The organism is Paenibacillus ilasis (assembly GCF_043195395.1).
GTDB lineage: Bacteria > Bacillota > Bacilli > Paenibacillales > Paenibacillaceae > Paenibacillus_AQ > Paenibacillus_AQ lautus.
Genome location: NZ_JBHDJG010000002.1, coordinates 461,374 through 519,044 on the forward strand (window position 1 = coordinate 461,374; position 57,671 = coordinate 519,044).

Consider the following 57,671-nt stretch of genomic DNA (forward strand, 5'->3'; position numbering starts at 1 on the left):
TCATGCGGGTTTGGTTCATATCGCAAAAGGCAGCAAGCTCGGATTTGTCGCGGAAACTCCGGGCCAAGGCGCCATAAAAAAATTCGGCCCGGCCGCCGGTTCCGACCAATACATAGCGTTTCTTGTCACTCATCTCTATCGCCTCCTTGAATATAGCTCTAGCCTATAACAAGGGAGCACTGCTTTCGCCGCATTTTATGCGTAATCGCTTTCAAATGCCGCATATTTTGCTATAATCCAAGAAAAGGGGGCAGCGACATGACGAAGCCGTTTCGAGCGGATTACCATGATCCCACCGGATATTTGGACATTGAATATGACCGCCGCATTGGATATTTCTCGATGACGGTTGACCATCTTCACGGTCATTATGAGCTGTATTACCTGTTATCGGGTGAGCGGATCTACTTCATTAAGGACCGTTCTTACCGGGTCCGGGCCGGTGATCTTGTTTTCGTGGACCGGAATGCCGTTCATAAGACGCTGGACAGCGGCCGGCCCGATCATGATCGGCTTGTCCTTTATATAAGCCCGGAGTTGTTCGCGGAACTGGCCGTGCCGCCTGATCTGGCCGAAGGGCTGAAGGAGCCGTTCGGCTGGGATGTTCCGATTCTAAGGCTTCCTACGCCCGCAGGTGAAGTCGTGGAGCGAATGGTCGGCGAAATGGTGAATGAGATGATCCATCCCCAAACGGGAAGCAGCTGGCTGCTTCGGCACCGAACGGTCGAATTGCTGCTCTTCGCCTACCGCAGCCGGCATCTGGGCACGGTTCGTTCCGCCGATACCGAGCCCATTCTTCATCCGAAGACCCAGGCGGTCGTCCGGTATCTTAACGACAACTACCAGAAGTCCTTAACGCTGCCCGAGGTAGCGGAGGCGTTCCGAATCAGCCCGCACTATCTCAGCCGGCTGTTCAAGCAGACGACGGGTTTTACCTTTAGCGATTATCTCAACCTCCTTCGGGTTAAGGAAGCGCAGCGCCTCCTGCGGGAGAGCGATGATTCCATCACGGATATCGCGTGGCGATCGGGCTTCAGCAACTTCTCCCATTTTGGGAAGATGTTCAAGCGGACGGTTCAGCTGTCGCCGAGAGCCTACAGGCAGCAGTATCGAATGCGAAGTTAGAGGGATATGGCACTGTCTTCTTTCTTTCTGGTTCACTAGAAAAAGCTGTATTGAAATGATAGGCACCACGTTCATCGAGTTGAATCAGCCCGTGAATGTGGTGCTTTTTGGTGTGCATATGGTATCTTGGAATTGAACGAAAAACGCCATGTTTGATAGATTCGTTGAGAGGATCGACAGTCAAAATGAAAACAAAAATACAAGAGTTGCCGCTGTCACCGGGCGTATATCTTATGAGAGATTCGCGGGGAACGGTCATTTACGTTGGCAAATCCAAAAGTCTCAAGAAGAGAGTACAATCGTATTTTTACAACAATAAATCGCACTCCCCAAAAGTGAAGAGGCTGGTTCAGCATGTCAAAGACCTGGAGCATATCGTCACCGACACGGAGTTTGAGGCGTTCATGCTGGAATGCAGGCTTATTCAGGATATAAAGCCGATGTATAACCGCAAGATGAAAAATCCGCTAGGTTATAGTTATATCGTATTGCGGCAAAAGCGAGATTGGCGATGGCTGGAAATTACCGATACGCTGGATGAAGGCAGTCACGAACCGCTTCGTTGTTTCGGCCCCTATACAGCCAGCAGACATAGTCTTGAACATGCAGTGCAAAAGGTTAAGGAGTGCTGTAAAATCGCCTGCAATCATACACCTGCCGCTTCTTCGGCAAATACCCCCTGCTTGAATTACTCGATAGGCTTCTGTCTTGGCAAGTGTCTTGGCGGCGAAAGCGCGCGGCAATTTGATGAAATCATGGATCGATTCATTGCTCTGCTTCAAGGGGACGACCGACGTTTATATGATGAAATGGAGCGAAACATGCTGGGCGCCGCAGAGCGATTCGATTTTGAGCAGGCTGCAAAATACAGGGACGGCATGGAGGCGGTGAACTTGCTCTTAAGTAAGCGGCATGTGATCGAGTTCGCCGAAGAGAATCACAGCATTGTTGTCTACGAGTATTTAAACGAAGATACGATCAAGTTATTTCTGATTAAGGGGAACGTTGTGCTGCACAGCGAGAGATACTCTGTGGCTGCAACAGCGAACATTGAATCGTTGAGGCGGAGGGTCAAAGCCTTGATTCTCAGCTATTTCACGAGGGATATGGAATGCGATGCTGCCGAGGTTACCCGGGAAGATATCGATGCTGCACAAATCATCTACAGCTATTTGCAGAGCAGCGCCTGCCGCTATCTTGTTCTTCAGGATTCATGGATGGAAGACGAGGGGGAGGCTGATATGGAGGCTGCGCTGCGGGATTTTTTGAATCATCATGTTGCGTCATCTTAATTGGATCATGAACCGGGCTGCTGCAGCCCGGTTTTTTATCGCCCATAAATCTCCAATCTTATTTTGAGGAGACGTTATCCCGGAAAAATCGCCCCATCGGCATCTCCCTCGTAAACGTGATCCCCCCATACTTATATTTCACTTCAATTTGGGTGATGGGCTCATCGTTATAAAGACGGATGCCGTAATTAAGCGGAATCCGCGAACCTTGATCGAGCGCGGCTCTCTTCTCGTCTTGCATGAGCTCGGGTTTTAACGGCACCTCCCGAATATCGACGAATTCGATATCGGGATCTTCATCAAGGCCCTCGCCGCCGACCAGATGAAGGGAATAACTGACGCCCAGCTCGGCCTTGGCTGGCTTCATGCCATCATTCACCCGCACGTCCAACAGCTCCACATCGGCGAATCCTTCATTGATCAACTCGAAGATCATGGTATTTTCATCCGTGAAGGATGTAAATCCACCCACCTTGATGGGCGTGGGGCGAAGGAATAGCAGGAATAGAAGGATGGCCGAGAGGAGCAGCCCCAGGCCCATATATAAGAGCCTGCGGAGAGGTTTGGATTTTATTTTCATGGTTGAGCAATCTTCCTTCTCTAAATTAAATAGACAGCTTCACAACCGATTTACCTGCCTCAATATCGGCTTTCATCCCTAAGAGATAATTCCGAGTACGTTCATCCAACTCGTTCCAATTTACGAATTTAGCAAAGTAGACATAGGAGTAGATATTGCGGAAGTCGACGAACAACGGGATCCGCTGGATCCATTCCTCGCTCAGCGTATTCTCTTGAAGATAGCCGGATAAGAACGAGTCGAGAAATCGGGCCACAAATTCGGCTTTCCGGTTTTCCGGAACCGTCTGGACCGCATGATAGATGGCGATGGCGATATCATAGGCGAACCAATGGTACGAGACATCCCCGAAATCGAAAAAGATAATCTCCCCGTTATGTACGTGAAAGTTGTGATGATGGAGGTCATTGTGGACGATGCCGTAGCCTTCCTGATCCTGCTGGAGGGACTCCAATTCGTTAATATACTGCTTCCATTGCGTATGGACTCTTTCACCTGCAGCCTCCGGGAACGCATCGGTAAAGACTACATGATCATTCCACTTGGGAAAGGCCATTCGGTGAACGAGCGAAGCTGCGGTGGCGTCCTTTTTGCCGAGTTTATGCATAAGGCCCATCCCGCTCCCCCACTGCTTGATCATCGCAAAATCCGATGTTACATCCGTTAACGGGCTGCCGGGAGCCTTCGTAAAAGCGATGACATGATATTGTTTGGAATCGTGGGTTACCTCTTCAATAAGAAGATCCTGAGCGGATCGAATGGACTCCGCTATGTTCAGACCCTGCTCGGCGAGATAGGCCATCCACGTAAGCTCGCGAATGATGGAGGCTTTGCGGTATTTGGACGCGTCCAAAAATTTCATAATGAAGCGGCGTCCGTCTTCACCGTTGTATTCAAATACATTCTGATCGAATCCCCCAAGTAACATCAGCGAATAAGTACCTCGTCCGAATCGTTCGGCCCCTTGATCCAAGACAGCCTGTTCCATGGAAAGTCCCCTTTATCGTATTCTCGATATGATGCTCATGCGTACATATCGGATAAGTTTTTATTTACCAACAACTACAGTCTAACGAAGATAATGAGTGGTTGCAAAAAATGGGAGGGCACACGAAAAAGGGCGCTCCCTTAGGAGCACCCTTACATTTTCTTTATCAACCTTCGAATTTCTGCGCCAGCTCGCGGAAGTCCAGCTCCGCCGTGCTGGACAACACGATATCCGCATGCGGGAAATGGGCTGCGTTGCCGACCGCGACGGCGAACATGCCGGCGCCCTTGATGGCGTCAACGCCGGATGCGGCATCCTCCACCCCGATGCAGTCGGCAGGCTCTACGCCAAGCTCTGCGGCAGCGGTGAGGAAGATCTCCGGGTCCGGCTTGTTGTTCTTCAGCTTGGTCACGTCGACGATCACGTCGAACTGGTCCATGACGCCAAGCCGGGTAAGCACGGCAATGGCGTTCTTGCTGGCCGACGCGATGCCGGTCTTCAGGCCGGTCGACCGGATGTCTGCCACAAACTCCGTAATGCCCGGCAGTAGATCGGCTGGCGTAATCGTTTCGATCAGCTCGACGTACAGCTTATTTTTGCGGTCAGCCAGCTGTACCAGCTCTTCATCGGAATAGTTTACAGGCGTCTTTGCCTGGCTTAAGAGGAGTTTCAGGGAATCCATGCGGGATACCCCTTTGAGATTCTCGTTGAACTCTCTCGTGAAGGGAATGCCAAGCTCGGTTGCCGTGGCTTTCCATGCCTGATAATGATACTCTGCGGTATCGGTAATGACGCCGTCCAAGTCAAAGATGACAGCCTTCAGCTTGCGTGTTTCGTTCATATCGTATGGCTCCTTTTTGAGATATTGGAAAGCATAAGCCCGAAACAGGGACCTTCCGGATATCGCAAGAAAAATGACAGCTTATCGCAGTCTGTCTTCATGGAATATATGTTGATAGATCGTTTTCTTCGTAAACCGGGAGTGATGCCCTACGGATAGAGAGGGCAATCACCTCAAGACATAAACATCATGAATTGCTCTGAAGCGCATGTTTCAGGGGCTTCCCGGCTTCAAGCGTTACGGCCTCGTCGTACAGCTGGATCTCAATGGAATCACCTTCCACGATCTCCAAGGTCACGCCGTCCTTCTCGATGGATACGCCGATGAGGCGGCCGCGGAAGTTCAGGCGGAATGCATACTTCTCCCAGTCCTTCGGAATGGCCGGGGAGAGGGAAAGTCCGCTTTCCTTCAGACGCATGCCGGCAAAGCCGTAGACGATCGACATCCAGGTACCGCCCATGTTGGCCATGTGCAGGCCGTCCTTCGTGTTGCCGTGCGTATTGTCCAGGTCAAGGCGTGCCGTCTCGATGAAATACTCATACGCTTTGTCCATATTGCCGATCTTCGAGGCCATGATGCTGAAGATGCAGGAGGACAGGGACGAATCATGCGTCGTGATGCCTTCATAGTAGTCATAGGAACGCTGTATCGTTTCCAAGCTTTGCTCGTCTTCGAGCAGGAAGTGAGCGAGCACCGTATCCGCCTGTTTACACACCTGGTAACGGTAAATGGTCAGCGGATGGTAGTTCAGCAGCAGCGGATATTTGTCCTCCGGCGTGTTGTCGAAATCCCATACCGCTTTGCGGAGGAATGTATCATCCTGCGGGTTAATGCCGAGTGCTTCATCATACGGAAGCAGCATAGCATCTGCCGCTTTGGCCCAAGCTGAAATTTCATCCTCGGTTACGCCAAGTCGGTCACACAGGGACTTGAAGCCTTGCGTATCGTAGGATTCCAGAATGGCGCAGCTCTTGGCAGCCCATTTCAGATTATGCTTTGCCATGACGTTGGTGTAATAGTTGTTATTCACGCAGCAGGTATATTCATCCGGCCCCGTCACCTCATCAATATGGAAAGCGCCGTTATAAAAGTGGCCGATGTCGGCCCACAAGCGGGCGGTTTCGATCAGCACCTCGGCCCCGTAAGACAAGAGGAAATCCCGGTCCTGCTCGGCGAGATAATACTGAATATAGCTGTATGCGATGTCTGCGCTGATATGATATTGCGCTGTTCCCGATGGGAAGAAGGAGGAGCATTCGGTTCCCGATATCGTGCGCCACGGGAACAGAGCGCCTTGCCGGTGGCCCATTTCCCGGGCTCTGTCTCTCGCTTGCTCCAGCGTGGAATAGCGATACAGCAGCAGCTGTCGCGCGATGTCCGGCTGCGTCATCAGGAATACAGGGAACATGTAAATTTCCGTGTCCCAGAAATAATGGCCTTCATAACCTTCGCCGCTTAATCCTTTGGCGGAAATATTGCTGTGCTTGTCCCGACCGGCGGATTGCAGCAGCTGGAATAGATTGAAGCGGATGCCTTCCTGGAGCTGGCCATCGTTCTGAATCACCACATCGGCGGATTTCCAGTAGGCGTTCAGATACTGGGTCTGCCCGGCAAGCAAGTCCTCGAACGAAGTATCCTTCAACTCCTCCTGCAGCTGAATGCCACGCTCGATCATCTCCTGCCCGTGACGAAGACTGTCGGTATACAGATTGTATTTCGTAAAGTGGATCGGTCCGGTCAATGGAAGGGTAGCCGTGAACGTAACCTCTCCGGTTCCAGCTTCGAGCTGAATGTCGGCATCGGCATCCAAGCGGTGACGGGTCACGCAGGCAGCGCGCAGCTTGGACGCCATCGTCTCGTCAACAACATAGGCATCGCTGCCCTTGACGCCGGCATCGATGACGGTCATCCGTTCCGCATGTCCTGCTCCGACCCGGGGATCATTGGCATTAGTGTAGTTCCTCACGTTGCCGTTCACGGTGGAGACGATACGGACCTGCCCGTTGAAATTAACCGGTTCGATCCTTACATGGATCGCAAACAATTCCCGATGTGTGAAGGACACCAGGCGGCGGAAGGTCAGCTTGATCTCTTTGCCTTCAGGTGATTTCCACTGCACGATTCGCTCCGAGTACCCCTTGTCCATATGCAAGCGTCGGTCATGCGAAGTGATCATGCCGTGATCGAGGCGGAAAGGTTCTTTTTCGTCGCCTAAATAGATCAGGACCGTTTGGGCATCAATATTGTTAACGAGTTTTTGCTGTGTATCGGGAAAGGCGAAGAGCTTCTCGCCGTAAGGGATTTCAATCACGTCGTGGAAAGCGTTCAGATACGTACCGCGAATGGTGGACAAACTCTCTCCGTAGCCTTCCTCGAAATTGCCGCGTACACCCAAGTAACCGTTTCCGAGTGCAAAAATACTTTCCATATTCAGCAAGGCTTGCTGTGACAAATCAGGATTTGATATATTCCAGGTCATGGTCTACACTTCCTTCCTAGCATGGTTATGCTTGAATTTTAGAGCCAATCGGGGTTATGTTATACTAAAATATCAAGGTTTTTATCAATATTTTTAGGTGGTGTGGAAATAATGAAAGAGCCTTCACGCTCGGGAAACCGTCCTTTTTACTTGTCTTCTCGCATGCATTATTTGCGTGAGAATTTTATCCATCCCCCGTTTGACTATGAGCACGAACTTCTGGAAGCGATCCGTTTCGGCGATGAGAATAGAGCCATGGACATGCTGCGCAAGATTAACGAGCTGGAAGCGGCTGTGCTGGCGACGTATCCGCTTCGGTCGAAGAAGAATGCCCTGATTGCGTCCTGCACCTTATTTACCCGGGCGATTATCAAAGGCGGCGTGGATCCTGAAATTGCATTTCATTTAAGTGACACGCTGATCCTGGAGATCGAGCGAATGAGCGATGTGGAGCGGCTGGTTCATTTTGAATATGAGATGCTGGTGCAGTTTGTGTCGATGATTCGCTCCGAGAAGGAGGACGTGTCTTTCTCTCACATTGTGAACCTGGCGATCTATTACATTAGGGAGCATATTTTTGAGGAGCTGACCCTGCAGAGGGTTGCGGAATATTTGAAAGTCCACCCGAGCTATCTGTCCGATCGTTTTAAGCGGGAGACGGGCGTATCCATAACCACCTTTATTAATCGGCGGAAGATTGAGGAGTCCAAGCATTTGCTGGCCAATACGAATCAGTCGATATCCGAAATTGCTTTTACGTTCAAGTTCTGCAGCCAGAGTTATTATACGCAATTATTCAAGAATTTTACGGGGATGACGCCGAGAAAATTCCGAATAAGCGGGACGGCGCGTTAAAGACGATCCTATCGAGCAACGAGAAGAGAGAGACACTCATGAAGAAACTAAAGCAGAACATGCTTCACTTAAGTCTGGAGAAAAAACTGATTGCGGCGTTCTCCGCCTTTATCATCGTTCCCCTCCTTCTGATCGGGGGCATCGTATCCTGGGTCTACGTGGAGAACAACCGAAGTACGATGATTGATGCCGCCGTTGAGAACAACAAACAAATTATTAAAAATATCGACACCTCTTTACAGCCGCTGCTGCGACTGTCCATGTTCCCGATTCAGGATTCCACGGTGTACGCCATTATGCGCAAGGATTACGGCAAGGTGACGTATCCATTGCTTGAACGGGGGCAGGATTTCGATAAAGTGAACGGCTTGATCCAGAGCGGGATCATGCTGTATTCCGATTTGATTGACTCGGTGGTTATCTATCACGAGAACAGCCGGTCCATCATCGGCCGAAGCAACCGGGAATATATGAACTTCGGTTATTTCAAGGATCAGTTTACCCGCGAGCCTTTTGTCCAAAAAATCCGGGAAGCCTACGGCGGCTTTGTTCCTGTAGGAATTCATAAGGAGCGGCTGCTGTCGACGAAAGGAATGCCGGTCGTGTCGGTGGGCAGGGCCATCATGGACCCGTACACGAAGGAGGATCTCGGCTTTATCCTCTTTAATATTTCGGTGGATAAACTCAAGACGCTGTGGAGCCAGTCGGCATTTTCCGAGAATACGAAATTTTACTTGATCGACGAAACCGATCATATCGTGCACAGCGTTCACCCTGAGGAAATCGGGCGGGCGGCGTCCGAGGTATTAGGGAGCGACTTTCAATATAACGCGGACGGCCAAGTCAACACGCAGATCAATCGGGATACCTACATGATTTCTTCTTCCTCTTCCATGGCAAATTGGAAGGCGGTTACGGTCATACCAAAGAAGGATTTGTTCTCGATTGTTTATCTTATGGTCGCCATCTTGATCGGCGCGTTGATCCTGCTGCTCGTGCTGTCCATCCTGATCTCGGCCCGGATCGCCACCACGATCATGAAGCCGTTGGCGGTGCTGAACAGCAAAATGAAGCTTGTCTCCCAAGGTCAGCTTGACGTAAGCTTTGATACGAGGCAGCACGGCGAAATCGGCGTGATCAGCCATACCGTGGACCAGATGCTGCACGAAATTCGTGATTTAATCGAGCGGATCTATGTGGAGGAAGAGGAGAAGCGGAATCTGGAGATGAATGCGCTGCAGTCGCAGATCCGTCCGCATTTTATATATAATACGCTGAACGTGATCAAGTGGATGGCCAAGATCCAGGGGGCAACCGGTATTGAAGAAGCGCTGCAGGCCTTCTCTTCGGTCATCAAGTTCACGGTGAAGAAGGAAGGCGACTACGTGACCATTGCCGAGGAAGTCGAATTCATGGAGAACTATACGAAAATTCTCGATTTCCGCTATTTTAATAAATTTGATGTCATATACGAGGTGGATCCGGCCGTAATGAATCATAGGACCTTGAAGTTTCTGCTTCAGCCCCTTGTGGAGAACGCGGTGTTCCACGGCTTTGAAGGCATCGATTACAAGGGCAGCCTGATCATATCGATTTATGAGGAATCGGATGTGCTGATAATGAAAGTAAGTGATAACGGGCGCGGTTTTCCGGAGGGCGGACAAGCGAAGGTGGAGCAGGGCGGTCCGCAGGATACCTTCAACTCGATCGGATTGAACAATATACGGAACCGGATATCCCTTCATTTTGGGCCGGAATACGGCCTGTGGATCAAGAGGGGAGAGCATGGCGGAACGGTCGCATGGCTGCGGGTTCCGATCATCACAGAAGAAACAGGGTGATAAGCAAGTGCGAATACTTATAGTAGATGACGAGCCGCTCGTTCGGATCGGGATCAAATCGGCGATTGACTGGGAAGCCCAGGGCGTGGAGATTGTCGGTGAAGCGGGGGACGGCGAAGAAGCGCTGCGTCTGATAACGGAAACGGCGCCGGACGTGGTACTGCTGGATATCAAAATGCCGAAAATGGACGGGATCGAGGTGCTCCGGTCGATCAAGGACCGGCAGCTCCCGGTTCAAACGGTCGTATTGAGCAGCTTTGATGATATTGCGTACGTGAAGGAAGCGTTGAAGCTGGGTGCTTTTGATTATTTCCACAAACCTGACATGAATGAACGCGAGCTGACCGCGATGCTGAAGAGCGTGCGGGAGCAGTATGGGAGCCGGGGGATTCCTGCTCAAATAGGGCCGAATGCAGCGGGCAACCGGAAGGAGCAGATTTTATATGACGCTCTCCATGGCCATGTTCATGATCTGCAGGAAACGGGGCTCAAAGAGGGCAATATGTATGTCGTCCTTTTCAGAATCAAAAATTATCACTCGGTCATCAAAAGGTATGCCAAGGAAACCGAGTCGATCCTGCCGAATACGGTGCAGAACGTCGTCAGCGAGATTCTGTCCACGGAGAAGGAAGTCGAGTACCTTCAGCTGGATGAACAGTGCAGTGCCGTATTCATCAGCAACAGTGAGTTGAAGAGCCTGCTGGCCTCGTTGACGCGCGTTAATAAAATGGTGCAAATGATCAGCTCGGCGCTCAAACGGTTTGTCAATATCGACATCGTGCTGGGCATCAGCGACTGGTTTGCCGATTTCGACGGCATTCGGACGGGGTACGAGCAAGCGGACAAGGCACTATCCCATCAATTTTATCACCCGGATACGTCGATCTTTTATTATCAGCATCTGAAGCAGAAGGGTGAACATGTCTATAAACAGGCCGATGCCTATTTAGGCCAGATGAAGTCTGCGCTCCGGGAAGAAGCCAACGACCGGTTTATGGAGCTGCTGTCCAAGTGGGAGAAGTTTCTGGCGCAAGAAGAATGCATGGAAGAGAAGGATGTCCGCAAGGTATACGAAGGTCTGCTGTTTATGATCGGGGAGGGCACGGGCGTATCGGACGGGGGAGACGTTCAAGAAGAAACATCGGCCTTTGAAGAGATCCATGAGTTTGGGCAGCTGTCGGCCGCATACCGGGCCTTGTTCGAGGAGCGGTTCAAGCAACGCTATCAGCTGGAGCATAAGGGTTACAGCCAGCTAACGCGCAATATTATGGAGTATACGGAAGAGCACTACCCCGAGAGTCTCTCCTTGAAATTGTTCGGGGAGCTGTTCCATGTCAGCCCGAATTATGTCAGCCGGTTGTTTAAGCAAGAGGTCGGTCAAGGACTATTCGATTATATTAATGAGCTCCGGATCGAGAAGGCGAAGGTGCTGCTCAAGGACTACCGCTACAAAATCTATGACGTTGCCGAGATGGTAGGATTTAATAACCAGGCCCATTTTGCCATTGTATTCCAAAAATACACGGGCTTTTCTCCTAAACAGTATAGGAAAGAAGAAGTGTGATATTCGAAAAGAAAGTGTGATTTTTCATAAAAACGCCTTTGCAGTGCAATCTATTTATAAAAAAATAGTCAATTTTAAAAAATTAATCATCATTTGATTAATTTTTTTTATTGTCTCGGGTCTATATGATGAAGGTGCAAGGTAAAACGAAAAGAAACGTGGGGGGTAGCATCATGGGTAAATGGAACAAGAAGTTTTCAGCCATGCTGGTGTTGTGCCTGGCTCTTGTTGTTGGTTTAACCGCTTGCGGCGGCAATAAAAGCGCTGACAATACAGATAACGGAGCCGGAGACGCTGCTGAAAAAGTAACGGTGAATTTCGGATTCTGGGGTACGGCGCAGGATTTGGAGATTTATCAGAAAGCCGCGGACACCATCTCCGAGCAGTATCCGGAGATCGAACTGAAAATCAAACAATATCCAAGCAGCGAGCAGTTCTGGAACACGCTTCCGGGTGAAATCGCTGCCGGCGTCGCGCCGGACTTCATTAAAATGTCCAACGAAGGTGCTTACGAGTACATCAACAAAGGATTGTTCTCGCCAATCGATGACCTGGTTCAAGCCACGGGCGTCGACATGAACCGTTTCCCGGATACATCGAAGAACATCTGGAACGTGGATGGAAAACAATACGGTGTGCCTAACAGTGATATGCCTGCGATGTTCTTCATCAACGAGCAAATGTGGAAAGATGCTGGCCTCGGCGAGTACCCAGCCACTTGGGATGAAGTGATCGAAGCAGCGAAAGTACTGAACAAGGGGGATGTGAAGGGCATCATCGTCAATCTGGATGCCTTCCATATTACGAACTACGTGAAGAGTTTCGGCGGCGGCTGGGGTAACGGTGAGACCATCAACTCCCCAGAGAACGTAAAAGCGCTGGAAATGATCATCGATATGTATGATCAGGGACTTGCTGTAACTCCTAAATCCCTTGGCTTTGGCTGGGACGGCGAAGTATTCAGCAACGAGCAGGGGGCTATGAGTACAGGTGGTTACTGGTACAAAGGTTACCTGAAGGATGCCAATCCGGACCTCAAAATGGTAGCTATTCCGGTACCAAAAGGAACAACCAACGGCAGCACCATGAGCTCTGACGCTTACATGGTACTGAAAGACGCGAAGAACAAAGAAGCTGCGCTCAAAGCTGCTTATTACATGACCAATGACGATACGCAAACCGCATTCATGGAGCTTGGCTTCAATCCGGCGGTAGCCTCATTGTCCGAGCAGTACTTCGAGAAAAACCCTGAATTCAAGGCGCTGCAGCCTGCGCTGGAGTACAGCACAGACTATGGTTATCCGACAGATACCAAGCGTTTCACGGATGAGCTCGTTAAAGAATTGGAAGGCTTGATTCTTGGCGGCTCCGGTAAAACGGCTCAGCAAATTCTCGACGATATTCAAGGCCAATTCAAATAAAAAAAGGCAACACCCGCTCCCGCTCCTTGTTCTCAGGGGAGCGGGAGCCTTTGTTCACATACTAGAATTTATAAATTTTTTGGGGTCCCCGCAAAGTATTTGGAATAAGCAACGTAGCATAGGCTCCACTTTGTGGGGGTATTTTCGTGATCCATCCAAATTGAGTATGGGAGTGGGGGATAACTTATGTCCGATTACAGCAGCAAGCACGCTGATTTGAAAGGAAACAAGATCAGGCAATCCTGGTTCCGTTCGTTGGCAGACTCCGACAAGACGCTGGGCTGGTTGTTTTCACTGCCCTTTTTGATATTGTGGGCGTGGTGGTTTCTCTATCCATTTATCCAGTCTTTCGTAAGAAGTTTTCAGGATGCGAATTTCGCTGCCTTGGACCAGGCGAAATTCATCGGCCTGGAAAACTATGTAACGATACTTCAAGATAAAGAATTCTTCCGGGCGCTGCTTCATTCCCTGGAAATTGTGATCATCTCGATTCCGATTCAGACTGTCCTCGGTCTGCTCTTGGCCATCCTGGTCAATCAGAAGCTGAAGGGCAAGGGGATATTTCGGACGGTATTCTTCATTCCGTATATCACCTCGCAAATCGCGATCACAACCGTATTCATGATGCTGTTTAAGCAGGGAACCTTTCTAACGGAATTTTTCGGAGCGTTGGGCTTCGGGAATGTGACATGGTTTGCGGATACCCACTATGCGCTCTTATTCGTATGTATTTTGTTTATCTTCCAGCAAGCGGGCTTCACCATGATTGTATATTTGTCGGGTCTGCAGGAAATTCCGAAGGATCTGTATGAAGCGGGCGAGATTGACGGAGCGTCCAAGTGGAACAAATTCCGCTACATTACGGTGCCGTTCCTGAAGCCGATCACGTTCTTCATCGTGTCGGTATCGACGATTGCCGGCTTCCAGATCTACGACCAGATTGCGGCGATTTCCCGGTATGGCGCACTCGGTTCGCCTGCGGGCGCTACCAGTACGGTGGTCACGTATTTCTACCAGCACGGGATCCGTTACATGAACATTGGTTACGGAAGCGCGGCGGTGGTGCTGTTCTTCATGATCATCATGCTGATTACGTACCTGCAAAAAAAAATCTTGGATGAGAAGGAGTGAGAGTAATGTTGACCCGTACGAACAATGGTCGGCTGTTTCTGTATATCGGCACGATCATTCTGGGGCTCTTATTCGCCCTTCCTTTTCTCTATACCATCTATACGTCCATCATCCCGATGCGCCACGTCAATACACTGACGTCGCCGGCAAACTGGACGTTCGAGAACTTTAAAATCTTCTTCACGAACGATGCGTACAACGTGCCGAGATGGTTTCTGAACACCGTGATCATGACCGGCGTCGTTGTCATCGGGAACCTGATCATTAACCCGATGGCCGGCTTTGCGCTAGCCAAGCTGAATTTCAAGGGGAAAGGCCTGATTTACTGGATCGTCGTGGCTACCATGATGGTGCCTTACCATATGATCCTGATCCCGGTGTACGTGAATGTGGCACAGCTTGGATGGCTGAACACGTTCTGGGGGTTAACGGTACCTTTCCTGTATCAGGGCTTGTACATCTTCATGCTTCGTCAGTTCTTTATCTCGGTTCCGAATGAGTTTTTGGAGGCTGCGAGGATGGATGGCCTGACAAAGATGGGTGCTTTCTGGCGGATCGTGTATCCGCTGGCCCGTTCATCGCTGATTACGATGTCGATTCTTGCTTTTGCCGGAACCTGGAACAGTTACCTCGTTCCGAGCACGCTGGCGAATACGCCGGAAATGTATGTGCTGGTTGTGGGTCTGAACAGCGTGAAGGATATGTTCTTTGAGAATACGCCGATGATTATGGCCGGGGTCGTGCTGTCCACGCTGCCAATCATCCTGTTCTTCTTCCTGTTCCAGCGTCAATATATCGAGGGGATTTCGAACGCCGGGGTCAAAGGCTGATAAAGAAGCATCGGGAGGGATTAGACATGGATAACGTGGAACAGCGCGCAAAGGACATTCTCGCGCAGATGACCTTGACCGAGAAGATCGGTCAAACGGTGCAGTACGGCCGATGCGAGGAGCAGGAGCTGAAGCTGGTTGCCGAAGGCAGGATCGGGTCCTTGCTGAATGTGCTTGGTCCGAAAAAGATCAACGAGCTCCAGCGGCTGGCCGTGGAGGAAACGCGGCTGGGGATTCCCCTTCTCATCGGGGACGATGTCATTCACGGTTTTCGTACCATCTTTCCGATTCCGCTCGGGGAAGCCGCCAGCTGGGATCTCGAAGGGATGGAGAAAAACGCACGCATGGCGGCAATAGAGGCCGCGGCGGAAGGCATCCGCTGGACCTTTGCCCCGATGGTGGACATCACGCGTGATCCCCGTTGGGGCCGCATCGCGGAGAGTACGGGGGAGGATGCCTATCTGTCCTCCCTGGCCGCTGCCGCGAAAGTTAGAGGATTTCAAAGTCCGGATAAGGATGGCTACCCGACGGTAGCGGCATGCGTGAAGCATTTTGCCGGTTATGGCTGGGTTGAAGGCGGCCGGGACTACGATACGACGGACATGTCGGAGCGGACGCTACGGGAAACCGTGCTGCCGCCGTTTGAGCACGGGATTCGGGCAGGGGCTCTGTCCGTGATGAGCGCCTTCAGCGAACTGAACGGGGTTCCTGCTTCAGGAAGCCGTTATCTGCTGCGGGATATCTTGAAGCGGGAGTGGGGCTTTGACGGCATGGTGGTCAGCGACTGGGAATCGATCGAAGAGCTGATCTACCACGGCTATGCGGAAGACCGGAAGGATTCCGCGCGGAAGGGATTGAACGCCGGGGTCGACATGGACATGCATTCCGGCGTCTATCTCGATCATCTGGAGGCGCTGGTCCAGGATAACCCTGAGCTGCTCAAGCTGTTGGATGATGCGGTGCTTCGCATATTGCGGGTGAAAATCCGCCTCGGATTGTTCGAGAACCCGTATGTAAGCGAAGACGCAGAAGAAGCCGGAGATCCGCTGAAAGGGCAAGCCATTCCTGCGGCACATCTGGCTCAGGCCAGGGACAGCGCCCGGAGATCGATCGTGCTGCTGCAGAATAACAGCGGGATTTTGCCGCTGGATACCGCTAAGCACAAAAAGCTGGCCTTGATCGGGCCGCTGGCCGATGACCGCCACAACTCGATGGGCTGCTGGGCTTGGAAAGGCCGGGATGAGGACGTTGTCACGGTATGGGACGCTTTTCAATCGGAAATCGCACCGAAGGCCGAGGTGTTCTACGAGGAGGGCAGCGGGATTCTGGAGGAAATGGATGGGGGAGTGGAACGGGCTGTGGAGCTCGCTAGACAGAGTGATGTCGCCGTAGTCGTTGTGGGTGAATCCGAAGCAATGACGGGCGAACACTACAATGTGACCTCGATTACGCTTCCCTCCTGTCAGGAGCGATTGATTCAGGAGCTGAAACGGCAGACCGGCACGCCGATCGTCGTCGTGCTGATGAACGGCCGTCCGCTTGTCACTCCATGGCTGCATGAACATGCAGACGCCGTAGTGGAAGCTTGGCATTTGGGAACCGCCACAGGCCTTGCGCTTGTGGACGTGCTGACCGGCGCTCACAATCCGAGCGGTCGCCTGCCGGTTACCGTTCCGCGCGCAACGGGCCAAATTCCGATGTATTACAACCGGAAGAATACCGGACGTCCTCATTTGTACGAAGATTATATCGATTGCGACGATGCTCCGCTGTATCCGTTCGGGTACGGCCTCAGTTATACAACATTCGAATATACGGATTTGCAGCTGGATCGGCATCAAATTGGCCGGGACGGGACCGTGCATGTATCCGTGAGCATAACGAATACCGGATCCAGAGCCGGCGAGGAGACCGCGCAGCTGTATATCCGCGACTTGGTGGCAAGCTCTACCCGGCCGGTCAAAGAGTTGAAGGGATTCCGCAAGGTACAGCTGCAGCCGGGTGAAAGCCGGGAGGTACATTTTACGCTGGGACGTGAAGAGCTGGGGCTGTTGGATGAAAGGCTTGATTTTACGGTAGAGCCCGGAAAGTTCCATGTCTGGGTCGGACCGCATTCGGAAGAAGGACTGCAGGCTGAGCTTGCGGTTGTTGAATAAACCGGAATCAAAGGGGGATTTATACATGGACTACCGTGTAATTAAAGAAGGAGATTTATTCTTTCTGACTGGACTTAACGGAGATATCGTCCAAGGGGACGATCAGGGCCATGGCTTGTATACGAAGGATACCCGTTTCCTGAGCCGCATGGAGCTGTTCATCGATGGCCAGAAGCCTTCGCTCCTGTCCTCCACGGGGGATAAAAGCTATGTGGCCTCCTTCCGCCTGATGAAGGATGCCAAGGATGAAGGGGCGATTGAAGTACTTCGGGAGCGTTTCATCTATGATGGCGTCCTGTATGAGCGCTGCACGCTGACCAATTACTTTGTGACCGATTCGAATATCGAGTTTGCCGCGTCCTTTGATGCCGATTTTCAGGATATGTTCCTGGTGCGCAAATACCGTACAGGGGAAGTCGGCAAGATGGAGGGTATACAGACAGGCGATCAAGAGATGACACTGGCTTATGTCGGCGCTGACAACCTGAGAAGACAGACGCGCATTGCTTGGGATGCGGACGGCGGCCAAATGGATCAAGCCGGGAATGTTTCGTTCCCTTTGTCCCTGAAAGCCAAAGAGCAGAAGGTGATTACGTTCTTTGTCACGCCGATGACGGAGCAGCATTCCGCAGGGACGCCGCTGACCTACGAAGAGGGGCTGAAGAAACTCGAAGCCTCCTATGAAGCTTGGTACGCGAACAGCTCGCGGGTCCAATCGGATTCCGCGCTGTTCAGCGGCTTGTACCAGAGAGGACTGCAGGATCTGCGCATGCTGACGACCGATGTGGGCTTCGGTGATACAACGGTCGCGGGACTGCCGTGGTTCGCGGTTCCATTCGGCAGAGACAGCTTGATCACGGCGCTGTTCATGCTTCCGGTGAACCCGCAGCTTGCCAAAGGAACCTTGAGAACGCTGGCGGCTTATCAAGGCGAGAAGACGGACCCTTGGCGGGATGAGCAGCCGGGCAAAATCATGCATGAGATTCGCTACGGAGAGCTGGTCACGACGAATCAGTCCCCGTTCTCGCCGTACTACGGCACCATCGATTCCACGCCGCTGTTCCTGGCGCTGATCGGCGAGTATTACCGCTGGACGGGCGATCTCTCCCTGGCGGAGGAGCTCAAGCCGAACATGCTGCGGGCACTGGATTATATCGATGCCGCGCTGGAAGCGGGCTCCGGCTTCATGGCCTACAAGCAGGAAGCCGAGAAAGGCTTCCCGAACCAAGGCTGGAAGGATTCCGCCAACTCGATCATCCATGAGCAGGGCGAGTATGCGGAATCCCCGATCGCACTGTCGGAGGTCCAGGGTTACGTGTATCAAGCGAAGCAGTCGCTGGTACCCGTCTTCGCGGAGCTGGGCGAGCCGGAACTGGCCCGCAAGCTGGAGTCGGAAGCCGAGGAGCTTCGCAACCGCTTCGAAGCGAGCTTCTGGATGGAGGATGAGCAGTGTTACGCCATCGCGCTGGATAAGGACCTGCGCCAGGTACGCAGCGTGTCCTCGAATCCCGGGCATTTGCTCATGAGCGGTTTGCCGAAAGAGAGCCGCTCGAAGGCGCAAGCCGAGCGGATGCTTAGAAGCGACATGTTTAACGGTTACGGCATCCGCACGATGAGCACGGACTCCGCCGGATATTACCCGATGAGTTACCACAACGGCAGCGTATGGCCGCATGACAATGCGATGATTCTGCTGGGACTCGGCAAGCAGGGGTTCAAGGAGGAGGCGGGGAAGGTGATTTCCGGCCTGCTGCAGGCATCGGCTCATTTTGAGTACCAGCGTCTGCCGGAGCTGTTCTGCGGGCATGATGCGAAGCTGGGCCATCCGGTTCCGTATCCGACAACCTGTTCGCCGCAGGCTTGGGCGGCCGGAACCTCGATCGTCTTCCTGCAGGCGATGCTCGGATTGTATCCGAACGGGGCGAAGAAGGAAATCGCGTTGTCCCCGTTCCTTCCGGAAGGGATGAACGAACTGAAGGCCGAGAAGATTGCGATCGGAAACGGGCACCTTTCGGTTAGCGTCGTGCGCGAGGCTGACGGCAGCAGCGCGTTCCACGTGGAAGTGCTTGAGAACACAACAGGATTTCATCTCGTTGGCTGATCGGTCATAAGACGTATGGCGGAACAACCTGTCTCTTAGTGTTTAAGGGGCAGGTTGTTTTTTTGTTGAAATATGAGGAACGTATGTTCTATAATGATGGAGCGAGTTCGAACATATTAGTGTATACATATTGGATTGGAGAGAACATATGAATTCCTATTGTACATATGCCTTACATCAGATTGAGGTGGCTGTCGTCTCGATTGTCGCGATCATCGATAGGCTGGATGAAGCGGATCTGCTCGTCAAGCCGACGGAGGGCAAGCATTCCGTTGGAGAGCTGCTCAAGCATATCGCCGTAATCTGCCGGGCCGATTTTTACATATCCGGAGGAGCCACGCAAGAGGAGATGAGCGCCTATTATGCAGGTGTATCGTTAAATAACCTGAAGGATTTACAGGCTGAATTATTAAGCAACTATTCTTATCTGGAGCAGGCTTATCGAGAGATGACGGAAGAAGGGCTCCATCAGGAGATGACGTCCTACTGGGGTGTCACCTATTCGAGGTACGAATGGCTGCTCGAAATCGTGGCGCATATGTATCACCACAGAGGACAGCTGCATGCGATGCTGGTTCATTGTAACGGGAAGGATCCGCAGGTACCGTTATTCGAATAGCTTTTGCCCGGCAGAGGAGCTAAAGGAGGGACCACGCAACGAATCCTGTGGGATTCGTATGTAATTCAAGGTATGCAAAAGGCACCCCAAATCCGGAAATGACCGGAAATGGGGTGCCTTTTAACCCTTTTTATTAGCCTTTCTAGCTGTTTACATCGGATCTGGCAATATGGGCATTTGCCCAATCCGCATGGTCGTAGCCAGTGCCGTCTCCGCCATCAGTGACGACCAGTTTCAGTACGTTTGCGCCGGAGATATCAGCATGAACTTTTTTGGCGGAATCAGATCCGGTAACAAGCCCGCTGTCATAGACCTTCTCGCCGTCTGCCCAAATTTGAAAGACGACCGATCCTCTATTTCCCACTTCATCATCGATTCCGATATCTGCAGTAAATGTAGAGAAGCTGCCGCCTATATAATAAGCAATCTCAGCATTCGCATGCACACCTAAGCCTTTCGTATATTCTACGCCGCCAATCGTTATGGTTTTTCCGTCGTCTTTTGCTTTTTCACCGTTGCTTTGATCCCGTTCTACAGGCCCCCAATGATTTGCGGAATGAATCCATTCCACATCACTTACATAAGAATCGGCAGCTGGGAGCCGTTCTGGTATCCAGACTATAGAGTCGGCACTCCATTCTGTTTGCTTATTATTTTCTCCATATTCAAATGAGACGGCTGCATCTAATTTTGCGAATCCAGGCTCAGCAGTATCAGGGGGCGTCACACGCCAATCTGTTTCAATCGAACTTCCAGGCGAAAGATGGGTGACCAGAGGATCCGTCACTGCCTCTACACTCCAACCATCAGGGGCCGTTAAGTCCAATTGGATGGCCTCGATTGTGTTTTGTCCATAATTTGTAAATTTCGTGGTTAATAGGGCGGTTTCACCCGGAATAACGTAGAGATTACGATAAGAAAATGTGGTTGCCGATTGGACATCAATCGTGTAATGCGCTTCGGGAATCCATTGCTTACGGTAAAAGTCACGTCCTTGGACTACGACCCTGTCATCGTAAATTTGCACATACAATCCTTGGCTTTCGTCCCAGTTTACTGTCGGTGCGAAGGTTGTATAATAGACAGAAGCTGTATTGATGCTCGTAAATTCATTCTGTGTTAGATTAATATTTGGAAGTCGCATATCCCGATGGGTATGTCCAGAGAATAAAATAACTTGCGGATACTTCGAGAAGAGATCGGTTAGACGCTTTTCTGCTGCTTCATATACGGCGGAAAGGGGCTGATGAAGAAAAACAAACATAGGCTTTTCGCTCTGGCTGCGTTTCTCCAAAGTATCTTCCAGCCAATTCAACTGCTCGTCGCTCAGATAGGCATCGTCTTTGGCGGGAGAATCGACAGGCCCCCAGCTTTCAGAGCCAAGGAATATAAAAGGATAGCCTTTCACCATTTTCTCGAAATACACATGCTCCTCTTCGATAAAGTCTGCGAACCGACGGGTGTTCACTTCATTTCCAGCTCCATTAAAAAACTCATGATTCCCAATGGTCATATACAGATTCATCGGTTTAGGCGATTGATCAAGAAGCTCGCGAGCCTTTGCATATTCTTCGGGAAAACCGTTATTCGTTATATCTCCGTTGATGACCAAAGCATCCGCCAGCGGGTCAATGGAATGCAGGTCGTGAAGCGCTTTCGAAAGCTTGTTATGAGAGAACGATGTATCCCTAATATGCAGGTCACTGATCACTTGAAAGGTTGCTTTTGGTTTTTTTTCATTTGCATGGATGTCCTCTTGGGCTGATTGCGCGTGCACCGGAGCACCCAAGGGGAAAAGCATACAAGCGGCTAAACCGAGACAAGCCATTACTTTTTTCATTATTATACCCTCCTCAAACGTTCATATAGTTTTCACTTCGCTTTTCTCGGCAGCTACTGCGGACCATTAGTTTTGTCGGCAAATAGCTGATCAATGGCAAAGGTATCCCCCCTTCCATGCGCTGAAGCAGCAATTTGACTGCGATTCTCCCCATTTCCTCCTTGTGGACCTGTACCGTTGTTAACGGAGGGTTAATGAATTCTGACATTTCGACATTATCAAAAGAAACAACAGATATATCATTTGGAATCGATAGCCCATATTCACCAATTGCCTTATACGCCCCAAATGCCATTTTGTCGCTAGCTGTAAATACGGCCGAGGGCGGACTCTGCGTGTTTAAAATTTTTTTCATGGCTTCATAACTCCTGGTCAGATCAAAGCAGCCGTCTTGAACCCACTCCGGAACAATGTCAAGTTGGTTCAACTCCATCGCTTCTTTAAAACCATAGAAACGTTCTTCTTGATCAATCGGCATTCCAACTTGAGAGCTTCCGCCAATATAAGCAATATTGCGATGACCAAGATCCACCAAATATTGAACTGCTTGCATTGCCGCATTGCGAAAATCCACCGTAACATAATCAATGTCCAGCTTAGGGATTCCGCCCACCGATATGACAAATGGAACCCGCTTATTAAGCTCATTTATGAAATCATGCTTAAGCGGTCCGATACAAATAACTCCTAAGTCAATCTCGTTCATATCCCCAAATAAATTGAAATTGAAAATATCTTGCACCTCAAATGTAAAGTCCAATATACATTCTTGATCAAGCAATTCACTTTCGATCCCGTAAATGATCTCTGAAAAATACGGATCTTGGTATTTATCTTTTACATCATATAAAGCGACTCCTATTCTCTTTGGAACTTTTTTATTCACTGAAAAATTTTCATTTTTTTGCAGTGAATTGTTAAACTTATGGTAACCCAGGTCCTTGGCAGCTTGAATAATGCGCAGACGCGTTTGGTCGTTTACAAGTGCTGTTGAGTTTGCGTTGTTTAAAGCCCTCGATACAGAAGAAATAGATACATTTGCATGGTCGGCAATGTCTTTTAAAGTTATTTTCATTTCGGCATAACACCTGTCTATTGAAATTTTGGAAAGCGCTTACCCTTCCCTTTGTCGCCATCTTATTCTACATTGGAAAATTATTCAACATTTTTTTTGCGCAATTTTTCATTTTTTTGCTGCAAATGTCCCCGATAACCTTGGCAGATCCCGCCGGTCCGGGAATGTATCGAAGTGAGATGGTGTTAGCGTGGTCTTTAAGGTGATGCGATATCATGAATTCGCCGTTCGCGCCATGATATTTGTTACATTGAGTTGATATTCTTTTAAATTCGACAAAATAATACAAATTTCGCTATAGACTATGGCTAAATCATTCCTCTATGATAGATATTAAATAGATTGGCAAGCTATTCTGAAAGCGCTATCCTAATCTTCGCTGAACCGAATGATCCTAAGACTAGGGGGAATCCACCAAACCAGGGATATAGTAGAATCTGTTGTTAACGGAATGGTAAGCGTATACATGATACATCGAAGTCCTAATGAGCGTCGTTAACACAGGTTTTACAAATCGTTAATACTGTCATGATCTTATCGCCTTATCATAAAGTGTGTTCGGTAAAAGGGGGACACGCACTTATGGCAGATCAAAGGACACGGCGTCTTCCCGTAATCGCTTCGATTACCAAGCTGGAACAGATCGATGCGGCTGTGAACAGCACGGTGGAACGGGTGAACCTGATGACAGGCGATATCTTAAAACTCAGAGATATCGTTAATCGACTACACTCCTCAGGCAAAAAAGTGTTTGTTCATCTGGAGATGGTAAGCGGCATTGGCCGGGATCATTCGGCTGTACAGTATTTGGCGGATTCGTACAAGATCGACGGAATCATTACGACGAAGACCAATACGGTGTTGGCTTCGCGCCAAGCGGGCATTAGCTCGATACAGCGAGTGTTTGCCATTGATACGACTGCTTTAAGAACCGCAGTGAAAATGATCGGACAAGCCCGTCCGGATGAGGTGGAATTAATGCCGGGACTCATGCCCCGTGTAATCCGCGACCTGAAGAAGGAAATTCACTGTCCGCTTATTGTGGGAGGTTTTTTACGAAGCGAGGAAGAAATCGATGAGGCGCTGGCCAACGGTGCAGACCTCGTATCTACAGGCGATACCCGTTTTTGGACGTAAGGTTCCCTGTACGGTTGATGGATTAACTATAATTACATATTTGCTAGGGGTGGAGACGATGAGATAACCCGAGTAGCAGCTACTTTAGCTTTTATAGGAGGTGGTGGCTCTTAGGTTGCGCTCTTTTGACGTCTCTATTTTTGTGCGCTTTTTAAGGGGTAGACGGGTTGATTGGATGGGAGAATTCCCTCATTCCTTTAGGATCCACGTGCCGTTGAACCGGCTATTGGATGAAGTGGATAGACAGCAGTGATGAAGGATGAATGATGAATAGATTCGAGAGGGGACAACAGATCATCTATGAAAAAGAAATCATGGTTGTTAATGTTACTGACCATATTTATGGTGATTACCACGGCTTGCGGAGGTGGGGGTGGTAGTGAAAGTGCCGGAGGCGAGGTTTCGCTCGATGATGTGGAAGCCGCTTCGATGGATATGAAGAATGATACAACGCCTGTTAAAATTCAGTACTGGCATGCCCACGCGGATGCCCAGCTGGAAGGCTTGAACTACATGATCGCAGAGTTTCAGAAGAAGTATCCGCATATTACGGTAGAGCCGGTCTTCCAAGGCGGTTATCCTGATCTTCACAAAAAATTGTCGGCTGCCGTGGCTGCGAATGACGTGCCGGCTGTAACAAATGTTGAGGTTGCGTCCTTGCCAAACTTTGCGGACAGCGGCGTGTTCTCTGATTTGGGCCCATGGATTAAGCGCGATGAAGTGAAGATGGACGATTTCGCCAAAGGGATGCTGAATGCATATGCATTCAATGGCAAGCAATATGGATTCCCTCTGATCGTCAGTACCAGCGTGTTTGTATACAACAAAACGATGCTGGACGAGCTGGGTGTAGAGCCGCCGCAGAAGTGGGATGAGATCGATGACTTTAATGCAAAGGTAACGAAAAAAGAAGGCGACAAAACGACGCGTTATGCCTTCTCCGTTCCAGGCTGGGATACGTGGTACTACGATCCGTGGAACATTAACGGCGGCGGACAAATTCTGACCGAGGACCTGAGTGCTTCGGCCGTTGAGACCGAGGATTCTTTCCGGTACCTCCAGAACTTCTACAAGTGGCAAAATGAAGGCAGTATGCATATGGGCTTCGGAAAAGGAGCTTCCGATAATATGCGCCAGATGTTCCTGAACGGTGAAATCGCCATGGTGCAGCATTCATCGGCTCTGCTCAAGATGTACCGCGAGAATGCGGACTTTGAGGTTGGCGTATCCTTTATCCCTGGAGATAAAGTGCGGACCTCCAACATTGGCGGCGCGGGGATCGTCATGATGGACGGTGCCGAGGATCTGGAGAAAGAAGCGGCTTGGAAATTCATCGAGTTCATGACTTCGGCGGAGCATAACATTAAGTGGGCTGAATCCGTTGGATACCTGCCGACAAGAAAATCCGCGATCGAGTCTGAAGAGGGCGATCAATATTTCGAAAGATGGCCGCAATACAGAGCGGTATACGAGCACTTCGACGAAGTAACGCCGCGCCTGCAGCACCCGGCTTACCCTGAATTCAGCGAAGTTTACAAAGAAGTCATAGGGGAAATGGTGCTGAACAAAAAAGATCCGATACCACTTATGCAGGATGCAGCCAAGAAGATCAACGATATTCTGGCTGACTATGAGTGATGCCTATGGAGACCAATAAACAAGTGACAAAGGCGGCGTCCAATCGGGCGACCGCTTCGGTCTCTAAACGGATGTCCCATACGTTGATCGAGAAGTGGAAGGACTTTTCGTTCGCGGTCCCGGCGTTGTTATTCATGGGCGTATTTCTGTATTATCCCCTGGGCTATTCCGTGTACATCAGCTTTACGAACTGGAACATGACGCGACCCGTGAAGAAGTTCGTGGGTGTCGATAACTATACGCGCTTGCTGTCGAACCCGGATTTCTATCACTCCTTGAAGGTCACGTTCTTGTATACCGTCATGGACGTTGTATTCACGCTTGTCATCGGGCTGCTGCTGGCCCTGCTGCTCAACGTGTCGTCGTCACGGTTGTTCGGTTTCATGCGCGGCGTCATTTTTATGCCCTATTACATCTCAATGGTTGTCGCGGCCATGGTATTTACATGGATTTACAATGGACAATACGGGCTATTGAATTCCATTGTTTCCTGGTTCGGCATGGAGCCGGTCGAGTGGCTGACCAACCCTTCGACGGCATTGCCGGCACTGGTTGCCGTTTCGGTCTGGAAGGGCGTCGGCTTTGCCATGATTCTCTTTATTGCAGGCATGCGCGGGATTCCGGCCGAGTATTATGAGGCAGCTTCGATTGATGGAGCCAGCAAGTTCCGACAGTTCCGCAACATTACGCTGCCGCTCTTGTCGCCTATGACCCTGTTTCTTGTCATCACCAGCTTTATCTCCTCCATGCAGGTGTTCCAGTCGATCGACGTCATGACAGGCGGCGGTCCGCTCAAGGCAACGAATGCGATTGTGTACTGGATCTATACGATGGCCTTTGATGAATTCAAAACAGGAAGAGCATCGGCGCTTGTCATGATTCTGTTTGTAATCATATTGCTGTTAACATTGGTACAATGGGTGGTCAGCAGGAAGAAGGTGCACTATGAAGGATAATTATATGGCCGGATCCGCAAAGAACCGAAAGACCTTGATGACGCTCCGCATGATCGGAGCCGTGATCGTGACGCTCTTTATGTTCTTTCCGGTGTATTGGCTGCTGATCAGCGCGCTTAAGACGCAGTCTGAGATGCGGATGGCCATACCTACATTCTGGCCGGAAACCTTTGCTTGGCAGAACTTTGCCGAAGCCTTCCGGGTTATCCCTTATGCAAGATTTTTCGGCAATACGCTGCTCATGGCGGTTGGAACCATTATTTTGCAGCTGAATGTGGCGCTTATGGCGGCGTTTGCATTTGCAAAGGGGAAGTTCTGGGGACGGGACGCGCTGTTCTTGCTCGTTCTCGCCGCATTGATCGTGCCGGAGCAGGTTATTTTCGTTCCGGTATACGTCATGATGTCCAAGCTGGATTGGCTGAATACGTTCTGGGCGCTCATTGTGCCTCACGGGGCTTCCGCCTACGCGATATTCCTGCTCAGGCAGGCGTTCAAAACGATTAACAACGACGTGCTGGAAGCGGCGCGCGTGGATGGAGCCGGTCGTTTCTCCATTCTGTACAAGCTGTTGTTCCCGATGGCGATGCCAACGATCGTTACCATGGGCGTGTTAATCTTCATCTCGTCCTGGAACTCGTATTTCTGGCCGCTGATCATGACCAACAACAACGACATGCGCGTGCTTACCGTAGGCATTGCGATGCTGAGGGATTCTATCGCCGGAAATGAAGCCATGTTCTTCAATGTCATTATGGCGTCCAGCGTCATGGCGATTATCCCGATCGTGCTGGTCTTTACGGTCATGCAGAAGCATATCGTGGCCGCGATGGCGAATTCGACGTTTAAATAATTCGTATAACCGTGATTAAGCAGGTATCCCAGACGGTGTGGAAATGGTGGGTAAGGATACACCGCCATACCGTCTCTTCGTTTTCTCCCGAAGGTTATGATCTGCTGCAGACAGCAGGGATCGGAAAGTTCATGGCGAACAGTCCTATAGAGCTTCAAACGGCGATTCGATCACGTAAGTCCGCCCTTTTGTGGCGACAGTGTGATCGAGGCCATCAATCGACTTATATATGGAGGGAATGGCACATGGAAGTACGTGGATTGGCCCATAGAGGGTATCCGCTGAAATACCCGGAGAACACGATGCTGGGCTTTCGGAAAGCGTTGGAGCTTGGCTTCTCGCACCTGGAGCTGGATGTCCAACTGACGAAGGACGGCGTGCCCGTAGTGATCCATGATCCGACGGTAAACCGGACGACCAACGGAACAGGAGCAATCAGTGACTTCACGCTGGAGGAAATACGCAAGCTGGATGCAGGCCAGGGAGAAGTCATTCCCACGCTGGAGGAAGCACTGCGTTTTGCCAAGGATCGGATGATCGTTGACATTGAACTGAAGCAGATGGGGGATACCTACCCCGGCCTGGAACAGAAGGTCATTGACGTGATAAAGGAAACGGGCATGGAGAAGCAGGTATTCCTGACCTCCTTCGATCATTATTCCATTGCACGGGCTCGCACGCTTGATCCTGACATCGAGCTGGGTCTAGTGATATATGGGGCCACGCCATCGGTCTTTCCTTACCTGGAGGAGATCGGCGCTCGCTATGTTTCCGTCAAATATGTGTACGTGACCCCTTCGTTTATGGAGGAGGCGCGCAAGCGGGGGATCCAGCTCATTGTCTGGACGCCGGATGATGAGGCCGTGCTGGCTTCCCTTGCCCAGTACCCCGACCTGTTGATTGTAACGAACAATCTGGAGGGCTGGGCCAGAGTTTACAAGGAGAAGAATGCGCTGAACGCGTAACGTAACGGTTCCAGGGGCTGACTTGCTTACCTGAGTGACGTATAGCGTATACAGGACACTTGCATTTGAAACGTCAGGGATCTTTAGAAGTAAACCTTACAGTCGGCATGTGTATAGAATAAGGATCTGTCCTTAGTCGCGATTAGGGGCAGATCTTTTTTTATTAATAGCTTGAATATCCGATATCCTGCGTGTTTCTGCTGCTGAACCCAGCAAATAACGCTGCAGGATTCATCTTTGCTGCCAATTTTGAAAATTAAATGAAAATTTTCAGTTGACCTGCGGACAATTGTCCGTTAAAATGAAAAACGCATTACCGGACAATTGTCCGTATACAGAGATAAGGGAGGATAAGGTCTTGGATATGGGAGTGGGGCCAAGTTCGGCCAAGATTGATTTAAGCAAAATAAAGAGAGGGCCGATTGTTGCCGCACTGATTATTGGCGCGTTCGTTTCCATCTTGAATGAGACACTGCTGAACATCGCTTTCCCAAGCTTGATGGAGCAGTTTGGTATTGGGGAGTCGACGGTGCAGTGGCTTTCAACCTCCTACATGCTGGTTGTCGGTATTCTGGTGCCGGTCACGGCGCTGCTGCAGCTGTGGTTCACGACAAGACAGATGTTTATAGGCGCCATGTCGCTATTTCTTATAGGTACGATTGTCTGCGGCTTTTCACCGGTGTTTGGTGTGCTGCTGGTAGGACGTATCCTGCAAGCGATCGGAACGGGGCTTATGCTGCCGGTTCTGATGAACACGATACTTAGTATTTATCCGCCTCAGAATCGCGGAGCCGCCATGGGGATGATCGGTCTTGTCATCATGACTGCCCCGGCGATCGGACCGACGCTGTCCGGTTTGATCGTGGACGCGCTGAACTGGCGCTGGTTGTTCTATCTGGTCATTCCGCTTGCTGCGTTCTCCATTGCATTCGCAGCGGTTTTCCTTAAGAACGTATCGATACTGACCAAGCCGAAGGTCGATTATATTTCGATTATTCTGTCTACTATCGGTTTTGGGGGTATCGTATACGGATTCAGCAGTGCCGGAGAAGGCACTTGGTCTGATCCGAAGGTAGTATGGTGCATTACGGCAGGGGCTATCAGCTTGCTGCTCTTCGTATGGCGCCAACTGAAGATGAAGGAACCGATGCTGGATCTGCGTACCTTCAAATTTCCGATGTTCTCGCTCGTAACCGTGCTGATGCTGGTGCTGATGATGAGCATGTTCTCCACCATGATCATGCTGCCATTGTTCCTGCAGAACGCACTGGGCTTAACGGCGCTTGCAGCAGGCTTGGTCATGATGCCTGGCGGTATCATCAACGGATTGATGGCGCCGATCACAGGAAAGCTGTTCGATAAATTCGGACCTAGGGTTCTGATTATCCCTGGTCTTGCTCTTTTGAGCGTCGCCATCTTCCTGTTCTCGGGCATCGACTCTTCATGGACTGGTGGTTATGTCATCTTCCTTCATGTTATGATGATGATAGGGATTTCGATGGTTATGATGCCGGCCCAGACTACAGCCTTGAATCAGCTGCCGCGCTTGCTGTATCCGCATGGAACAGCCATCATGAATACACTGCAGCAGGTAGCCGGGGCCGTAGGTATGGCGCTATTTATCAGCATCATGACAGCAGGTGCTAAAAATTACGTTGAAACAACCGGGGATCTCAATCCGGTAGAGAGCATGGTTGCCGGTCTTCATAATGCTTTCGTAATCGGACTCGTTCTTGCAATCATCGCCTTAGTACTGGGCATATTTGTTAAACGTACAACTTCACCCGTTGAAGAAGAACAGTCTGCTGCATAAGGTTCCCGTGTGTTCAAATTAGAAAGGGATGCGTGCATTGCCGAAAGAGAATGACGAGTTGGGTCAAAAGATTTTGGATACGGCTCAGGCTTTATTTAATAAATACGGAGTCGAGGACGTCTCCATGCATCAAGTGGCGAAAACGGCCGGGATCGGGCAAGGCACCTTGTACCGCCGTTACCCCAGCAAGAGCAAGATTTGCTTCACACTGATGGAAGCCAAGATCGATCGGTTTATGGAAGGGCTGGACGTTTACCTTCAGAGCAGCGATGGTGAACCGGTGGCTCATCGGCTGCGTACGGTGATCACAAAGGTCATTCTGCATTTCAATGAAGATTTGGAGTGGCTAAGGGTGATGCTGACCTCTGACCGTCTGGAGGACACCAAGAACATTATGTGCGAGAACCCGCCCTTCACGTTTTTGCGATTACAGATCAAGCGCCTGCTGGAGCTTGCGGCGGAGCAGGGAGTACTGATGCCGCTTGACCCTCAGTTTACCTCTGTGATGCTCGCATCTCTGCCGCGCGCGGATATCATTCTGTACATGCGTGATATGGGATACAGCGCGGAGCAGATTGCGGAGGAATATTGCAGAAGCTTTGTTGACCCGCTGTTTATCCATCGCTAAGCCAGATAAAGAGGCCGTTTTGGGAGACTTGATAAGTCTATCCCGGAGCGGCCTTTTTCGCGTCTATCGGTACGTTTACTTATCATTTCATTGCAACATTTGGCAAATACAGCCCGTCAGTATAGTAGTACACGATCATTTAAGGCACCTAGAAAGGATGATGAACATGAACAAACAATGGAAGAAGCAAGCGGCGACGCTGATGGTTGCGGCCATGGCAGTTTCCGGTGGCGCAGCGGCTTATGCAGCACCCCAGGCTGGAGGCAGCCAGGAACAAAAACCAGTCGTGATCTCGGCTGTCATTGATTATGGAGTTCTGGTTAACGGTAAGGAAGTGGCGGGCGCCGGTTATATGAACGCCGATGCGAAGCAGGTCATGATCCCGCTGCGCAGCGTATCCGAGGCGCTCGGATTCGAACTGGAGTGGAATCAACAGGACCGCTCTGCGGAGCTGACAAAATCGGGATCCCCGATCTGGACCCTTGTGCAAACAGGTAAAGACCAGTATACGGTTAACAAAATGTACAAGTCCCTCGGTGCTGCGCCGGTAAACGTGAAGGGCACGCTCTATGTTCCGGCTAATTTCTTCAGCGAAGTGCTCCAAGCTAACGTATCGGTTGATGGCACGAAGGTGAGCATCTCGTCCGAAGAAGAGATCAAGAAGGAAACCGTAAGTGGTACAATCAGTGAAATTATGAATAATGAAGATCGCAAAGCCGTTCACATTAACGGCACGGGAACCGAGGGAATCGTGCTGAATGTGGATGAGAGCACGATCATCCGCGATGCGGAAGGCAAGAAGATCGAGTTAAAGGATCTTGCGAAAGGGATGGAGATTGAAGCCGTTCACAGCATGGCGATGACCATGAGCCTGCCTCCTCAGACCTATGCTTATGAAATCAGCGTGAAACCGGACAAGGAAGAGACGGAGCAGCTCGCTACAGCTGGTGCCATTACGGATATCAACGCCGATGGCGGTAACCTGCGCTTAACGATTAAGGGCAAGGGATTAACGGAACAATCGCCGAGCGAAGTGATCCTGAATCTGACGCCGGAGACTGTGATCGTAAATAAAGAAGGTAAAACTATGAAGTCCAGTGAACTGACTGGAGAGGCGGAGATTATCGGATACTACAGCCCGGTACTGACCAAGAGTCTGCCGCCAATTGGCAATGCTATCAAAATCGTTCTTCAATAAGGAATGTAAATAAGAAGCCTGGCGGATAACGCCAGGCTTCTTTAGTCGTTTGACGACCTCCTTACCTTCCTGATGAGCAGGTATATTCTTGCCATGCGCAGAATACTGTACAACAAAATCGTCCATGACGGATGGAGGGAAACGGATGAAGCGCAGTTGGGTGAATTCGCCGTATTCATTTTCGCTTGGCATGTTTGCCATGATGGTCCCGAGCCAGGCGTTCAGCTCCTTTTACATCTTTTTCTACGTGGATACCTTGGGGCTTGGCATAGGGTTGGCTTCCTTGGCACGCACGGTATTTCTCATCTGGGATGCGGTTAACAATCCGCTGATGGGGTATTGGTCCGATCGCACCAAGACCCGGCTGGGGCGGCGCAGGCCGTGGGTGTTCGGCGCCATTCCGCTGTTCATGCTGACCTTCGTGCTGGTGTTCTCGCCGCCGGAAGGATTATCGCAGAACGGACTGTTCATGTGGTTCCTGGTTGCCCTTATCCTGTATGAAGCGGTAGCGACCGTATTATGGGTCAACTATGGAGCACTGTTCCCCGAACTGTTCCGCGGAGACCGCATCCGGGCGAAAGCCTCGGCCATCCAGCAGGGCTACCAGGTTGTGGCGCTATTGATCGGTACCGCGCTGACCCCGATTATTTATGACGCCATGGGATTTTCGAATATGGCGATTCTGTACGCGCTGCTGTTCGGGGTGTTCATGTTCCTCTGCATGATGAGCGTGCGGGAGCAAGAGGTGTACAGTGCAAGCGAACCGCTAAAGCTTGTCCAAGCATTCCGCGAAACCTTGCGCAATAAGAAGTTCTGGGTGTTTAATATCGCCAATTCATTTGCCCAGACGGTAAACGGACTGATAAGCTCGACGATCCCTTTTTATGCAAAATACGTGCTCAGGATCCCTGACAATCAAGTATCCATTCTGCTGGCAGCCGTGTTTGTATCGGTCATTCCGCTGGTATTCGTCTGGTATTGGATGATCCGAAGAATGGATGGTGTGAGAGCTTGGAGGTTGTCGCTTGGCGTGTATGGTCTTTCGGTCATTCCGCTCTGGTTTGGTTACGATCTGATCAGCGGGATTCTGGCAGGCATCGGCGTTGGGTTCGGTCTGGCGGGATTTCTGGTAACGCCGGCCATGGTTAGCGGCAACATCATCGATGAGGATGCGGAGCGGACGGGGCTGCGCCGAGAGGGGATCTATACGGCTGTCAGCGGATTTATTACGCGTTCCAGCGGATTGATCTCTGCCCTGGCATTTTTTGTTGTCGGCATGATATTCGGGTATGAAAGCGGTGACAATCCGGGAAACGACCCGGAATCGACCTTCAGGTATTTGATCAGTGTCGTTCCATTGTGCTTGCTGGCCATTTCCTTCCTGCTATCGTTTGCAACCAAAATCGAATTCTCTAAAACCATAGGAGGCGGGCATGAACATGGAACGAAGACTGATCATCAACTGTGACGATTTCGGACAAAGCAAGGCCATGAATGAGGCGATCCGGCATCTGCTGGAGGAGAACAAAGTCTCCTCGGCAACCATCATGACCGTGGCTCCCGGCTTTGAAGAGGCAGCCTCCTGGGCCGCACGCCGGCGCCAACCCAATGTGGGGCTGCATCTGACCTTGACGAGCGAATTTGAGGCTCTGCGATGGCGCAGCTTGACGGGGCATCGCTCCCTTCAAGACGCCAGCGGTCATCAATACCGGACCGTTCAGGAGTTTGAACGAGGGGCGGAGACGGGGGCTGTGCTAAAAGAGCTGGAGGCGCAGTACCGGCTGGCGAGCAAGGCAGGCATCCGCATCAGCCATGTGGATAATCATATGGGCAGCCTGTACGGGATGGAAACGGGACGGAGCCTCATTCCGCAGATGCTGTGGAAGACTTCGCGTTGGCGCCTCCCCGCACGACTATTCCGCTATATCCACCCGGAGGACCCGCTGCTCAGCTCGCTGCCGAATATCGAGCGTCCAGTCGCGCTCGCCTCAGGCCTTGCTGATACGTTTGGCGTGCCGATCCCGGATTATCTGCTCTCTCATCCGTTTCCTGTTGTCGAGGGGGAGAGCTATGAGAGCTTCAAGCAATCGCTGATTGATAAGCTGTACAGACTCCCAGAAGGGGTCAGCGAAACCTATGTCCATCCCGGAGCGGAGGATGAATGGATGCTGGCGAATATTCCGAATTGGGAGAAGCGGGTATGGGAGTACCGGCTGCTGTTCGATGACGATTTTGCTTACGGACTGCGGGATGCCAAAGTGATCCTGACGGATTACCGCTATGTGGAGGAGAACTTGAAGCGGCCCCGCGTGCGCTCGGCCGTTAAGCTGATAAAGGTTATGGCGAAGAAAACCCGATAAGTCCCCTAGTAAGCATAAAGCAACCCCTGCCGCGGCACCGGCAGGGGTTGCTTTATGTTTTAAGTACGATTGGCTTTCGCCGGCACATGCAACTCCGTATAAGTTTACTTCGCTTCAGCTTCCAGCTTGGCGATCTGCTCCTTGTATTGGTTCAGCAGCTTCGCCAGTGCTTCTTTAATGGCATCCGAGTCCTTGGAACCCACGGCTTTAAAGAGGTCGATTCTGGCATGGATGAACGCCAGATCTTCATCGCTGATCTTCACTGCATCAAAACTTGCTGCATCGCTGATCTTCACGGCCTCCAAAATTGCTGCCTCGCCATGGATCACGTCGTGTTTCACTACGCCGGCATCGGTTTTAACGACTTCGGCCACTTCTATTGCCGTACCTTCCAGTGGAGAAAACTTCTTGATCTGGGTTGCTTTGAATTGCTTAATATCCCCGCTGTCCACGGACCCCTGGATATCTGCAGCCGGAGTAGCCCTCACGGCAATTGCAATTCCGAATTCACCATCTGGCGTAACCGGCTTTGCATCACCGTTATCTGCAGCGACAGCCGTAGCCTCCGAGAAAAAGAATGTTCCCTCGGCTCCGGCAAGCTTTCCGTATTTCTCCAGCGTTTCCTTCCAGTCCTGAACCGTTTCCGGCGCGTATTTCTCAGCCAATTCCAGCGGATTCGGCATAACGGAAATGGTGGCGGTGGTTGCAACGGGTGCGCTTTTGCTTGGTGGTTTCGGCACATCACTTGTGTCAGCGCCTGAAGCATGTACGGGGAGAGCGGCTGTGCCGAGCAGGGCGGCGGAAAGGGCGAGCTTGCCAAACAGTTTGTATTTCATCGAATATAACACTCCTTATCGGGTTGGTTTGTCTTACAGTACCCAGTGTACGAGTCAGCATTGGCAGAACATTGGTGTATTTGTGGAAAAATAATGGCAATTCCCATTCGATTCCCGCAGCTTGGTATACTGAGGGAAGATGAAACCCGGAGGTCTATATATATATGAACCAAAATTATCTCATCGCCGTGGTTGACGATGATCAGCATATACGAAATTTGGTGGAAGCTTATTTGCGGAAGGAAGGCTATCGGACGGTGGGCCTTGCAACGGCAGAGGAAGGCTGGGAGATGTGGAGAACGACCCCGCCGGATATGTGGGTGCTGGATATTATGCTGCCTGGCATGGACGGCTTCGAATTGTGCCGGCGGATACGCGCAGAGGCCGAGGTCCCGATCATCATGATCTCTGCGAAGGATAGCGAAGTGGATAAAATACTGGGGCTTGAGCTGGGAAGCGATGACTACATGGTCAAGCCGTTCAGTCCCCGCGAGCTGGTTGCCCGAATCAAACGGCAGCTAAACCGATGGTACAAATTCCATCAGGAGGAGCGTGTTCCGCGGCTTGCTGCGGCTTCCCCGGAGCTTAGCAACGGAAGGCTTCAGTTAATGCTGGAGGAGCGGCGCGTGTTCTGGGATGGGGAAGAAGTGGATATGACTAACAAGGAATTTGAGATGCTGAAAGTGTTCGCTGAGCATCCGAACCGTGCGTTTACAAGGGATGAGCTGCTAACCTCCGTATGGGGCGACGACTACTTTGGTAGCGACCGGGCGGTCGACCATCTCATTAAAAGGCTTCGCAAGAAGGTGGAGCAGCTTCCGATCGAGGCCATCTGGGGGCATGGATATCGAATGAGAATGGATGGGGAGGAATCATCGATATGAAGCTGGTGCATCAGATCAATCTTGCGTTTGCCTTATCGCTAATACTCGTGCTCTCTGTGACGGCGGTCGTGATTCATTATGTGCTGATGGACCATTTTATCGGTACGCAGAGAAAGGACATGCAGACCATAGGGGCTGAGCTGACGGCAAAACTCGAAACCGCGGCCGCCCAGAGCATTCCTATAGAGAGTGCTCCATTGGCTGTTAGCGGGTTGACCGCGGCACAGGTTGCGGAGGTAGGCGTAATCATCCAGGATAGCGAAGGGAATGTGGTCAGCTCGACTCCGGTAACTCCCTCCGCCCAGTTCATGGTAAGTCAGGCGATCCGTCCGGACTATGTGGCTTCGTACTCATCTGCAGCGAGGAGCGGACAATTCCTCACCGAGGTGACGGCGGTTCCCCAAGGGACGATGACGCTGATTACGCCGATCAGCAAGATCAAGGCCATTGAGCAGGCGCTGATGGGGCGTTTGATGCTCGTATTTGCTGTGGGGGGCGTAATCATGGTTATCTTAAGCTTGTTCATCACCAAGAGATTGATTAAGCCGCTCATGCTGCTGCGGGAGGAATTGAAGAAGGTGAAAGAGCGTCAGTTCTCCGAAGTTCAGCGGGTGTCGGCAAGCGGAGAGATCGGCGTAGTTGCAGAGTCTGTGTACGAAATGGCGGGTGAGCTGGAGCGGTACAATCATGTGCAGAAGCAATTCTTCCAGAACGCATCCCACGAGCTGAAGTCGCCGCTCATGTCCATCTCCGGGTATGCGGAGGGAATTCGGGACGGGGTATTCGAAGGGGAGGAGATTCGCAAAGGCCTGGATATCATTATGAGTGAGAGCAGCCGCATGACCAATATCGTGACCGAGATGACGCTACTCGCGAAGCTGGACAGCGAGGAGGACATCTTTAAGGCAACGGCGGTCAATTTGAAGGAGCTCGTGGAGGAAACGATCGAAAGAGTCAATCCGGTCTTGGTGAAAAAAGGATTGTTCGTGCATCCTTCCTATGGCGATAACGAATCGTTAATGGTGTATGCTGACCGGGATAAGCTGCTGCAAGCGCTGCTGAACATCGTCTCGAATGGAGCAAGGCACGCGAGCAAGCATATATACATTCAAGCCGGTATCCAAAATGGCAGGGTATTCCTCACCGTTTCCGATGATGGCGAAGGCATCTCCGAGGAACTGCTTCCGTATTTGTTCCACCGGTTTGTGAAGGGCAAGAATGGGGAGTCCGGTCTGGGTCTGGCCATTGCTCGCGCCATTGTGGAGCGCTGCGGAGGTCTGATCACGGCAGGGAATCGAACAGAGGGAGGGGCCGTCATCTCGGTAGGTTTCCCTCCGCTTAGGAAGACCGCCGTCTTCTAGTTCAGGTGTGTCCCCATCATGGTCTACAGACAGAATCATCACGATGGGGTAAGAGGGGCCTTTTCTGGGTAATTATACTTAGATAAGGTCTCTTTTTTTGCGCATTCGCACATATCATTCAATATTCTCTAACAAAACGCGTAAGCTATAGAGGATTTCAAGTGGGAAGGCAGAATTCTGTATATATCCGGGCAAGCTGGATGATAACAGGTGACAAGCATGATACAAAATAATCAAAAGGCGATGGTGATGTTGTCCATGGATATGCAGTATCGAATTGAAAAAGATTTTCTGGGGGAAAAACAGCTTCCTGCGGAAGCCTATTACGGGATTAATACGGTTAGGGCGGTAGAGAATTTTCCGATCAGCGGAGTACCCATCCATGCAGAATTGATATCTGCACTGGGCGAAGTTAAGAAAGCCGCAGCCCTGGCGAACATGGAGCTTGGCCTGCTGCCGAAAAAGATAGGCAGTGCCATTATAGAGGCAGCAGACGAGATCATCGCGGGCAATCTTCGTTCCGAATTTATTGTCGATTCCATCCAGGGCGGAGCAGGGACTTCGATCAATATGAATATGAATGAGGTGTTGGCAAACCGAGCGCTGGAGATTTTGGGAAAACAGAAGGCCGAGTATTTCTACTGCAATCCTAATAATCATGTTAATATGTCGCAGTCCACGAATGATGCCATCCCGACGGCGATCCGCATCGCGTCTTACCGTCTGACGCAGGATCTGCTTGAGGTGTTCCGGACCCTGGTTGCCGGCATTCAGGAGAAGGCCAAGGAATTTGACGATGTCATCAAGATGGGGCGCACGCATCTGCAGGATGCGGTACCGATTCGACTCGGACAAGAGTTCGGAGCTTATGCCAATGTTCTGACGCGTGACATTAACCGGATCGAGCGTGCCGCGCAAGGCTTGTTAGTCGTTAATATGGGCGCGACCGCGGTAGGCACGGGGCTTAATGCAACACCGGACTATATGCACAGCGTCGTCCAGCATTTGATTGAGCAGACAGGCTTCTCCTTGAAGCAAGCCGAAGATTTGGTCGATGCCACCCAGAACACCGATGCGTATATGGAATTGTCGGCTGCGCTCAAAGTGTGTGCCGTGAACTTCTCGAAAATGTGCAACGATATCCGCTTGATGGCTTCCGGTCCGAGAGCGGGCTTAAACGAATTGAACGTACCGGCAAGACAACCGGGTTCGTCGATTATGCCGGGCAAGGTCAATCCGGTGATGGCCGAGGTCATGAACCAGGTGTCGTTTCAGGTTATCGGCAATGATCATACGATCAGTTTGGCATGCGAAGCCGGGCAATTTGAGCTTAACGTCATGGTTCCGGTCGCAGCGAACAACTTGATGCATTCCCTCAAAATCCTGAAGAACGGCATGGATGTGTTCTACAAGAATCTGATGGTCGATCTTACAGCGAATAAGGAACGCTGCAAGTACTTCGTCGATAACAGCTACGGCATTATTACGGCGTTGAACCCGCATCTGGGTTATGACGTAGCCTCCAGACTGGTGAAGGAAGCGCAGAAGACAGGCCAGAGCATCAAGGAGATTATTCTGGAGCAGGGTCTTTTGACAGAGGAACAGATCCAGGTCATTCTGGACCCTTACCATATGACATCCCCGGGCATTGCCGGAGAAGAGTTCCTGCTAAATCAATAACGTGTACCATTGTTTTATCGATACAAAGAGCCGACCAAGATGTAGATCTTGGATCGGCTCTTTTTTTGGTGCTGACGGTTATCTTTGGCGGATGACATAGATAAGGGCTTATGAAACCGATTGAGTCCGGTTGAAAGATAATACCGGCAGGTTAAGGGGAATGGTATTATGGATGGTTGATTGCAGATATCAGGGAGGCGATGACGTTCTTCTCGGGATCATCCAGCTCCTTATTCGTTTGCCATTGCTCAAGCTCTTGTTTCACCTGTGAAACATCCTGGTAACCAAGATGGTAAGCAATGCTGGAAATGACCCTTTGCCTATTGTCGCCGTCACTCAAATCAGCAAGTGCTCGAACCACGCCCTCCGTGTCTCTGGTGAACAATCCTCCTGCGATGGCGGCATATTGCTCGGCAGAGGCACCGTCGAGATTAGTTGTTGCCAGGAATAGACTCCTGTAATGCTCGGGTTTGATAAGGGACCGGTGGGTATACAGCAGCTCCAGAGTCTCCAATGTTTTGCCATTACTCAGGCGGTTGTACTCTGTCCAGTCCATGCCTTCCAATCGAGGAAGCATGTTCGTGACTTTATCCTCGGTACTTATGTCCTCCTCTTTATACAATGAAAATACGTGCTCCGCCGCACTTTTGTAGTCCGTCACTGCAGTTGTCGCAGGTTCGGTTGATGAAGCCGGTGCTTCCGTTTGGTTGCTCGAGCAGGCTGTTACAAGAAATAGAACAGCCATGAGGAACAAGTAAACAAGATTGGGTTTGAACATGGATTCTCATCTCCTTTACATCCTAAACGGATATTTCCAGCAAAGAGTTACATAAACAGGAGAAGGGGATAGGAATATAATTCCAATCACCTGCTTATCCCGTATATCTTCATAAATGGTAAGATGAAGGCTGCCATATTCACATTCGATTAAGTTTACTGGCAGGCTCCATCTGCCGATAAAAGTGATAGAATAAACGTTAGGTTACATTAAGTGGCAGTATGATAAAAAGGGGTATGTGATTTTGGATAATCGATGTGGTGAAATAACCGATCAGGAGATCATTCAGCGAACTAAGCAGCAGTGTATAGACAAGGGGATGAACCCGGAGCTTCTTCCAACACATACGAATCGATTGAATGATGAGGTATTGGCCGCAAGGCGTGCAAAATATAAAGAATACATCGAAGTGATTCAAGTTTTCGTGAATAAGTTCCTTTCCTCCGGATCAGGAAATCCTGTCGTGATTACGATTACGGATAACGAAGGGTTCATTCTTGATATGGAAGGGGACCCGACCATCATCGAAACAGCCCGGTATTTGGGGATCACCGAGGGCAAAGGCTATTCCAAAGAAGACGGTCCAAGCTCAATTGATCTCTGTCTCCGGTACGAACGGCCGTTTACGTTGATAGGAGAGGACCATTTTCATCACATTCTTCACCGCATGGCATGTTATTCGGCCCCCTTTCACGGTGAGGATGGGAAGGTGATCGTAGGAACGATCTCTCTAATGACGAACAGGGAGTTTGTTCACCCGCATTTGCATGCTTTGTTGTGCACGATGGCCGATTCCCTGGAACGGGAGATGGTTACCCGCAAACAGAACACGCAGCTGCAAACCTTGAATCAGGTGCTCCTCGGAACGAATCATTATGGCGTGATCATTACTGATGCAAAGGGTCAGATTCTGGAGATGAACGAAACGAGCTTAAGCCTGCTGTGCCCGGACGACAGCACCCGGAACCGCACTCAATATGTGGGCCGCACGGTGTTCGGTATTAAGCCGATTGGCGAGTATTATGAGCGGGTGATACACCGGCAGCAAATCTGCATCGGAGAAGAGCTTTCGCTTGAGATATCGGGAACCATGAATCACTATATACTTGATGTTCAGCCTGCATATGGCCGTGAGGGACAGCTCATGCGGGTGGTCGGCTTTCTTCGTGATATTACAGAGATGAAGCGTACGGAGGAAGTGCTGCGGAATACGGAAAAGCTGGTGTTTGCCGGACAGGTTGCCGTAAGCATAGCCCATGAAGTTCGCAATCCCCTCACCACGGTGAAGGGATTACTCCAGCTAGCGAATAAGGACGCCTGTCTTCGGCACTATGACCTGATCATGTCCGAGCTGGAGCGGGCCAATCTGATGGTAGGGGAATTTATGATTCTGGGCAAGCCCCAGGCTGCGGTCTGTAAGCTTGAGGATTGCGGTGAAATTCTGGAAGAGGTGCTTCACTTGTTTGCCATTCAGGCGGAGCTTGGCGGGATCGAGATGACCCAAAACATCGGGCAGAATGCAACGATTCTATGTGACCGGAACCAGATTAAGCAGGTTTTTCTTAATATTCTGAAGAATGCGATGGAAGCCTTGCCGCATGGCGGGAACATCCACATTCATCTGGATGTGCAGGAAGGATATCAACGCGTGATCTTTACGGATAACGGCTCCGGCATGACGGACGATGTGCTTCAGCGGATTGGGGAGCCTTTTCATACGACTAAGCCGGACGGCAATGGCCTTGGCATGATGATTGTCCATCGGATCATGGAGAGCCACAATGGCCGGATCGTCATCCGGAGCGAGGAAGAGCGGGGGACATCGGTTGAGATAAGTCTGCCGATCTCGTAATATGTCGATACTTAGATAGGTATATCTTGTTCACATATTGTGCTAAATTATTTAAAGGGTTTTTATAGACACATTATGAGATGACATCTAAAGGAGGACTTATCTCTTGGATTGGCAGGACATCCTATTTAAGTTTGTAGGCGGCTTGGGCATTTTTCTGTTCGGCATCAAGTATATGTCGGACGGTCTGCAGAAGTCAGCAGGGGACAAAATGCGCGGGTTGCTGGAGAAATACACATCCAACCCGGTACTGGGCGTGTTGGTTGGGGTCGGAGTCACGATACTGATTCAATCCTCATCGGGAACGACCGTGATGGCGATTGGACTGGTAAACGCGGGGCTGATGACACTAAGACAAGCCATAGGCGTCATTATGGGGGCCAATATTGGCACGACAATGACTGCATTTATCGTGGGGATTAAAATCGAAGAATATGCACTGCCCATTATTGCGGTAGGGGCGTTCTTTTTATTTTTCTTTAACAAGAAAAGATTCCAATATATCGGCCAGGTGGTCTTTGGCTTTGGTACCCTTTTTCTGGGGTTATCCACCATGGGCAGCGGCGTGAAGCCGCTAAGTGAGCTTCCAGCCTTTACTGACTTCATGATCCAGTTGAAGGATCAGCCTCTCCTGGCGCTTGTTGTAGGTACCGTATTCACGATGGTTGTACAGAGCTCGAGCGCGACCATCGGCATATTGCAGACGATTGCAGACGAAGGAATGATTAACCTGAGAGGTTCATTACCGATCCTGTTTGGCGATAACATCGGGACAACCATTACCGCGGTACTCGCCTCGATCGGCGCAACGGTGGCCGCCAAGCGCACGGCCCTGGTTCACGTCATCTTTAACGTCATCGGTGCTATTATCTTTATGATTCTGTTGATTCCGGTGCATTCCCTTGTGTTATGGCTGGGAGAAGGCGTCAATATCCGTATGCAGATTGCGTACGCTCACGGCATCTTCAACACAACCAATGCCCTGATCTTCTTGCCATTAATTCCGGCTTTGGCATGGATCGTAACCAAGGTTATTCCTGGCAAGATGCAGGAGTTTGAATTTAAGGCGATTTATCTGGATGAACGTTTGCTGGCCACGCCGGCGGTTGCCTTTGGACAAGCACAGCATGAAATTTTGCGTATGGGGCAGTATGCCCGGGAGACGCTCAACGATGCGTCTACTTTCTTTTTCAGCAGGGAAACCCGGGTGGGGGAACTCGCCCTGCAGAAGGAAGAGCTTATCAACGAATTGAATCGAAAAATCACGGATTATATGGTGAAAATCCAGCAGCAGAACGGATTGCCAGAAGGCGAGTCCGAAAAAGCCTCCGGTTGGTTCCAACTGGTAAACGATATTGAACGGATCGGCGATCACGCGGAAAATATCGTGGAGCTGTCCGAATTCAGCATCAATAAAAAGGTGGAGTTCTCAGAGGAAGCCGGACGCGAGTTGAAGGAGATGCTGTCCCTAGCCGACAAGGCGGTGGAAAGGGCTCTGACTGCGTTAGAGCATAATGACGTGGCCGCGGCTCAAGAGGTGCTGGACTATGAGCGGGAATTGGACGAGATGGAAGTCAAGTTCCGCAAGAGTCATATCCAGCGATTGAACCAGAATCTGTGCACAGGAAACTCCGGAGCGGTCTATCTGGATATTCTAAGCAACTTGGAACGTGTCGGAGATCACAGTAAGAATATCGCTCAATTCGTCATGCACGAGGAGTAAACTCAACAGAGATGGATTTCATAGAAACAGCGCTGACCAAGCCAGTCCCTTGAACCTCAAGGACAGGCGCGGCAGCGCTGTTGTTTTTGTAGGATGAAGTACTTCATCATTATTCCCAGTAACGGGACATGATGTCTGTAGCCCATTCGGGCTGCTTGGTCTTCGTCTTCGGCAAAAATTCCTCCATGACAGGTTTGATATCAACGACGGGAGTCCCGTCTATGGCATCCAGCCCTTTAACGAAAACGGACCTGCCCTCTCTGCTTACCAACTCCACCATGGTGGCTCCTAGCTTGTTGGGGCGATTCTTGCCGCGCTGGGCAAAGATACCGACCTTGGGGAAGCTTGGATTATTTCGCGGATGTCTCGCCGCGTACTGGATGCTGTCATCCTGGACGAGATGGAATACATAGATGATTTCAAGGTGGCTGAACGTTTCAATCCCATCCAGGGAGCTTTCATCCCATTCTTCGCCTAGTTTAATCTCCGAGATGACATCCCCCCAGTAATCATCCTGAATCGCCTTTCTTTCGTTATGGATCGTTCCGATCGCCTGTATCGTATACATGCTGTTACCTCCTCAGATTTATCGTTCCTTCATATAAACTTCGGGCGTTTTACCGATCATTGCTTTAAAATCCCGGATAAAATGCGACTGGTCATAATAACCCATATCCATGGCCAGCTCCAGCACATCCTGATGATTCAGGCCTTCGAGCATTTCGGCGGCATTCTGCAGCCGGTACAGGCGAATCACCCATTTAGGGCTTACTCCAACGTATTGCTTGAACAGGCGCTGAAGTGATCTCGGGCTCATCTGGCACCATTCGCTAACCTGCTCGACCCGAATGATGTCCCGGTTGTGATGAATTTGGTCGATCATGGTATGAATCCGTTCGATCTGTTCATCCTCTTCGGGAAGAATGCGGCGAATAAGCTCCTCCATGTACCTCACCTTTTGCTCCGGCTCCTCTGCGGTCAATAGCTGCTGCTCCAGCGTATGGGGCTCGACTTGGAGAATCTCCATGGTTCCTATGGAGGAATCCGTCAGACGGTCCATGGACGTGTTCACGAACGGATAGAATCCGCCGGGTCTGAACTTGATTCCGAATACTTGCCCTCTGCCCTCCAGATGGTGGGAATGCCTGGTGCTGGATACGCCATAGAAAGCGGTTCGATGAGGCTGAACAACCAAGTTGACGCAAGGATTAGGAACAACATCCTGCAGATGAGGCTCCTGGTCGGTTAAATCCCAATGAATGATCCAGTAATGCTTGATGAAATAGGAAAGGTCCCTGGATGGGGGAACTCGCAGAAGCTGGAACTTCTCTCCGGCTTTTTTCATGTTCAAGATGCCGAGGCTGGGCTGATGAGAATGCTGAATCATGGATATAAACACCTCCGATAACTCCCTAGCAGGCCTGGATCGATGGACCACTGGCCTCACACGGGACTTGAGCTTGAAGTGATTCCACAGGCTGCAGGCTGTCGCATTTTTACAATACTTGGATCGCGGCTGCTTGATAACATCATCATATCACAGGAGGACAAGCCGGTCTTACTGGATATTTCATGATGGGAGGAAACTAAAATGGAGCCGTTACATTATCAGTTTTATATCGGAGCTTCGCCGGAGAAGGTATGGGAGGTCTTAACTTCGCCGGAGGGAACGCGGGCCACCTTTTTCGGGAGTGAGCTGAGGTCTTCTTTTCAAGTGGGGGAGCCTTACGCTTATGTGGGACCGGGGAATGACGGAGAGGAGACGGTTCATGTCTATGGGAATGTTCTGGCTTATGAGCCGCAGAAGACACTGAGCCTGTCCGAGCATCCGGGTCCGTCGTATTACGCGAATCATGAGGAGCTGGAGTCCCGCATTACGTTCACCCTTGATCCAGTAGGAAACTGTACCAAGCTGACGCTCGTCAATGATCAATATACGCCGGATCATCCGTCCCGCGCCAAGGCAGCGGACAACTGGTGGATGGTTATGAGCATTCTGAAGACTTATGCGGAGACGGGGGAGACCTTGGATCTGGGCTGGTAGTCTCGTTGCCGATAACTTCATCATATTCGGTGAAGAAACCCATTAAAGAGCCGTTAACGGCTCTTATTTTGCTGTAAAAAATGTATCGTGGGCAGCAGCAAACAGGCATGGAGTCGATAGTAATGAATCCTGCCTCGCGAATAATCGTTTGGGATAGTTTTCAGGTATGTTACAGGATGGGTTGAAATCTGAGCGGTTAGAACCCTTTTTACAGGCGTGAACCAGCAGATGGATAGGTTACATTAGTTAGGGAACTCTATTCCTAAAAAAGGTAGGGGATCTATTCGTGAGCTGGATCATCATCTTGAAGGCGGTAGGAATCATTGCTGCCGGAACCGTTCTATTCCGAATCGGAGGCAGAAAATCAATCTCGCAAATGACCATTACACAGGTCGTCATCATGATCGGGATCGGTTCTCTGCTTGTACAACCTTTAAGCGGTCAGGGTTATTGGGTTACGATCGGGGTTGCTGCCGTTCTCATTCTTTGTATGATTATCATGGAGTATATCGAGTATAGGGCTGACAAGCTGGAAACGTTAATCTCCGGTAAATCCGTGGTGGTCATAGAACGAGGGAAACTGCAAGAGGCGAATCTCGACAAACTGAGACTCACGGTGGACAAGCTGGAAATGCGATTGAGACAGGCGGGAGTCGCCAATATTTCGGATGTGGAGTGGGCAACGCTGGAGGTAAGCGGAAATCTGGGATACACCTTGAAGAGCCATAAACAACCGGCCACTAAAGAGGATATCAACCAGCTTATGGCTCTCATCGGCCAAGTTGGCCTTACGCCAGCGACGCCTCAAACCCATACTAGCCCCGAAGCGAAGCTTTTCTCTGAAATCGAGAACAGTCATCAGCCGGAAGCGCCGAAGAAATTCCAGTAACAGAGCTGAAATAGAAATAGTGAACCGGATGAGAATCAAAAGCGGAGTTGCTTTTGGTTCTTTCACTTGCCAAATTTTCGATAGCGGGTATGATTTAGGTATCCATGCCGGCTTGCCGATAAGCGGCTTCTCGGAGATGGGAAAGATGGGAGTGAAGGAAACGTGACGGAGCGGAGGCAACTTCCTGTCCAGCAAATTCGTATCGGTATTATCGGAACCCAGACGATCGTTGATAAAATCTTGAAGGTTATTGAATCCTTTCCCTCCTTTGACCCCGTGCCGCTTGTTTTTCAGGATGATGGCGAAGCGCCGGCATTGGCTGAGCGGATCGGAGGCGAGGTTGAGGTGTTGTTCCTCTCGGATCCGCTGTCTCAGCGCAAGGTGAAGGAGCTTGGGCAGGTCTCGATCCCTGTGCATTATGTCCCCGTCACGGACGCGGGTTTATATAAAGCGCTGTTTCATGCCGGGCAGCGGGGAAGACTGGGTGGCGGCATATCGGTGGATACTTTAACGGAGACGATGGTGGTCCGGACGATAAGGGATCTGGGTATCCCAGCTGTACAAGCTGTTATTTACGATGGACCGGCTTATGCCTCGAAGGGGAAGCTGATTGATTTTCACCGTCTTCAATATGAATCCGGCGGGTGCTCCGTTGCGTTCACGGGTGTGGAATCGGTGGCCCATGAGCTGACGAGGCTCGGGGTCCCTAATGAGTGGCTGCTGCCTTCCGATCAGGATATCGTGGTATCGCTGGAGCGGGCTTTGCTGTCCACGGCATCCCGCCGGAGCAGGGAAGGTCAGATCGTGGTCGGGATGATCAATATAGATGATTTTGGAACCCAGGCGTTAAGACGGAATAATGAGCACGAGGTGCAGAAGCTGAAGCTGGATATTCACCGGATGGTGCTCGATTATGTGGAATCGCTGGACGGTTATTTGACCCATCTGGGTGGGGACGAGTATCTGTTCTTCACGACGCGCGGCATCTTTGAACGGGAAACCGGCGGCTACAAAACGATTCCCTTGGCCAAAGACGTGAACAAAACCTATGGTATTTCGCTCAGTATCGGCATGGGTTTCGGCCAATCGGCGAGCATGGCGGGAACCAATGCACGCATTGCGATGCGGAAATCCAAGGAGGTTGGCGGCAATGCCTGCTTTATTGTCCGCGAGGATGGAACGCTGATAGGACCGCTGGAGATGGCAGACCCTGTGCTGGAGGTGCTGTCTTTTACGGATCCAGAGCTGATCAAGCGGGCAGAGGACGCCGGAATGACGAGTGCCTATTTAAGCAAGCTGCTGAACCAGCGTGCCCGTTCCGGTAAATATGAATACAAGGTCCATGAGCTCGCTCACCTGCTGGACATTACCGTCCGCAGTGCACATCGGCTGCTCCAGCTGTGGACCGACAATGATCTGGTCGAGGTTGCCGGAATCGAGAAGGTGCCTAGAGGGAGACCAAGGCAAATCTTCAGATTCATCTTTCTGGAATAGGATATCAGATATGTACTCTAATGGAAGCTGAGGTGAACGTGATGAATAAAATAAAGGTCAAATTTACTCGGTTTGAGAAAATGGTCATCTTCACGATGCTGGGATTGGCAGCCTCCTTTATCATTGCCTTCTTCGTGCTTCGATACATCGTGCTGAACGTTTCGTTTGCTCCCTGACATCAGGGGGCTTTTTTTCTGTGTGGTCATGATGAATCATGAGTCTGTCGCAACGGCCCTGGTAAAATCCCCATTTCTCGCTGGTAAGCCGCCGAAACGGAGTAGTGCATCTCTATCTATTTAAAGACGATTTAAAGATTTGTCTTTATATCAAGCGAGGCCGTATGATGAAGATGAATCATTAATCGGAGGAGGAGATTGTTCATGTTAACCGTTGCAGAATTAGAAGCGAAGCTGGCTGAGCCTTCAGCACAGCTTGTTGCCGATCTGGCGTCTTTGGAGGGGGATATCCTTGTCCTGGGTGTCGGGGGGAAAATGGGTCCAAGCCTTGCAAGGCTGGCTGCCAACGCCGTACGCGAAGGCGGTGGCGGCAAACGGATCATCGGCGTATCCCGGTTCTCGAACCAGGAGGCCAGACGCGAGCTGGAGGAGGCGGGTGTGCAGACGATTTCGTGCGACCTGCTGAACGATGGAGAGCTGCAGCAGCTGCCCGAGGCTCCGAACGTGATCTATATGGCCGGCAACAAATTCGGCACGACCGGCCGTGAATATTTTACTTGGGCGATGAACTCGTATTTGCCGGGCCGGGTGGCCGAGAAATTCAAGCAATCCCGCATGGTGGTGTTCTCATCGGGGAATGTGTATCCGTTTTCGCCGGTGGGCAGCGGCGGAGTCAACGAATCCGTTGCGCCGGAGCCGGTCGGGGAATATGCGCAATCCTGTCTCGGCAGAGAGCGCGTCTTTGAATATTTCTCCCACCAGAACGGTACGCCGATGGCCATTTACCGTCTGAATTACGCCATCGATATGCGGTACGGCGTTTTGCATGAGCTCGCCAGATCGATCCACGAGGACCGGCCGATTCACCTGGCGATGGGGCATGCGAATATTATATGGCAAGGGGATGCCAACGAGATGGCGCTCCGTTCGCTCCTGCATTGCAGCTCGCCTCCCGAAATCATCAACATCACCGGACCGGAGACGATGTCGATTCGCTGGGCGGCACAGGAATTGGCGGCACGGATGGGCAAGGAAGTGACCTTTACGGGTACGGAATCCGAGACCGCACTTCTGAACAATGCTGCGAAATCGCACCAACTGTTCGGTTATCCGAAGGTGTCTCTGCTGCAGATGCTGGACTGGACCGCAGCATGGGTGCAATCCGGCGGTGAGAGCTGGAATAAGCCGACTCACTTCCAAGAGAGAAAGGGGAAATTCTAATGAGCGGACAGGTTCCTATAACTCAACGTTTGGCCCCCGAGAAGCTTAAAGCCCTTCACGAAGGGCTCGTCATTCCGGCGCACCCGCTGGCTTTGGACGAGAACCGGAAGCTGGATGAACGCCGCCAGCGGGCATTAACCCGCTATTATGCGGCATCCGGTGCGGGCGGTGTGGCGGTTGGCGTTCATTCGACCCAATTCGAGATCCGCGACAAAGGCATTGACTTGTATGAACCCGTGCTGCGGCTCGCGGCGGAAGAGGTCCGCAAGGCAGAGCTTGACCGGCCCTTCATGTTGGTGGCCGGCGTATGCGGCGAAACGGATCAGGCCGTGGAGGAAACGGAGATCGCCCGCAAGCTCGGCTATGATGCCGTCCTCCTCAGCATGGGCGGGTTAAGCGGCTGGAGCGAAGAGGATATTCTGAAGCGCACGGAGGAGATTGCGAAGAGGATGCCGGTGATCGGTTTCTATCTTCAGCCATCGGTTGGCGGCAAGATTTTCTCCTTTGACTTCTGGCGGTCCTTCGCCGAAATTCCGAATATCGTTGCGATCAAGATGGCTCCCTTCAACCGCTACCAGACGATTGACGTCGTTCGTGCCGTCTGTTATTCGAGCCGCAGAGATGACATTGCGCTCTATACGGGGAACGATGATAACATCGTCAATGATTTGCTTACGACGTATCAATTCCAGGTGGACGGAACGTTGGTCGCCAAGCCTATCGTCGGCGGTCTGCTCGGTCACTGGGCAGTCTGGACCAAGAAGGCGGTGGAGCTGCTGGAAGAGATCAAAGAGGCCCGCACACAGGATCGATTCACGAAGGAATGGCTGACACGCAATGTGGAGATTACCGACTCCAATGCAGCCTTTTTCGATCCCGCGCATCAGTTTGCAGGCTGTATTCCGGGCATCCATGAGGTGCTCCGCAGGCAGGGGCTGCTGCAAGGCACATGGTGCCTGAATCCGCATGAAACGCTGTCTCCCGGCCAATCGGAAGAGATTGACAGAGTCTACAGAGACTATCCGCATCTGAACGATGACGATTTTATTCGGGAGCACTTGGAAAGTTGGCTGGCGGACTGATACAATGAGGGCAGAATAGTCGAAAGTGGGGAATCGCACATGCGGTTTAAAGATGTGTTTTCTATTATTGGGCCCAGCATGGTGGGGCCGTCCAGCTCTCATACCGCTGGGGCCGTGCGGATCGGAAGAGCTGCGCGGCGCATATTTGGAGCATTCCCCGATCAGGCGGAAATTGTATTCTATGGATCCTTTGCCGAAACCTACCGCGGCCATGGCACCGATCTGGCTGTGGTGGGCGGACTGCTCGATTTTGCCACGGACGATATGCGCATCCGGAATTCGATCGAGCTTGCCGAAGCGGCAGGCATTGAACTTACATTCAAGACGGCACAGAATGTGGCCTTTCACCCGAATACCGTGGAGCTGAGGCTGACGGACGGTGATCATACCGATGTCATTGCAGGCGCTTCCATTGGCGGAGGCAGCGTGGAAATGCTGCGCGTGAACGGCTTTGACGTCAAGTTTACGATGAATTATCCGGTGCTGCTGGTCTTTCATGACGATACGCCGGGCATGGTCGCGCATATCACCCGGCTCCTGGAGGCCGGCGGCGTCAACATTGCCTATATGGACGTGGACCGCAAGGGAAGGGGCGGCGATGCCATGACGGTGGTGGAGTCGGACGAAGCGGTACCGGCCGAGCTGATGAAGCATATCGAAGGACTGCCGAGCGTGCATCGCGTCGTCGTTGCGGATTTGACAGTAGAGGAGGCGCAGTCATGAAGTTTTCTACGCTGGAGCAGATCATCGCATGCTGCCGGGAGGATCAGGTTACGATCGGCCAGCTGATGCTGAATGAACAGATCAAGGAAACGGGAAAAAGCCGGGACGAGACGTTCAAGCAAATGGCCGATTACTACGGCATCATGAAGGAAGCGGTGCACCGGGGGATCCATGAACCCGTCCCTTCCAAAAGCGGCCTGACCGGCGGCGATGCCGTGCGTGTCCATCAATATATGAGCAGCGGGGTACCCGCGCTCGGTACCGACGCTTGCACGGCGCTCGCCTACGCCCTGTCCGTGTCCGAGGTAAATGCCTCCATGGGGCGCATCGTGGCGACGCCGACAGCGGGCTCATGCGGCATTATTCCCGGGGTGTTCGTCAGCACCCAGGAACGCTTCGGCTGGGAAGACGAGCATTTGGTGATGGGGCTGTTCAGCGCAGGCGCGATCGGCTACGTCATAGCCAACAACTCGTTTATTTCCGGCGCGGAGGGCGGCTGTCAGGCAGAGGTTGGATCGGCTATCGGCATGGCGGCAGGCGCATTGACAGAGCTGCGGGGCGGTACGCCGGAGCAGGCCGTTCATGCCGTGGGGCTCGCGCTCAAGAATTCCTTGGGACTCATCTGTGATCCGGTTGGCGGGCTGGTCGAGATTCCTTGCATCGTGCGCAACGGCTTCGGCGCCGTGACGGCGCTGGCGGCATCGGATATGGCGCTGGCCGGCGTGCGCAGCGTCATTCCATCCGACGAAGTGATCGACGTGATGCTGGAAGTCGGCACGGCCATGCCGTCTAAGCACAGGGAAACGGCGAAAGGCGGACTTGCGCAGACGCCGACCGGCAAGAAGATCCTGAAGGATCTGTACGGCAAGGAAGGCAAGAAATTAAGGGAAAAGGGTGCCAAAGCCAAGAAAGATGAAACTGGTGATTGATTTCACACCCATTTTCCTGTAACGCCTAAGACGTTCTGCTTCTATAAGGTACGATGAGGAAGAGAAGAAATTTAACATGCTCCGTGAGGGATTTCGTTATGAAATCCCTCTATTTTTTTATCTATTTCTACTGCTTTAGCAATTTCCACACGCTCAAAAAGCCTGATACTATGCGGGTTTTCGGCATTTTATCCGCTTGGATGAGAAAAAACAGCATCTCGCCGAAATACGCTTCTTTACGAATCGTGGAAGCGTTTTTATGATGTGGATGGGTAGAAAATTCCGTGCCGGACGATCGGTATCGGATACGCGATCATTTTAGAATATTCCCTGCGCTTTAGCTTGGGATCTTCGTCAACAAGGAGGAATGATAGGGAGCATCTTAATTTGTAACGAGGACCGTATAAGTAAGCAAAGACACACAGATGAGAAGAAATGACGGGGGTAGAGTAGCGATCGCACAGATTCAGTCAGCCACAATCAAATGATGGATTTAGAGGAGGAACGCACATGACAAAGAAGTGGTTTCGTATGGCACTCGTGTTCACATTAATCATTTCGATCTTGGCCGCATGCAGCGGAGGAGATAAAGGGGCAGCTCCCGAGAAGGACGGAGACACAGCGCCACCTAAAGCGGCACCGGCAAATCCCGATCAGTATGGAGATACAGGAGGCCTTGCGCTTCCGTTGGTTGATAAACCAACAACAATCAATTGGATGGTCGTCAGCGAGAAAACCAACTTGAACGATTCCTTGCTTGCCAAGGAAATTGAGAAGCGCACCGGAATCAAAGTGAACTTCCAAGCCTATTCTTCGGCTACGTTTCAAGACAAGCTGAAAGTAACGGTTGCATCCGGCAAGCTCCCGGACATTATCCATGGGCTGACGCCGCCGGAGCTGAAGAAGATCGGTAAGCAGAAAGCGGTCGTTGCCATTAACGAATATCTCGACATGCTGCCGAACTTCAAAAGAATGTATGTGGATGAGAATCCGTGGGTCATTCCGTCCTACGGAGATGAATCCGGGAACATCTATACCTGGCCAGTTGCAAACATCAACCGGGACGTCAACCACGGCTTCCTGTACCGCAAAGATATTTTTGACGAGCTGGGCATCAAGGAATGGACGAATACCGATGAGTTTTACCAGGCTCTCAAAAAATTGAAAGAAGCTTATCCCGACTCCTATCCTTATGCTTCCAAGACGAAGGAGCACATTTTCCGCGACTGGGCCTTCGGCTGGGGAATCGGCGGAGCCAACTATCCGACGTACTACGACGAGACGGCCAAGGTATGGAAGTACGCTACCATACAGCCCGAGCATAAAGAAATGCTCGATTTCATGAAGAAGCTGTACAACGAGGGACTCCTTGATCCGGAATTTATGACGGACACCGACGATTCCTGGACGGCGAAAATGACGTCAGGCAACAAATCCTTTGTGACCTATGACTGGATCGGACGTTTGGACCTGTTCTACAACCAGGTCAAGGATCAAAATCCGAATTATGATCTGCGATACGGCAATCCGGTTGGACCGACCGGCAACGGCAAGACGATCGAGAGCATTACGAACGGCTTCAGCATCGCGGTAGCCAACAACGACAACAAGGAAGCTTCCTTGAAGCTGCTCGATTACCTGACGAGCCCGTCCGGCGCCACGCTGGTGACGATGGGCGTGGAAGGCGAGACGTTCAAGATGGAAGGCGATAAAGCCGTCTATCCGGAACTGACCGACGTGCCGCTGGTGGATATCAGCGTGCTGGAGGATCGCTACGGCCTGTGGCTGCAAGGTTTATATGTCAATTCCGATAAGCGCAGCGTGTACTTCAATTATACGGAGAAGGAACAGGAGGCTCAGGATAAGCTCCTGAACGGCAATAAATTCGAGCCGCTGGATCCGGTCGTGAACTTTACGGATGACGAAACCGCAACGATTGCCGAAATCCAAACCTCGCTGAAGAAACTGGCGGATGAATTTAACGCGAAATACATTCTCAACAAAAACTATGGCGATGCGCAGTGGCAGCAATGGCAGGTGCAGGCTGAGAAGCAGGGAGCCAAGCAGATCGTCGATATTTTCAACGCAGCCCAGAAGAGATTGGATGAAGCCACGAATTAATCCGCAGAAGAAATAGGAGTGATGGCGGCATCCGGGTACCACGCTGGGTGCTGCCCATCATCTTAAGGAGGGAACACCATGTCAAGTGCAGGGACAGAGACAAAACTGGCCAACCCCCGCGGCGGGCTTGGGAGAAGAATGGTTTCGGCCTTTCAGCATATGAAGCGGGACAGACAGCTGTTGATTCTGTTTATCCCGTGCCTGTTGTTTTACGTTATTTTCCGATACGGGCCCCTGTACGGCTTGATCATTGCCTTCAAGGACTACAGCGTATTCACCGGCATCATGGAGAGCGACTGGGTGGGGTTCAAGCATTTCGAGAAATTTTTCAGCAGTCCGGATTTCTGGCTGTTGTTCAAGAATACGCTGCTTCTTGGCGTATATAATCTGATTTTCGGTTTTCCTTTCCCCATCATTCTGGCGATTCTCCTCAACGAGGTCAGAGTGAAATGGTTCAAAAAATCGGTTCAAACGCTCAGCTATCTCCCTTCGTTCCTGTCGGTGGTCATTATAAGCAGCATGATTATCGACTTCCTATCACCCAATCAGGGGATCATTAACCAGCTCATCGCGGCGTTAGGTTTTGAGAAGACGTATTTTCTCATTGAACCGAGCTGGTTTAGAACCATCTATGTTTCATCGGATATCTGGGCAACCGTCGGTTATGAGGCCATCATCTATATGGCTGCGATCGCAGGGATCAGCCCGTCGCTTTACGAAGCGGCCAAGGTGGATGGTGCCAAAAGGCGCCACATGATCTTCAGAATCACGATTCCTGCCATTCTTCCAACGATTATTATCATGTTTGTTTTGAAGACGGGGTCGATGCTTCGGATTGGATACGAAAAGGTATTGCTGCTTTACAATCCGATGACCTACGAGGTAGCGGATGTATTCTCGACTTATGTCTACCGGAAAGGCCTTCTGGAGAGCAACTATAGCTATGGTGCAGCCGTGGGCTTATTCGAAGCCGTTGTCGCCATGATTTTGCTGCTGTCCTCCAACTACTTCAGCAAGAGATTGGGAGGTAGCGGACTATGGTAAACAACAAACGATTCAGCCTTCGGAATATCTCGTTATTCGGCATCATTAACACGCTGATTCTGACGTGCCTTGCCATTATTACCGTGTATCCCGTCGTATATATCACCGCCGTTTCCCTCAGTGCGACTTCCGAAGTGGTGCAGGGGAATATCACCTTGTTTCCCAAGGGTTTTAATCTGGACGCCTATGCCCAGGTGCTGAACGATGACCGGGTGCCGCGCGCCTACCTGAACACGATTTTTTATACCGCGCTCGGTACGGTCATTAACCTGCTGCTTACGGCAGTAGCGGCATATCCGCTCGCACGCAAAAATTTTTTCGGGCGCAAGTTTTTCCTGCTGGCGATCATCATGACCATGTTCCTGAATCCGGGGATCATTCCGAACTACCTGATCGTATCCGAGCTTGGCCTGCTGGACAGCGTATGGGCGCTCGTGCTTCCGAATGCGATCTGGACCTTTGAGCTGTTAATCCTCAAAAGCTTCTACGAGAATATGTCGGAATCCCTGCGCGAGGCGGCCGTTGTCGACGGCGCTTCCGAGTACCGCATCCTGTTCCAAATCGTGCTTCCGCTGTCCAAACCGGCGCTGGCCTCGATCGGCTTGTTTTACTTCATGGGCCATTGGAACAGCTTCTTTATCCCGCTGATTTATCTGAATGATGCAAATATGTATCCGCTCCAGGTCGTGCTTCGGGATATGCTGATTTTCAGCGAGAACGGAAGCAATCCGAGTCTGGTGGATGCGTCGGCGCTCGCTCCGCAAGCCATGAAGAATGCGACGATTGTGCTGTCGATGATTCCGGTGCTGCTGATCTATCCGTTTGCCCAGAAGTATTTTGCCAAAGGGGTCATGCTCGGTTCCGAAAAAGGGTAACGGGAAGGTGCCCGGGGCTTTCATGTTGAATATGAAGGGATGACATCCAAGAGAGGTGAATCCGTATGAATCGATTGATCGCCAACAGAGGCTTGCTTCAGATTTTCTTCGCTCTGCAACTGGTCATCGGCATCATGTTCATATTCAATTACATCGTGTACAAGAATTCCATTACCGGAATTTACGACAAGGTGAGCGAGAACAACCGGATGGTGATCAGAAACATTATTCAGTCGTTTGATACCAGTTTCTCCTCCGTGAACAATTTGATTTTTAACATTCATGCGCTTCCTTCGGACCGGATGCAGCTGGATAACGGCAAACTTGACATGGAGAAGGTCATCTCCCTGCAGGACAGCGTCACCAGCATTGTTTCCAATGTGGACATCGTGGAGGATGTGGTCATCTCGTTCGACAATCACGATCTGGCCATTACGACGCGCGGAACCAGCAATTTGGACGCTCTGTTCGACAGGCGGTACAAATCCCAGAAGTTCAACTCGATGTTCTGGAAGACGTTTACCCGATCGGAGCACGAGCTCACGGTTTTTCCAGCGGAGGTTTATGAGGATCAGAGCAGCGGGTATGGCCGAAATCTGATGATTGCCGTGGACGGCAACAAGGTCAGAATGTCGAACAAAAACCTGATGATCCTGATTAACGTGAACCGATTGCTTAAAGGGATCGATCTGAATTCGATGATTCCGGGAGCCTCGCTCATCGTGCTGGATGCGAACCGGAACGTCATCTTGAGCACCGAGAAGGATCTGGATCTGGTAGGGATTCTAAACGACGTATACTTTAACCCGTCGCAGGAAGCCTCCCTCACGCATGACGATTTTGAGTACAATTTTTACAAGTCGGACTATAACGGTTTTATATATATCAACAAGCTGCCGTACAAGTTTCAAAATATCGATTCCGTTACCAATGCCAATACGTGGATCATGTACGGCGCGATTGCGTTGAACGTCATTCTGTCGGTGCTGCTCAGCATTTATCTGTACCGGCCCGTGAAGAACATCGTGCAGCTGCTCGGGGGAAGTTCTCTGAAAGGGAACGATTTTGTAAAAATCCAGAGCGGCATCATCAAGGTCCAACGGGAGAATGAATCCCTGAAGAAGCAGATGGACCTGGTGGATGAAGATATTCGCCGCGGCGTGTTTCTGCAAACGCTGGACGGCCATCACCATTCGCGCGAGCAGGAAATGCAAATGCAGAAGCATTACACGCATTTTTTCCAGTGCCGGCATTTCATGATGGCGGCCGTGTATTTGCAGCCTGCCGGCAAGGGAGCATCCAAGGCGGATTTTGTCCTGGAGGAATTGACGGCCCAGATCCGAAGCAGCCTGCAGGGACGCTATGAACATGTGGTGGTTTATCATGTCGAAGAGCTGAGGTTCCTCGCGCTCATCGGTTTGGATCAGCCCTCGGACCGCAAACAGCTGCTACGGAAATTCGAAGAGTATATCCGCCTGTGCAACCAGGAGTATACGGATATGTTCACGGTGTGGGGCTGCGTAAGCCGAACGTATGAATCCAAGATCAGCAACTGCTGCGAGGCATACCGGAACATTAAGGATGGCCGGTTATACCGGAACGTGAATGCGGACACGGATATGGTCGATACGGAGCAAATCCGTTATGTCCCGGATATTTATTATCCGCTTCAGAAG

At 51.1% G+C, this 57,671-nt stretch carries 50 protein-coding genes (2 of these 50 only partly in view); 39 read left to right on the forward strand and 11 right to left on the reverse strand.

What is annotated here, in order from left to right:
• Nucleotides 1–133 carry the 5' portion of a Gfo/Idh/MocA family oxidoreductase gene (locus tag ACETK5_RS22180; RefSeq protein WP_394057899.1) on the reverse strand. Its footprint begins 1,157 nt before the window's first position, so 133 of the gene's 1,290 nt are visible here — the first part of the coding sequence; the start codon lies at nucleotides 131–133; its stop codon lies beyond the left edge, outside the window.
• A gap of 125 nt (nucleotides 134–258) precedes the next feature.
• On the opposite strand from ACETK5_RS22180, the gene ACETK5_RS22185 reads away from it, so the two are divergent.
• Together ACETK5_RS22185 and ACETK5_RS22190 are read left to right on the forward strand one after the other, a co-directional pair.
• A complete protein-coding gene (locus ACETK5_RS22185; RefSeq protein ID WP_394057901.1) occupies nucleotides 259–1,125 on the forward strand; it encodes a helix-turn-helix domain-containing protein in 867 nt (288 codons plus the stop codon).
• A 185-nt stretch (nucleotides 1,126–1,310) separates the two neighbouring features.
• Nucleotides 1,311–2,417: a GIY-YIG nuclease family protein gene (locus ACETK5_RS22190; protein WP_394057903.1), complete on the forward strand. Its 1,107-nt coding sequence runs from the start codon at nucleotides 1,311–1,313 to the stop codon at nucleotides 2,415–2,417.
• Nucleotides 2,418–2,475: 58 nt separating this feature from the next.
• On the opposite strand, the gene ACETK5_RS22195 is transcribed toward ACETK5_RS22190, so the two are convergent.
• The 4 genes from ACETK5_RS22195 to ACETK5_RS22210 form a co-directional block, all read right to left on the reverse strand.
• Nucleotides 2,476–2,997, reverse strand: a complete 522-nt coding sequence (locus ACETK5_RS22195) for a hypothetical protein (RefSeq protein WP_394057905.1) — start codon at nucleotides 2,995–2,997, stop codon at nucleotides 2,476–2,478.
• A 25-nt stretch (nucleotides 2,998–3,022) separates the two neighbouring features.
• Nucleotides 3,023–3,985 carry a phosphotransferase enzyme family protein gene (locus tag ACETK5_RS22200; RefSeq protein ID WP_394057907.1) on the reverse strand — a complete coding sequence of 321 codons (963 nt, stop codon included), beginning with the start codon at nucleotides 3,983–3,985 and terminating at the stop codon, nucleotides 3,023–3,025.
• Between the two features lie 166 nt (nucleotides 3,986–4,151).
• Nucleotides 4,152–4,826, reverse strand: a complete 675-nt coding sequence (gene pgmB, locus ACETK5_RS22205; protein ID WP_326111506.1) for a beta-phosphoglucomutase — start codon at nucleotides 4,824–4,826, stop codon at nucleotides 4,152–4,154.
• A gap of 187 nt (nucleotides 4,827–5,013) precedes the next feature.
• A complete protein-coding gene (locus tag ACETK5_RS22210; RefSeq protein WP_394057910.1) occupies nucleotides 5,014–7,305 on the reverse strand; it encodes a glycoside hydrolase family 65 protein in 2,292 nt (763 codons plus the stop codon).
• Between the two features lie 111 nt (nucleotides 7,306–7,416).
• On the opposite strand from ACETK5_RS22210, the gene ACETK5_RS22215 reads away from it, so the two are divergent.
• The 9 genes from ACETK5_RS22215 (at nucleotide 7,417) to ACETK5_RS22255 (ending at nucleotide 19,823) form a co-directional block, all read left to right on the forward strand.
• A complete protein-coding gene (locus tag ACETK5_RS22215; protein WP_100539877.1) occupies nucleotides 7,417–8,160 on the forward strand; it encodes a helix-turn-helix domain-containing protein in 744 nt (247 codons plus the stop codon).
• A 38-nt stretch (nucleotides 8,161–8,198) separates the two neighbouring features.
• Nucleotides 8,199–10,001, forward strand: coding sequence for a sensor histidine kinase (locus tag ACETK5_RS22220; RefSeq protein ID WP_100539878.1), 1,803 nt, complete (start codon nucleotides 8,199–8,201; stop codon nucleotides 9,999–10,001).
• 7 nt (nucleotides 10,002–10,008) lie between these two features.
• Nucleotides 10,009–11,565, forward strand: a complete 1,557-nt coding sequence (locus ACETK5_RS22225) for a response regulator transcription factor (protein WP_100540244.1) — start codon at nucleotides 10,009–10,011, stop codon at nucleotides 11,563–11,565.
• Between the two features lie 173 nt (nucleotides 11,566–11,738).
• Nucleotides 11,739–12,986, forward strand: coding sequence for an ABC transporter substrate-binding protein (locus ACETK5_RS22230; protein ID WP_100539879.1), 1,248 nt, complete (start codon nucleotides 11,739–11,741; stop codon nucleotides 12,984–12,986).
• A gap of 186 nt (nucleotides 12,987–13,172) precedes the next feature.
• Nucleotides 13,173–14,117 (forward strand): carbohydrate ABC transporter permease, encoded by a 945-nt coding sequence (locus ACETK5_RS22235; protein ID WP_394057913.1) that lies wholly within the window; start codon nucleotides 13,173–13,175, stop codon nucleotides 14,115–14,117.
• 5 nt (nucleotides 14,118–14,122) lie between these two features.
• Nucleotides 14,123–14,947 carry a carbohydrate ABC transporter permease gene (locus tag ACETK5_RS22240; protein WP_100539881.1) on the forward strand — a complete coding sequence of 275 codons (825 nt, stop codon included), beginning with the start codon at nucleotides 14,123–14,125 and terminating at the stop codon, nucleotides 14,945–14,947.
• 26 nt (nucleotides 14,948–14,973) lie between these two features.
• Nucleotides 14,974–17,103 carry a glycoside hydrolase family 3 N-terminal domain-containing protein gene (locus tag ACETK5_RS22245; protein ID WP_394057915.1) on the forward strand — a complete coding sequence of 710 codons (2,130 nt, stop codon included), beginning with the start codon at nucleotides 14,974–14,976 and terminating at the stop codon, nucleotides 17,101–17,103.
• 25 nt (nucleotides 17,104–17,128) lie between these two features.
• Nucleotides 17,129–19,204: an amylo-alpha-1,6-glucosidase gene (locus ACETK5_RS22250; protein WP_394057917.1), complete on the forward strand. Its 2,076-nt coding sequence runs from the start codon at nucleotides 17,129–17,131 to the stop codon at nucleotides 19,202–19,204.
• 148 nt (nucleotides 19,205–19,352) lie between these two features.
• The gene (locus ACETK5_RS22255) at nucleotides 19,353–19,823 is read left to right on the forward strand and encodes a DinB family protein (RefSeq protein WP_394057918.1); all 471 of its coding nucleotides are present in this window, start codon (nucleotides 19,353–19,355) and stop codon (nucleotides 19,821–19,823) included.
• A 142-nt stretch (nucleotides 19,824–19,965) separates the two neighbouring features.
• Here ACETK5_RS22255 and ACETK5_RS22260 read toward each other — a convergent pair whose 3' ends face one another.
• On the reverse strand, nucleotides 19,966–21,663 hold the full coding sequence (locus ACETK5_RS22260) for an NPCBM/NEW2 domain-containing protein (protein ID WP_394057920.1): 1,698 nt from the start codon (nucleotides 21,661–21,663) through the stop codon (nucleotides 19,966–19,968).
• A 13-nt stretch (nucleotides 21,664–21,676) separates the two neighbouring features.
• On the reverse strand, nucleotides 21,677–22,738 hold the full coding sequence (locus tag ACETK5_RS22265) for a LacI family DNA-binding transcriptional regulator (protein WP_394057922.1): 1,062 nt from the start codon (nucleotides 22,736–22,738) through the stop codon (nucleotides 21,677–21,679).
• Between the two features lie 582 nt (nucleotides 22,739–23,320).
• Here ACETK5_RS22265 and ACETK5_RS22270 point away from each other — a divergent pair.
• The 10 genes from ACETK5_RS22270 (at nucleotide 23,321) to ACETK5_RS22315 (ending at nucleotide 34,283) form a co-directional block, all read left to right on the forward strand.
• Entirely contained in the window at nucleotides 23,321–23,875 is a 555-nt protein-coding gene (locus ACETK5_RS22270; RefSeq protein WP_100539887.1) for a glycerol-3-phosphate responsive antiterminator, read from the forward strand.
• 300 nt (nucleotides 23,876–24,175) lie between these two features.
• A complete protein-coding gene (locus ACETK5_RS22275; protein ID WP_394057924.1) occupies nucleotides 24,176–25,513 on the forward strand; it encodes an ABC transporter substrate-binding protein in 1,338 nt (445 codons plus the stop codon).
• Entirely contained in the window at nucleotides 25,513–26,469 is a 957-nt protein-coding gene (locus tag ACETK5_RS22280; RefSeq protein ID WP_394057926.1) for a carbohydrate ABC transporter permease, read from the forward strand. The genes ACETK5_RS22275 and ACETK5_RS22280 overlap by 1 nt, the downstream gene beginning before the upstream one ends.
• Nucleotides 26,459–27,319 (forward strand): carbohydrate ABC transporter permease, encoded by an 861-nt coding sequence (locus tag ACETK5_RS22285; protein WP_100539890.1) that lies wholly within the window; start codon nucleotides 26,459–26,461, stop codon nucleotides 27,317–27,319. Before ACETK5_RS22280 ends, ACETK5_RS22285 begins: the two co-directional genes overlap by 11 nt.
• Before the next feature lie 11 nt (nucleotides 27,320–27,330).
• A complete protein-coding gene (locus tag ACETK5_RS22290) occupies nucleotides 27,331–28,284 on the forward strand; it encodes a glycerophosphodiester phosphodiesterase (protein ID WP_243390908.1) in 954 nt (317 codons plus the stop codon).
• A 364-nt stretch (nucleotides 28,285–28,648) separates the two neighbouring features.
• A complete protein-coding gene (locus ACETK5_RS22295; protein WP_394058336.1) occupies nucleotides 28,649–30,097 on the forward strand; it encodes an MDR family MFS transporter in 1,449 nt (482 codons plus the stop codon).
• Between the two features lie 28 nt (nucleotides 30,098–30,125).
• On the forward strand, nucleotides 30,126–30,725 hold the full coding sequence (locus tag ACETK5_RS22300) for a TetR/AcrR family transcriptional regulator (protein WP_243390909.1): 600 nt from the start codon (nucleotides 30,126–30,128) through the stop codon (nucleotides 30,723–30,725).
• Between the two features lie 166 nt (nucleotides 30,726–30,891).
• Complete coding sequence (locus tag ACETK5_RS22305) at nucleotides 30,892–31,923, forward strand: copper amine oxidase N-terminal domain-containing protein (protein ID WP_394057928.1); 1,032 nt, start codon at nucleotides 30,892–30,894, stop codon at nucleotides 31,921–31,923.
• 145 nt (nucleotides 31,924–32,068) lie between these two features.
• Complete coding sequence (locus tag ACETK5_RS22310; protein WP_326111487.1) at nucleotides 32,069–33,391, forward strand: MFS transporter; 1,323 nt, start codon at nucleotides 32,069–32,071, stop codon at nucleotides 33,389–33,391.
• Nucleotides 33,357–34,283, forward strand: coding sequence for a polysaccharide deacetylase family protein (locus tag ACETK5_RS22315; RefSeq protein WP_394057929.1), 927 nt, complete (start codon nucleotides 33,357–33,359; stop codon nucleotides 34,281–34,283). The genes ACETK5_RS22310 and ACETK5_RS22315 overlap by 35 nt, the downstream gene beginning before the upstream one ends.
• Before the next feature lie 104 nt (nucleotides 34,284–34,387).
• Here ACETK5_RS22315 and ACETK5_RS22320 read toward each other — a convergent pair whose 3' ends face one another.
• Nucleotides 34,388–35,119: a hypothetical protein gene (locus tag ACETK5_RS22320; protein ID WP_394057931.1), complete on the reverse strand. Its 732-nt coding sequence runs from the start codon at nucleotides 35,117–35,119 to the stop codon at nucleotides 34,388–34,390.
• Between the two features lie 164 nt (nucleotides 35,120–35,283).
• On the opposite strand from ACETK5_RS22320, the gene ACETK5_RS22325 reads away from it, so the two are divergent.
• The 3 genes from ACETK5_RS22325 to aspA all read left to right on the forward strand — a co-directional run bounded on the left by ACETK5_RS22325 (nucleotide 35,284) and on the right by aspA (nucleotide 39,044).
• Complete coding sequence (locus tag ACETK5_RS22325; RefSeq protein WP_100539898.1) at nucleotides 35,284–36,003, forward strand: response regulator transcription factor; 720 nt, start codon at nucleotides 35,284–35,286, stop codon at nucleotides 36,001–36,003.
• Nucleotides 36,000–37,364: a sensor histidine kinase gene (locus ACETK5_RS22330; protein ID WP_394057934.1), complete on the forward strand. Its 1,365-nt coding sequence runs from the start codon at nucleotides 36,000–36,002 to the stop codon at nucleotides 37,362–37,364. The genes ACETK5_RS22325 and ACETK5_RS22330 overlap by 4 nt, the downstream gene beginning before the upstream one ends.
• Before the next feature lie 219 nt (nucleotides 37,365–37,583).
• Nucleotides 37,584–39,044 (forward strand): aspartate ammonia-lyase, encoded by a 1,461-nt coding sequence (gene aspA, locus ACETK5_RS22335; protein WP_394057936.1) that lies wholly within the window; start codon nucleotides 37,584–37,586, stop codon nucleotides 39,042–39,044.
• 166 nt (nucleotides 39,045–39,210) lie between these two features.
• On the opposite strand, the gene ACETK5_RS22340 is transcribed toward aspA, so the two are convergent.
• Entirely contained in the window at nucleotides 39,211–39,822 is a 612-nt protein-coding gene (locus tag ACETK5_RS22340; RefSeq protein WP_394057938.1) for a hypothetical protein, read from the reverse strand.
• A 238-nt stretch (nucleotides 39,823–40,060) separates the two neighbouring features.
• Between ACETK5_RS22340 and ACETK5_RS22345 the strand changes: the two genes are divergently transcribed.
• Nucleotides 40,061–41,674, forward strand: a complete 1,614-nt coding sequence (locus ACETK5_RS22345; RefSeq protein ID WP_394057939.1) for an ATP-binding protein — start codon at nucleotides 40,061–40,063, stop codon at nucleotides 41,672–41,674.
• A gap of 106 nt (nucleotides 41,675–41,780) precedes the next feature.
• The gene (locus ACETK5_RS22350; protein ID WP_100539902.1) at nucleotides 41,781–43,397 is read left to right on the forward strand and encodes a Na/Pi cotransporter family protein; all 1,617 of its coding nucleotides are present in this window, start codon (nucleotides 41,781–41,783) and stop codon (nucleotides 43,395–43,397) included.
• A 109-nt stretch (nucleotides 43,398–43,506) separates the two neighbouring features.
• Here the strand turns inward: ACETK5_RS22350 and ACETK5_RS22355 are convergent, their stop codons facing one another.
• Together ACETK5_RS22355 and ACETK5_RS22360 are read right to left on the reverse strand one after the other, a co-directional pair.
• Nucleotides 43,507–43,965 (reverse strand): SAM-dependent methyltransferase, encoded by a 459-nt coding sequence (locus tag ACETK5_RS22355; protein ID WP_394057942.1) that lies wholly within the window; start codon nucleotides 43,963–43,965, stop codon nucleotides 43,507–43,509.
• An 18-nt stretch (nucleotides 43,966–43,983) separates the two neighbouring features.
• Nucleotides 43,984–44,784 (reverse strand): DUF6597 domain-containing transcriptional factor, encoded by an 801-nt coding sequence (locus ACETK5_RS22360; RefSeq protein WP_394057944.1) that lies wholly within the window; start codon nucleotides 44,782–44,784, stop codon nucleotides 43,984–43,986.
• Nucleotides 44,785–44,988: 204 nt separating this feature from the next.
• On the opposite strand from ACETK5_RS22360, the gene ACETK5_RS22365 reads away from it, so the two are divergent.
• The 13 genes from ACETK5_RS22365 to ACETK5_RS22425 all read left to right on the forward strand — a co-directional run.
• Nucleotides 44,989–45,441, forward strand: coding sequence for an SRPBCC family protein (locus ACETK5_RS22365; protein WP_394057946.1), 453 nt, complete (start codon nucleotides 44,989–44,991; stop codon nucleotides 45,439–45,441).
• 286 nt (nucleotides 45,442–45,727) lie between these two features.
• On the forward strand, nucleotides 45,728–46,330 hold the full coding sequence (locus tag ACETK5_RS22370; protein WP_326111474.1) for a DUF421 domain-containing protein: 603 nt from the start codon (nucleotides 45,728–45,730) through the stop codon (nucleotides 46,328–46,330).
• Between the two features lie 28 nt (nucleotides 46,331–46,358).
• A complete protein-coding gene (locus ACETK5_RS22375) occupies nucleotides 46,359–46,496 on the forward strand; it encodes a hypothetical protein (RefSeq protein WP_394057948.1) in 138 nt (45 codons plus the stop codon).
• On the forward strand, nucleotides 46,493–47,824 hold the full coding sequence (locus ACETK5_RS22380; protein ID WP_394057950.1) for a hypothetical protein: 1,332 nt from the start codon (nucleotides 46,493–46,495) through the stop codon (nucleotides 47,822–47,824). The genes ACETK5_RS22375 and ACETK5_RS22380 overlap by 4 nt, the downstream gene beginning before the upstream one ends.
• 41 nt (nucleotides 47,825–47,865) lie before the next feature.
• Nucleotides 47,866–48,000 carry a hypothetical protein gene (locus ACETK5_RS22385; protein WP_279300474.1) on the forward strand — a complete coding sequence of 45 codons (135 nt, stop codon included), beginning with the start codon at nucleotides 47,866–47,868 and terminating at the stop codon, nucleotides 47,998–48,000.
• A 204-nt stretch (nucleotides 48,001–48,204) separates the two neighbouring features.
• Nucleotides 48,205–49,221 (forward strand): NAD-dependent epimerase/dehydratase family protein, encoded by a 1,017-nt coding sequence (locus ACETK5_RS22390; RefSeq protein ID WP_394057952.1) that lies wholly within the window; start codon nucleotides 48,205–48,207, stop codon nucleotides 49,219–49,221.
• Nucleotides 49,221–50,303 (forward strand): dihydrodipicolinate synthase family protein, encoded by a 1,083-nt coding sequence (locus tag ACETK5_RS22395; RefSeq protein WP_394057954.1) that lies wholly within the window; start codon nucleotides 49,221–49,223, stop codon nucleotides 50,301–50,303. The genes ACETK5_RS22390 and ACETK5_RS22395 overlap by 1 nt, the downstream gene beginning before the upstream one ends.
• A 39-nt stretch (nucleotides 50,304–50,342) precedes the next feature.
• Nucleotides 50,343–51,026: an L-serine ammonia-lyase, iron-sulfur-dependent subunit beta gene (sdaAB, locus tag ACETK5_RS22400; RefSeq protein ID WP_100539909.1), complete on the forward strand. Its 684-nt coding sequence runs from the start codon at nucleotides 50,343–50,345 to the stop codon at nucleotides 51,024–51,026.
• Entirely contained in the window at nucleotides 51,023–51,955 is a 933-nt protein-coding gene (gene sdaAA / locus ACETK5_RS22405) for an L-serine ammonia-lyase, iron-sulfur-dependent, subunit alpha (protein WP_326111471.1), read from the forward strand. Before sdaAB ends, sdaAA begins: the two co-directional genes overlap by 4 nt.
• 510 nt (nucleotides 51,956–52,465) lie before the next feature.
• Nucleotides 52,466–54,076, forward strand: coding sequence for an extracellular solute-binding protein (locus ACETK5_RS22410; RefSeq protein WP_394057957.1), 1,611 nt, complete (start codon nucleotides 52,466–52,468; stop codon nucleotides 54,074–54,076).
• A 78-nt stretch (nucleotides 54,077–54,154) separates the two neighbouring features.
• Entirely contained in the window at nucleotides 54,155–55,120 is a 966-nt protein-coding gene (locus ACETK5_RS22415; protein ID WP_127593776.1) for an ABC transporter permease, read from the forward strand.
• Nucleotides 55,114–55,995 carry a carbohydrate ABC transporter permease gene (locus tag ACETK5_RS22420; protein WP_127593775.1) on the forward strand — a complete coding sequence of 294 codons (882 nt, stop codon included), beginning with the start codon at nucleotides 55,114–55,116 and terminating at the stop codon, nucleotides 55,993–55,995. Before ACETK5_RS22415 ends, ACETK5_RS22420 begins: the two co-directional genes overlap by 7 nt.
• Before the next feature lie 65 nt (nucleotides 55,996–56,060).
• A protein-coding gene (locus ACETK5_RS22425) for a helix-turn-helix domain-containing protein (RefSeq protein WP_394057960.1) crosses the window boundary here: on the forward strand, nucleotides 56,061–57,671 show its 5' portion. It continues 630 nt past the right edge of the window; the window shows 1,611 of its 2,241 coding nt (coding positions 1–1,611); it begins with the start codon at nucleotides 56,061–56,063; the stop codon falls past the right edge of the window.

Excerpts from the sequence above, each read along its gene's own strand:
- ACETK5_RS22185 (WP_394057901.1), top strand. The coding sequence starts at position 259 with ATGACGAAGCCGTTTCGAGCGGATTACCATGATCCCACCGGATATTTG.
- ACETK5_RS22190 (WP_394057903.1), top strand. The coding sequence starts at position 1,311 with ATGAAAACAAAAATACAAGAGTTGCCGCTGTCACCGGGCGTATATCTT.
- ACETK5_RS22195 (WP_394057905.1), bottom strand. The coding sequence starts at position 2,997 with ATGAAAATAAAATCCAAACCTCTCCGCAGGCTCTTATATATGGGCCTG.
- ACETK5_RS22200 (WP_394057907.1), bottom strand. The coding sequence starts at position 3,985 with ATGGAACAGGCTGTCTTGGATCAAGGGGCCGAACGATTCGGACGAGGT.
- pgmB (WP_326111506.1), bottom strand. The coding sequence starts at position 4,826 with ATGAACGAAACACGCAAGCTGAAGGCTGTCATCTTTGACTTGGACGGC.
- ACETK5_RS22210 (WP_394057910.1), bottom strand. The coding sequence starts at position 7,305 with ATGACCTGGAATATATCAAATCCTGATTTGTCACAGCAAGCCTTGCTG.
- ACETK5_RS22215 (WP_100539877.1), top strand. The coding sequence starts at position 7,417 with ATGAAAGAGCCTTCACGCTCGGGAAACCGTCCTTTTTACTTGTCTTCT.
- ACETK5_RS22220 (WP_100539878.1), top strand. The coding sequence starts at position 8,199 with ATGAAGAAACTAAAGCAGAACATGCTTCACTTAAGTCTGGAGAAAAAA.
- ACETK5_RS22230 (WP_100539879.1), top strand. The coding sequence starts at position 11,739 with ATGGGTAAATGGAACAAGAAGTTTTCAGCCATGCTGGTGTTGTGCCTG.
- ACETK5_RS22235 (WP_394057913.1), top strand. The coding sequence starts at position 13,173 with ATGTCCGATTACAGCAGCAAGCACGCTGATTTGAAAGGAAACAAGATC.
- ACETK5_RS22240 (WP_100539881.1), top strand. The coding sequence starts at position 14,123 with ATGTTGACCCGTACGAACAATGGTCGGCTGTTTCTGTATATCGGCACG.
- ACETK5_RS22245 (WP_394057915.1), top strand. The coding sequence starts at position 14,974 with ATGGATAACGTGGAACAGCGCGCAAAGGACATTCTCGCGCAGATGACC.
- ACETK5_RS22250 (WP_394057917.1), top strand. The coding sequence starts at position 17,129 with ATGGACTACCGTGTAATTAAAGAAGGAGATTTATTCTTTCTGACTGGA.
- ACETK5_RS22255 (WP_394057918.1), top strand. The coding sequence starts at position 19,353 with ATGAATTCCTATTGTACATATGCCTTACATCAGATTGAGGTGGCTGTC.
- ACETK5_RS22260 (WP_394057920.1), bottom strand. The coding sequence starts at position 21,663 with ATGAAAAAAGTAATGGCTTGTCTCGGTTTAGCCGCTTGTATGCTTTTC.
- ACETK5_RS22265 (WP_394057922.1), bottom strand. The coding sequence starts at position 22,738 with ATGAAAATAACTTTAAAAGACATTGCCGACCATGCAAATGTATCTATT.
- ACETK5_RS22270 (WP_100539887.1), top strand. The coding sequence starts at position 23,321 with ATGGCAGATCAAAGGACACGGCGTCTTCCCGTAATCGCTTCGATTACC.
- ACETK5_RS22275 (WP_394057924.1), top strand. The coding sequence starts at position 24,176 with ATGAAAAAGAAATCATGGTTGTTAATGTTACTGACCATATTTATGGTG.
- ACETK5_RS22280 (WP_394057926.1), top strand. The coding sequence starts at position 25,513 with ATGCCTATGGAGACCAATAAACAAGTGACAAAGGCGGCGTCCAATCGG.
- ACETK5_RS22285 (WP_100539890.1), top strand. The coding sequence starts at position 26,459 with ATGAAGGATAATTATATGGCCGGATCCGCAAAGAACCGAAAGACCTTG.
- ACETK5_RS22295 (WP_394058336.1), top strand. The coding sequence starts at position 28,649 with ATGGGAGTGGGGCCAAGTTCGGCCAAGATTGATTTAAGCAAAATAAAG.
- ACETK5_RS22300 (WP_243390909.1), top strand. The coding sequence starts at position 30,126 with ATGCGTGCATTGCCGAAAGAGAATGACGAGTTGGGTCAAAAGATTTTG.
- ACETK5_RS22305 (WP_394057928.1), top strand. The coding sequence starts at position 30,892 with ATGAACAAACAATGGAAGAAGCAAGCGGCGACGCTGATGGTTGCGGCC.
- ACETK5_RS22310 (WP_326111487.1), top strand. The coding sequence starts at position 32,069 with ATGAAGCGCAGTTGGGTGAATTCGCCGTATTCATTTTCGCTTGGCATG.
- ACETK5_RS22315 (WP_394057929.1), top strand. The coding sequence starts at position 33,357 with ATGAACATGGAACGAAGACTGATCATCAACTGTGACGATTTCGGACAA.
- ACETK5_RS22320 (WP_394057931.1), bottom strand. The coding sequence starts at position 35,119 with ATGAAATACAAACTGTTTGGCAAGCTCGCCCTTTCCGCCGCCCTGCTC.
- ACETK5_RS22325 (WP_100539898.1), top strand. The coding sequence starts at position 35,284 with ATGAACCAAAATTATCTCATCGCCGTGGTTGACGATGATCAGCATATA.
- ACETK5_RS22330 (WP_394057934.1), top strand. The coding sequence starts at position 36,000 with ATGAAGCTGGTGCATCAGATCAATCTTGCGTTTGCCTTATCGCTAATA.
- aspA (WP_394057936.1), top strand. The coding sequence starts at position 37,584 with ATGATACAAAATAATCAAAAGGCGATGGTGATGTTGTCCATGGATATG.
- ACETK5_RS22340 (WP_394057938.1), bottom strand. The coding sequence starts at position 39,822 with ATGTTCAAACCCAATCTTGTTTACTTGTTCCTCATGGCTGTTCTATTT.
- ACETK5_RS22355 (WP_394057942.1), bottom strand. The coding sequence starts at position 43,965 with ATGTATACGATACAGGCGATCGGAACGATCCATAACGAAAGAAAGGCG.
- ACETK5_RS22360 (WP_394057944.1), bottom strand. The coding sequence starts at position 44,784 with ATGATTCAGCATTCTCATCAGCCCAGCCTCGGCATCTTGAACATGAAA.
- ACETK5_RS22365 (WP_394057946.1), top strand. The coding sequence starts at position 44,989 with ATGGAGCCGTTACATTATCAGTTTTATATCGGAGCTTCGCCGGAGAAG.
- ACETK5_RS22375 (WP_394057948.1), top strand. The coding sequence starts at position 46,359 with ATGAGAATCAAAAGCGGAGTTGCTTTTGGTTCTTTCACTTGCCAAATT.
- ACETK5_RS22385 (WP_279300474.1), top strand. The coding sequence starts at position 47,866 with ATGAATAAAATAAAGGTCAAATTTACTCGGTTTGAGAAAATGGTCATC.
- ACETK5_RS22390 (WP_394057952.1), top strand. The coding sequence starts at position 48,205 with ATGTTAACCGTTGCAGAATTAGAAGCGAAGCTGGCTGAGCCTTCAGCA.
- ACETK5_RS22395 (WP_394057954.1), top strand. The coding sequence starts at position 49,221 with ATGAGCGGACAGGTTCCTATAACTCAACGTTTGGCCCCCGAGAAGCTT.
- sdaAB (WP_100539909.1), top strand. The coding sequence starts at position 50,343 with ATGCGGTTTAAAGATGTGTTTTCTATTATTGGGCCCAGCATGGTGGGG.
- sdaAA (WP_326111471.1), top strand. The coding sequence starts at position 51,023 with ATGAAGTTTTCTACGCTGGAGCAGATCATCGCATGCTGCCGGGAGGAT.
- ACETK5_RS22410 (WP_394057957.1), top strand. The coding sequence starts at position 52,466 with ATGACAAAGAAGTGGTTTCGTATGGCACTCGTGTTCACATTAATCATT.
- ACETK5_RS22415 (WP_127593776.1), top strand. The coding sequence starts at position 54,155 with ATGTCAAGTGCAGGGACAGAGACAAAACTGGCCAACCCCCGCGGCGGG.
- ACETK5_RS22420 (WP_127593775.1), top strand. The coding sequence starts at position 55,114 with ATGGTAAACAACAAACGATTCAGCCTTCGGAATATCTCGTTATTCGGC.